The sequence below is a fragment of the Ruegeria sp. YKSD179 genome (assembly GCF_059612885.1).
This window is the reverse complement of the sequence record NZ_JBXWRL010000037.1, coordinates 1-52,661: the sequence shown is the minus strand read 5'-3', so window position 1 is coordinate 52,661 and position 52,661 is coordinate 1. Positions and strand designations below refer to the sequence as shown.

Here is a 52,661-nt window from a genome sequence, read left to right as displayed (position 1 = left end):
AAAACTTCGGTGTCGGCGGGTAGGGCCGGATTGAACAAGCGGTTGTGCGCCATAGTCGCTTGATACAGCGGATTGTGGGGCGCCAGCCGCCAAACTTTGCACGACAGATCAAACATCTGCATATACGCCTCAAAACGCAGTCGTACATTTTCTGCTTCGCGTATAGATGCCGCCCCCGGTGATCCCGGCGGAAAAGTCGCTGTCAGGATGTCAGAAAACTCCGACGCTTTTTGATAGTATGTCGCGGAAAAGAACCTAATCGCCTGATCTCGGCGCTGCGCCGGGTCATTTGTTTTTTTGGCCATATGAAGCAGTTCTGGCGTGACCGAATACCCCGGAGATTTGTTCAGCAAAGTAATTATATGCCCAAGCGGTTGATCTTGGTGCGGCAAGAACAATGCCGGTGTAATCGCATCGTCCGGGCGTCCCTGATTATCCCTCATGGCCATTTGACGCACTCGGCACTGCCATTTCAAAAATGACAATCGCAAGGGCGACGGGGAATAACTTTCTCCCAAGACAGAACCCAGTGAACTCATGCGACGTCTTTCTCTTTTGAATCCGCTAATTGATAGGGCCGATCGTGGCGCAAACTGGGTACTCTCGCCGCAGTCGCTTGGACCAGATCAAGATCCAACTGCGCGTGTATTACACCCGGTATATCACCGCCATCGGCAAGGATTTCGCCCCAGGGGTTGATGACAAGGGAATGCCCATAGCTGGCACCGCCCCCTGGTACCGGACCGACGGCGCAAGGCGATACGACGAACGCGGTATTTTCGATGGCACGTGCGCGATTGAGAACGTGCCAATGCGCCTGTCCGGTCGTTTTGGTAAAGGCCGCAGGGCAACACAGGATTTCTGCTCCAGCATGAGCAAGATCTCTGAATAACCCGGGAAACCGAAGGTCATAACAAATCGTATGACCTACTTTGCACAAGGCAGTGTCGTAGATACGGGCTCGGCTGCCTGGAGCTACAGTATCGCTTTCGCGATAAACGGCGTCTTCGGAAAGGTCGACATCAAACAAGTGGATCTTGTCGTAAGACCCTAAGATATCACCTTTTGGGTCAACCATATAACCACGGTTGATAATCTTACCGTCGGATCCGTTGATTGCGACAGACCCGATGTTCACCCATACTTGCCTCTCTGCCGCAAAGCTGCGCAATTGAGACAGAACAAGGTGCACGTGTTCCGCCTGAGATGGTGGACACAACCGGACACCGTCAGAATTTAGTCCACCGCAATACTCTGGCAGGAATAACATTTGAGCGCCCGCCAAAACTGCCGCCTCAGCCATCGGCAGGACCTCGGCCAGGGCGCTCTCCATAGTCGGCATAGGCCGGGTTTGGAGGCAGGCGATATTGAGCGGGCGCGGCATGGATTAGAACTTTTTGTATGCCTTTCTGAGCATGACCAAAGGGTGTCGGTCGGACATTTGGAACTTTAGCAGAAGCTCGCGCGCAATCATGTCACGGTCCTGTTGGTTGTCCGGCAGTTCGATGCTGTCCGGTATCCGAACCCATCCGTTAATGTTTCGGTCAAAGACGGCAGGTTTACCCTCTTCGTAGCCCATGTGAATGTCTTCGAGCCAATTCAGGTCATCCCAACCCATGAACTCCATATAGCTCTTCAGGAAAGGTGTGATCCGGCTGTAGTCCGGCACAAGATTCACGTCATATCGATAGCCAATGTGCTGACCTATTTCCTTCTCACGCTCAGATTCCAAGCCTTGTGCATCATTGATGAACTGGTCGACGTCTTTTATTTCAGACCCGCGGTACTGTGTTCCGGCCATAACTCAGGTCTCCTTACAGATGGTGGTAATCTTCAACGCCAACAGTGTGGCTTGTGCCAGCCAACGGAACTCCCGCCATTGCTGACGCTTCCATTGTCAGCGCGGCCAGATCTTCCGGCTCCAACGAATGCAGATGCGTCTTACCGCAGGCACGAGCAAACAACTGAGCCTCGATAGTCAGCGTATGGAGGAAGTTGTAGACGCGCTCTGCAGCTTCGTCGGGATCAAGACGCTGGCGCAAAATGGGGTCTTGTGTCGCCACGCCAACCGGGCAACGGCCCGTATGACAGTGGTAGCAATAGCCCGGCTCCGCCCCTATCTCTTCGGGATAGTTGGCCTCCGGGATGTCTTTGTTGCAGTTAAGCGCCATCATAGCAGAATGTCCGATGGCGATCGCGTCGGCACCAAGCGCAATTGCCTTTGCTACATCAGCGCCATTTCGAATACCACCGGCGTAAATCAATGTGATGTCGCCCCGCTTTCCTAGGTCGTCTATCGCCTTGCGTGCTTGGCGGATAGCGGCCATCCCGGGAACGCCAGTATCTTCTGTTGCAAGGTGCGGACCTGCGCCCGTGCCACCTTCCATACCGTCGATATAAATCGAGTCCGGATCACATTTCACGGCCATGCGCACATCATCGTACACTCGGGCAGCTCCGAGTTTCAGTTGGATCGGGATTTGCCAATCTGTTGCTTCTCGGATCTCCTGAATTTTCAGCGCCAAATCGTCGGGACCCAGCCAATCGGGGTGGCGAGCTGGTGACCGCTGGTCAATACCAGCTGGCAAAGAGCGCATCTCGGCAACCTGGTCGGTCACCTTCTGGCCCATTAGGTGGCCCCCAAGACCGACTTTACAGCCCTGTCCGATGAAGAACTCGCAGCCATCTGCAAGTACCAAATGATGGGGATTAAACCCGTAGCGCGACTGAATACACTGGTAGAACCATTTTGAGGAATACCGACGTTCGTCGGGAATCATACCGCCTTCGCCAGAACAGGTTGCTGTGCCCGCCATTGTGGCGCCTCGCGCCAGCGCAGTTTTCGCCTCATAGGACAACGCACCAAAGCTCATTCCTGTTATGTAGACGGGGATATCCAATTCCAGCGGCCGCTTTGCGCGTGGACCTATTACTGTTTTGGTTTCACATTTCTCCCGGTAACCTTCGATAACAAAACGCGTCAACGTCCCGGGCAGAAAAGTCAGATCATCCCAGTGAGGTATTTTTTTAAACAGCGAGAAACCCCGCATTCTATACCTGCCGAGTTCGGATTTGATGTGAATGTCATCCATGACCCGCGGCGGAAAAATAAAACTATCTCCGATACGGTTGACGTCACGGTCCAAAAGCTTCTTGGTTGGCGGGTTTCCATCTGCCATATGTTTTTCCTTTCAAAGGGTTATCGGGCATCCCTGAATCTTAGGGCCGTCCCTCAGAGGATGAGCTTTTTCTCATTCGGTTCGAGATTGTCGTAGTTCCAGAGCTGTTTGCCCGCGACCACTTTGGTGAAATGATCGACGCCGTTTTCTGGCATCAACCCGTATTGGGTCAGCTTTCTGGTCAACCACGCTTTATCCAAATCAGTCAGTTCAGCCTCAACCGCATCAACGCCCAAAGACTGAATATCTCCCCCGATATAGATCGTACCGTCGTACATCGAGTCACCAAGGTTCTTACCAGCATTACCGCAAACAACCATGCGGCCACGCTGCATCATGAAACCCGAAAGCGCACCGGTGTCGCCGCCCACGATTATCGTCCCGCCCTTCATGTCGATGCCAGTCCGTGATCCAACGGAACCGCGACAAACAAGGTCACCTCCGCGGATGGCCGCCCCGAATGTGGATCCCGCGTTTTTCTCAACGATTACTGTGCCGGACATCATGTTCTCGCCACAAGACCAACCTACACGCCCATTGATACGCACGTTCGGCCCGTCGATCAGACCAACGGCAAAGTACCCTGTTGAACCTTCAATAATCAGGTTGAGCTTGTTCAAAATGCCGACCCCAAGGCTATGCATGCCGCGGGGGTTTTTGACTACGATCGAGCCAAAGCCCTCCTCCATCAAAGAGCGAATATTCGCGTTGACCTCAGTCGCCGTCATCTCGTCGCAATCAAGTTCTGTACGCTTGTTGAAATCGACGTCCGGCGCCCAAGGATATGCGAAGCGTTCTGTCGCATCCGGATCAAATTCAATGTACATGGACCGCCCAGTAAGCTGATCCGTTGTCATGCCCAAAGCTTTGACCCGTTCTTCTTGGGTCATTCCCTTTAGGTCTGTAGCGCTTACGCTTGCCATACGCGAACCTCCTCATCATAGGGATCGGTAGTGTCTATTTCATGAGGCAGGATCGCTCGGATCGCGACCTCTTCAGAAGCCATGGCGATCAGGTCATCGCTTTCGTAAAGAACCAACGGTTTGGCCGCCATGGTATCCTTGGCCATACCTAATTGATCCTTGGTGCAAACAAGGTAGGTAAAGACTCCATCGATCTCATCAATCGAACGCCTGAGGCTTTCTTCAAGAGTGACGCCGTTTGCAAGATTGTGCGCCGTGTAGACTGCCAGCAATTCGCTGTCACAGTTCGACATGAAACGATGACCTTTCCGTTCCATCTCGCGACGCATTATCCAATAATTCGTAATTTGCCCGTTATGGACAACCGAGACGTCGTTGTATGGGAAGGCCCAATAAGGATGCGCTGATTTGATATCTACGTCAGACTCCGTAGCCATCCTCGTGTGACCGATACCGTGCGTGCCCCGAAAGTCATCCAAGCCGTAAGCCTCGGCAACCACTGACGCATCGCCCAGGTCTTTGATCAACTCCAGACCGTTTCCAAGCGAGAGTATCTCAACATCATCGATCTCCTCGATGTGCTCAGCCATCTCACCAGTATTACCATCATGCGTCAAAACATAGCGCAAGGCATAAGGACGAACTCGTTCCTTTTGCTTTACGTTCGCACCATGCTCTTCAAGGATGGCATCAACCTTGGCCAACCGTTCTTCCAGAACGTCGTGAATGCCGCGTCCACGATCCATGTCCTCGGCTTCGGCTATCTTAACCCGCATGACATAGTCTTCCGCGTTCTCCCGATAGACCGCATAACCGGTTGAGTCTGGTCCCCGATGCTTCAGGGACTGAAGCATCGCTGTCATCTCACCGCCAACATTCGACGCTCCTTTGAGATGAATTAATCCAACAATTCCGCACATTTGATCTGCGCTCCTCCTGCGAATTCTTCAATCTGGCGTAATTCGATCAAAGAGCGGCCGCGGTCAGCGATCCGCCCGTAAGCCTCCGTTTAAGGTAGGCACTCCATGTACATTTCGTTGTCCCACTCGGTTACGGTGGACATGAAGCGCGCAAACTCATCGCGTTTGTACTCTTCATAAAGGCGGTACATCTCGCCCGGCATGCCGCGCTTGACCACCTCGTTACCTGCCAGATGATCCAGAGCCTCGCCCAGAGACATCGGAAGCTTTTTGACTTCCTTGCCTTCGGCCATCGCCTCGTAAATATTGCGCTCTTCAGGCTCACCGGGATCAAGGTTGTTTTCCAGCCCATCGTCCATCGCCGCAAGCAATGTCGACCCCATAATGTATGGGTTTACCATCGAGTCGACTGACCGGTACTCAAACCGTCCGGGTGCCGAAACGCGAAGCCCAGTCGTACGGTTCTGGAAACCCCAATCCGCAAACACTGGCGCCCAAAAACCTGTATCCCACAATCGACGATAGGAATTTACCGTAGAGCATCCAATAGCCGTAAGTGCCTGCAGATGTGTGACGACACCCCCGATGGCTTTCAAACCCTCTTTGCCGGGCATCTGAGGGTCATCAGTGTCGGGCATGAATGTGTTCTCACCGCCCTTCACATACATGTAGTTTTCCTTCATTCCCGGCAAATCTTCGGGGTCATTGCCGACGGGAACAAACTCATCCTCACCGCCTCTCCATAGGCTCATGTTGTGGTGGCAGCCGCTGGCAGAAACGCCCATGAAGGGCTTTGTCATAAAACAAGCAAAGATGCCATTTTCTCGGGCCACCTGCGCGCAGATTTGGCGGTAGGTCGTCAAACGGTCAGCATTACGCAGCACGTCGTCAAACATCCAGTTTAATTCAAGCTGGCCTGGTGCATCCTCGTGATCGCCCTGGATCATATCCAGACCCATCTGGCGCGCGTAGCGGATCACCTGCATTGATACGGGCCGCAGGCTTTCAAACTGGTCGATGTGATAGCAATACGGTTTCGAAAACCCGTCGCGGGGCTTTCCATCTTCGTCGAACTTTAGCCACATCATCTCGGGCTCAGTACCAATCCGAAGCTTGGTTCCATGTTTTTTAGTGAATTCCTCGTGCAGCCGACGCAGGTTTCCCCGGCAATCGGAGGTAAGATATCCACCCGGATTTTCTTTTTCCTCCCGATTCCGGAACAAAGTGCAATAGAACCGCCCAATGGTAGGAGCCCAAGGCAATTGCATAAAAGTTTCCGGCTCGGGAATTCCTACAAGTTCTGCTGCTTCCGGGCCGTATCCAAGATAGTTACCAGCGCGATCTGTGAAGAGGTTTACGGTCGCACCGTAGACTAGCTGAAATCCTTTTTTGGCAACCGTTTCCCAATGATCGGCCGGGATGCCCTTACCCATGATTTTTCCGGTGACCGAAACGAATTGAAGGTAAAGGTATTCAATGCCCTTTGCATTGATCATTTCCCTTACTTGCTTGATTTTTTCATCGCGACCTGGCGCTTCTACAAATCTTTCAAGATCGGTGATCACTTTCTATCTCCTTGCTAGCTTGAGGCGAGCACTCTTCCGGCGCTCTTCAATGCGAACTTGGTTTTGTCGCTAACTCCACGGGTACGGGCTGTTGGATACAGGGTGCAGTTCACCTTTGGCGAAACGGTCAAAGCGGAACGGCTCGAGAAGATCTTGACGTTCTCCAAGCACTTCGTCTGCGATCAGGTGACCGACACCCAGCATCTTCCATCCGTGATTGCTGTCGGCAATCACTGTCACGTTCTCACGAAAGTGGTCAAAAACAGGGAAACTATCAGCCGTGAAACAACCGATCCCACCCGACGCTTCTTTGTGGTACTTAGGCATCATACCTTCGTAACGTGCCTGACAATGAGCCAGCGCACTGACCCACATATGCGCAAATTCGGGGCTTGAAACGAACTCAGGCGAAGATGGCCCATAAGGGTCAATCTGTACTTCGTCGACAGGTGTCTCAACTTTGTAAGGGCTTGCACCACCTTGAATTCCACCAAAATGCCAGTCAGGCTTATAGTAGATCCCCCACATCTCTTCGGTGATGATCGAACCATCGACGGTCGATTTTAGCGGAGCATCCGTATCGACATGTATCACCGGCGCGAGGCTGCCGTCATCGGCTCGCCCAATGTCCGGATCGATGTTTAACACTCCTTCTTCAAGCTGCCAGAAACGCCACATGTCAACGTCTTCGTGCACATCGCCCTGCAGGTCTTTGACCGTGATCTTGCTTGGCAAATCAAGCATCGACCAAAAGTCGCGCACCCATGGACCCGCGCCGATGATGACATGCTCGCAGGAAATTTTTCCCTTGTTTGTTTCGACAAACTGGATCGCACCAGACCCATTCATTGCTTCGAAGCCCATTACCTCGACGCCGGTGATGATCCGAACGCCTAGCGCTTCGATCTTTTCGGCCAGCGCGTACATTGTCTTGGTTTGGTTTGAGAAGCCGCCTCGTTTTTCGTGCAGTACGGATGTGATATTTTGGGCTTGCCAATCTCCGAAGTACCCACGCATGTACGACGTGCAGGCGTTTTCTCCTTCGATGAAGACGCTTTCGTATCCAATTGCCTGTTGCTGTGCGTAAATGGACCCCACATCGTCACGCATACTTTCAGAGGAAATCTGCATGTAGCCGACCGGATGATACGAAAGCCCCTTTGGGTCGCTTTCCCAAACATCCACCGAATGAGCCATAAGTTTACGCATCGCCGGTTGGAAGTAGTTGTTGCGAACTACCCCACAGGCAATTCCAGATGCTCCTGCCGCGATCCCGCTTTTGTCCAAAACGACAATACGGCCTTCAACATTCTCCCCTCGTTCTTGCAGCCTTTCCGCCAGTTTCCAGGCTGTGGAAACGCCGTGAATGCCTGCGCCGACGATCACGTAATCTGCGTGTTGAGGGAATGCCATAGGTGTCCTCGCCGTTTGGTGATGCGTAAAAGAAGAGCCACACTCCAAACCAAAATCAACAACTTTTAATCCAATATTTGCATTTTGGTCTGTTATCTGTAAATTTGGTTTACTTTTGGATTACTAAATGGATCAAAAATGGGAAGAAAAAGTTTCGCCGACGTGGCTACTGAACTGCGGCGATCGATTGACGAGGGGGAATTTCAGCGATTCGAGCGCTTACCGCCGTCGCGATTATTGGCGGAACAGCTGGGTGTCGCACGAAACACTCTGCGCGACGCGCTTTACCAACTCGAAAAAGAAGGACTTTTGGAGACGCGCGCGGGTAGTGGGACTTACGTTACTGCCGTGAAGCAGGATGTCGTTCCTTCGGCTGTTGAAGAAGCAACTCCCTTGGAATTGATTGACGCACGCTTTGCACTTGAACCACACATATGTCGCCTCAGCGTTCTTCATGCAAGACGCGAGGATTTTGAGGCCCTAGAGGCATTTTGTAAGCAAATGGAAGCTGCCCAGAACGATTCCACTCTCTTTGCCGAGGCAGACACAGCATTTCACCGCAGGTTGGCCGCATCAACGCGAAACAACCTGTTGATATGGCTGATCAGTCAGATCAACACAATACGATCATTGGATGAATGGACCCGAATGCGACACTTGACGCTCGAAGAACAGATTATCCAACAGTATAATGCCCAACATCGCGAAATCCTGAACGCTCTTCGTTCACGTGAACCTGAGAGAGCCGCAGTTAAAATGAAAGAGCACCTTGAAACTGCTCGTATGTCGCTGATGCGGGCTGCGGAGGCTTAGTGCCTACACCCAAGACATCACTTAGAGTTTCTGTCGCTGCCATCGCCGCGGCGATGCTGGCTCCTGCGAGTTCATTATTGGCCGGAGAATGTGACGTGGTGGACTTTCTTGACCAATTTACGACTTCGGGAACATTCCCCGCTGGCGCGGAATGCTCAGCTTTTACAACGTCACTAGCTACAACAGGAACATCTTGTTTCTGGAGCCACCCTTATCGGAGTACGCTGGCTCTGGACCAAGCATCAGAGCTGTGGGCCACGTTGACGAAATGCAGAGTTGGCCGACAGATGGGACAAGACGAACAGGTGAACCACCCAGACAGTTACAACCTGAAGGAATGGGTTCACGAAGAGGATGTTTATGCAGTTTCGGTCAAGGACAAAGGAGGGCAAAACCGAACACTTGTCTTCTTACGGGTTGAACCCGGCCAACAACCATCAAAAAACTGATCACTTCGCCTGCGCGGACGTTTGCATCCAATTAATGTATAACCGCTCAGCCATATCGTTGAATTTAGAAAGATTTGCCGAAACATCTGCGCCTAGACGCTCTGTCGCATTGTCGCCCATTGCCGCGTCAAGTGCCAAGCGGTACTCTTTGATATCAGCCCAGTTGGCCACCGTGTCATCTTCCACTTCAATGTGAAATTGCGCTGAGTATGCACGTGTTCCCCATTTCATTGCCTGGACAGCACAATCTGGCGAAGTGGCAAGGCAGCTTGCTCCTGAGGGCATCTGCTTAATTTCGGCAGAATGCCACTGAAGGCATGGGAAACGATCCGGCAGACCATCCAGTATCACGCCGGACGCTCCTTCTTCTGTTAACTGAACATCCAGAACACCTATCTCTGGCGTTTCAGACGGACCGACGCTTCCGCCCAAAGCTTCGGCCAACAATTGGTGCCCCAGACAAAGCCCAAGGAACGGCAGCCCCCTGACCTCCACCGCTTCGCGGATAAAGACCTTTTCGTCTTTCAGCCATGGATAGGTGTCTTCTTGCCACACGTCCATTGGGCCGCCCATGACCCATAGCCCATCATAACCGTCAAGCGATGGAAGTGATTGACCCTCGTCCAACTCAACCGTGTCGTAACTATGGCCGTCTTCCTTTAAAAATGATCGGAAAATCCCCGGATGCTCAACGCTCGCGTGTTGCAATATTAGAAGTTTCATAACCTTGCCCTTTGAATTTCCACTCGACCTTAGTGCAATCTCATACGATTTCGATAGGCAGTAACGACAAAGATCGGTCAAGTTCCTTCAAAGTCGAACCCGGCACTAGATGGTGGCTCGGCTTGCGCCGCAGTACACTTCGCACGCTTGGCTGGGTAAAATTAATGTTGCAAACCTTCGAAAATTACTAGCCAAGGAAAAGAATGTTGCGAAGATTTAGCATGAGTCGCCTCATTACTTTTCTGATTTGTACAACTTTGCTCTGTCCGCTGCCTCTGCATGCCGAAAGGTGTAGATTGGCGCTGGTCCTTGCACTTGATGTTTCCGGTTCTGTGGACGAATCCGAATACGCAATGCAGTTGAATGGGCTTTCTTACGCGCTCAACGCCGCCGAAGTTCGCGCTGCTATTCTGAGTAATCCGGACAATCCTGTGTACCTGTCTGTTTTTGAGTGGAGTTCTCAAAATCATCAGTTTTTGATCCAACCCTGGATCGCGTTAGACAGCCATGACGCGATCGACGTAGCCGTTCGTCGTATTAGTGCCTACCAAAAAAAACGGGCTGGTTTAAAGACCGCTTTGAGTACGGCGATACTATTTGCCGGAGAGCTTCTGAAGCAGAAAGAACATTGTTGGCAAAAAACAATTGATGTTTCTGGTGACGGTAAAAACAACATAGGTCCCTCTCCTAGGCAGGTTTACGAGTTGGATACGTTCAGAGACGTAACTGTTAACGCGCTGGTCGTGGGAGAGCCCGCTGCATCCGATATTGCAACAGCTGAAGAAGAATTTACGGACTTAGATCTGATGAATTATTTCGCGCGCGAAGTCATTCATGGCTCCGCCGCATTCACGTTGATTGCTTATGGATACGAGGACTACGCAAGAGCAATGCAGCAAAAACTCATGAAGGAGGTCACCTTTCCTGTCCTGGGTCTGCGCTAATCACTCGTCCGCGATCTCTAAGAAAAACTAACCCAATTTGCCGGCAAGTTAAGGAGAAATGAATGAAACCGATCCAAGCGACAGAAAGACTGGTCGCAAATATCTATGATAAAACCGCTTATATTCCTTACGATCCTGACGGGTCATCTGAAACAGGTACACACTTTATTCAGCTAAACCCGGATGCAGTCCGAGATGTGGGGTTTTACATTTACCGAATGGAGCCGGGTTCCAGCTCTACACCGCATCGACACGGCGGAGCAGAAGAGTTTCTGATCATTCAGGGTGAACTTATCGATAACGACGGCACAGTATACAAACAAGGTGACGTGGTTTGGCTTGCAAAAGGAACCGAGCACAGTTCTTACACTGAAACCGGTTGCCTGATAGCAGTTTACGCGGAATCCACCGAACATCCCCTAAGCGCGTTTGAATGATTTTTTGCGGAAAGGCCCAAGACTGACAGAGATGGATTTTTCTTTGGCATCACGCAAAGAATAAGCAGCTCTCGCGTCACTCGTGAAAACAACAAAACAACTTGTCGTGGTCCGCGGTCTACTTCGCGAAACAGTTTCAACATACGTTGTGGAAATATGGGCTGTTTTTCCGCCATGACTCAATTCAAAGGGGATCAGGAACAAGAGCAGACCCACGCATTTGCGAGCATCACGGCTCCCAGTCCAAGAGCAGCAGCGACCGACCACATAAGCGAGCCTGTTTTAATATCCGAGGCAAGAGCCAAACCCAATCTGCGACCCGAAGCCATGGATGTTCCTGCAACGGCAAGGGTCGCGGGCCCCGGACTAACCGAGGCGATAAGTGCCGCTAAGAGTATTAGTGGGAGGTTTATCTCAAGGGGTATTGATTTTCCACACTGATGTTTTGACGTAACATTCTGTAATCGCAGCCTAAAGTCAATTTGGGTTCGTCGTCTTTTTCGCTGCACTCGACGCGAACAACCGCTTTACAGGCAATCCTGCTGCTCGTTGAAACGTTTTACTTGAGGCGAAAACATATTCTCCGCGTCTATCGAAGCATCTCCAATCGCAGGTGGCATTGTACTTGCAAACCTGCAGCCGACTGGCGTGTCACTGCTCCCGATACGCAGGCCGGAATGTGGCACACACAACGCTTTGCTCGAGTTTCAGGCGACTTCGGACAAAATGTGGAAGGTATTCGTCGCAACAACCAGTTGGAAATACAACACTTCTCTGAGTTCGCTGACAAAGCAATCTGGAGCCAACATGAGAAAAAACTCCAGCTTTCTACAACGGAAATGTTTTCAGCGCGAATAGCTTCAACATGTAGTCACCTGAGAGATTTTCTGTCCCCTCGTCGTTATCCTTTCTGAACCAGAGACACCCTATTATCTTTCTAGATATCCAAAACAGAAAGTCAGTAACCTTTCCAAATAACAACAGAAACCTACAGACTTCATTTGTCCGCGCACTTGGTTGTTTTAGGGGCATTCAAAAGGTCTGGCCAATCCGATGTATGCGAGTTGAGGAAGTAAATAGGAAACGACTTTCGCGGATTCTGAAGACAATTTATCTTTTCTGAAAAAATTCACTGAACGGAGTTTAATTTATGAACGATACATACGACTGGCAACCTTCTCAACGGTATCCCGACCCATCTGTGATTTCGCTTGATCCGCGATTTGAAAAGTACAAGTTGCCTTTGGCGGGAGTTGAGAGATTGGCGGTAGGGTGTCGCTGGTGCGAGGGACCCGTGTGGTTCGGAGACGGGCGATATCTGCTGTGGAGTGACATTCCAAACAACCGGATTATGCGGTGGGATGAAGTCACAGGAAAAACATCGGCGTTTCGGCAGCCGTCAAATTTTTCCAATGGTCAAACCAGAGACCGGCAGGGCCGCCTGATCACCTGTGAACACGGCAGCCGCAGGGTGACGCGGACAGAATATGACGGCACTATTACTGTTCTGGCTGACAGTTTTGACGGAAAGCGGCTCAGCTCCCCCAACGACGTTATTGTCAAATCTGATAACAGCATTTGGTTCACCGATCCGACGTTTGGTATCTTGGGCAATTACGAAGGAAATCGCGCGGAACCAGAATTAGGCCAAAACGTTTACCGACTTGATGCCGACACTGGAGAATTGAGCGTCGTGGCCTACGACATTTTGGGACCTAACGGACTGGCCTTTAGTCCCGATGAGACTGTGCTCTATGTTGTGGAATCGCGAGGTGTACCGACACGCAAAATACTAGCTTATGACGTGAATGTTGACGGCGCCTCGATCCGAAACAAGCGCGTGCTGATAGATGCTGGCCCTGGTACACCAGACGGGTTTCGCGTGGATGCTGATGGAAATCTCTGGTGTGGTTGGGGCATGGGTGATTCAGAACTTGACGGGGTGATGATCTTTGCCCCTGATGGGACCCTGATTGGCCGCATTATTCTGCCCGAAAGATGTGCCAATCTTTGCTTTGGCGGTCGAGCAAATAGCCGTATTTTCATGGCAGCCAGCCATTCAATTTACGCGCTTTATGTCAATATTCCAGGCGTCGTGGGAGGGTAAAGAAAAATAGGTAAGTCGAAGGTCGGGACCATTTTACAAACCCCGGCCGCGTCAGTGGCTTTTGTCAACGGCGGACATTCGACAAAACCACGGCAATGACCACTTAGAGGACAAGTCAGCCAATTTTGTCGAGCCAAATATTTGCGAATGTCACGTCAGAGACGGAGCTCGTCAAAAAGAACAGGCAGACCAACCCAAGGGCAGGCTAACTGACGATTGCCAAAAAAAGTTCGCCGCTAACGGCTATCATGGCGTCAGCCTCGCTGCGTTGGCGGGTGAAGCAAGTGTGTCAAAACAGGCGTTGCTGCATTTCTTCGGTACAAAGCAATATCTTTACTCCGAAGTTCTTTCCGCTCTCGCTGATCGACAATTCGCTGAGATTGAAGCGGCAAAGCAGCCTGACCCGGTGATGCACCTTAAAGCTTATTTCAATCGGTTAAAGGGGTCCAACTTTTTGCGGCCCGAAGACGCACGCCTGACCGTTCGGGCGCTGTTGGATGTCCGCGAGAACTCAAAGGTTTGGCCCGTGCAGGCCTACTTGGACAGGTTAATAGAAATTTCCCGGGGTACACCGGTTGGTCAGCACACCAGCGAAACCGAAATGCGCTCTCAAGTCTTTCAACTGATCGGAGCGATACAGTATTTTTCCATTTCCTTGAACGCTATCTGTGGGTTGTACGGAAAGGCCAACGCCAAAGAGCTGGCCGACTGTTTTTCCAACAAATCGACGACACCGTGGACAGCCTGTTAGGTGCGGACAAGCTGGCCGAGGCTGAAACCAAGTGATCGCTCAGGGTTTGGCCTTTTGCTCAGTTGGTTGACCGCAGGTCGGGCAGCGTTCAGCATCCGACAACGTTTCGGCATGCACTCGTTCTCGGATATGGTCGGCAGAGCGGCGAGACAGCCCCAACTGCTTGCGGACGGATTCAATGTCTGCCTCATCCTTCTCGCAAATATCGCCGTCTTCCAGAGCCTTTCGAAACTCGCGCTCCAGGCTAGCACGTCGGCGGTGTAACTGATCATTTAAGCCGCTGGCGATGATACCTGCGGGCAACGCGGCCATACCAATGCCGATTACCGTTATCGCAGCACCGAAAATCTTGCCTGCAACCGTTACCGGCGTTACGTCGCCGTAGCCAACGGTCGTCAAAGTCGCCATCGCCCACCACATCGCCGCCGGGATCGAACCAAAGGCTGCGGGCTGCGCGTCGTGCTCTGCCAGCCAAGCGCCGCTGGCGGCAAAGATCAGCATCACCATAAGAATGAAGAAGCCGGCAAAGAAGGCGCCAGCCTCTTCCTCAAACACGGCAAGCAGCATGCCTAGTGCGGGTGAGTAGCGCGTGAGTTTGAGCAGCCGCAACATACGGAAAGTTCGCAAAAGACGCAGGTCGATCGGGAAGAGCAGGTAAAGCAGTGCCGGCAAAATTGCCAGTAAGTCGATGATAGCGATTGGAGAAACGGCCCAAGAAGCACGCGTTTTGTAATTTGGATTTTCTGTCGCAACCCAAAGTCTTGCCGCGTATTCGGCTATGAACACGAACAAGGAAAAGCCCTCTAACAGGTTAAGGGCGAAACCCCAACGTGCATATATAGAGTCGACGGTTTCAAGAAGGACAGCAGCTACGTTCAGTGTAATCAACACAATCAGAACTATTTCTAGCAACCAGGGGCCGATAGCGGCCCGGTCTGGGCGCTCTAGCCACCAATAGACTTTCTTTCTCAGTTCGTCCGAGTCTGTCAAAACTTCACTCATGTCGAAACTTTGACCATGCGCGCATCAATGGAAATGCGATTTGCGAAAGCAAAGCCGTGCCCCAGATCAAATTGCCAACCAACGAGGGCACATGTGGGACGATGTAGAAACAAGTAATTGCCAGTATGATCCCGAACACCCTCACATCCCAGCGTCCAAAATCCGAAGCAAGACGATGTTCAATGACGTGCTGAAGCGCCCAAAGCATCGCGATATAACCAGCAAGGCCGAAACAGCCAATGGCGGCGTATTCGGTGGGGTATGGCTCCCAAAATCCGACCTTGACCTCTGCTGCGAGGGCCACCCCAACCATGACACCGCACAACATCAACATTAGGTGCGCAAGCCACCAAATGACCAAGGTCGAAACCTTTTTATCTTTTGGTTTGGCGTTGCCCACAAAGTCAAAGTAAATCCAGCACATGACGAACATCGAAACCCCACCGATAACGAAGTTGACCAGCACATCGGGTGATACTTTGTAGATGCCTTTTTCGGACAGGGTGACGACGAGTTTGAAGAACCCTTCGCCCAATACGATAAGTGTCAGTAGGGCAAACCGTTCGGCCATATGCCCGAGGCGCGGGGTGAAGCGCTCAAAGCGCAAAACGGTAACGCCGGGGATCATATACATCGCCTGCGTCGCCACCATCGCGGCAGCAAAAAACCAGTAAGCAAGCGGTGTAGGCAAGAAGGCCGTGATCGCAAAGATAACCGCAAAAACCGAGAAGTTGCGGATTTGCGCCGCCGACATCGACTCTCCCGAGGAATTGACACGCCGGGCGCGATAGTACAGCGCTGCGATCATGGCGCGGTTTGCGGCAAAACCCAGTGCAAAGAAAACCCAGCCTTTGCCGTCGATAACCGGGATCGCTGCGGCCATGAACATCACCGTACAAATCATCACTGACATGATAAGGCGATGCCAGAAATCGGTGCTGACATAAATCGAATTGAAAATACTGAGCTCTCCCCACGCATACCACAGCGTTATGAAGACCCCGGCGAACACAAGAAACCCATTTAGATCAAGGTGATGCGATAGGTAGTTGCCGAGCAGGAAGATCGTCACGACATGGATCAGATCATAAAACAGCTCTGCCCAGTGAACATGGTCATGAGCGTGCTCAAGATCTTGATGGTGTTGCGGCTTTCGCCACATGGGATGGACATGCAATGCCATTAATTGGGAACTCTTGAAAGTTGACAGATTGTAGTGGCCGAAACGCGGCCACTTCGATTGGGTTATTTCAAAACCAAGGTTGTATCGGAGACCGACGCCATGCAACCCCTGCAATGGCAGTCGGGCGAGGGCATGCCGGGCAAACCCGGCCATTCGTTTGGTGACCGCGCCTATTTGGTCCAAGGTTTTCGGGCGTCACGCGGCCTTGTTGTCTCGCAAAAGCCGCAGAATGCAGCACTTAGTTGTACTCGCTCTGCCCACCTTTATTAAAGTAACGTCGTTCGAACTTTTTTCGGGCACACCCTGAATGCCTTGGTTGATCCGGAACTACTCTTCATAGAGAACGCTTGCACCCGTTCTCCGCTTTGCAACTCGGCAAGCGCATCGGCGCGGACTAGCATTCGCCGACGGTCTTGACTTAGCACGTAGCCACAAATCCTTTTCAAAGGACAATTTGATTCGAATTGACGACGAGTGCATTCAACGCCGTCGCCTCACTTTCGCCGCAATTTCAGAAAAATTGGAGACAAACGGCCACTCAGGAAATTACTGTCAACTGCATCAGGACAAGTATCACATTTCGCTAATTTGGGCGCCGCTTAACGGCCTAAGTTTCTGGTTACCCTAGGTCAAATGCCCAGCGAAGGACTAGTGAAATGCGAAACTTCCCAAAATTGCCTGATGTCTTCGGCGACGAAAATGACATTCTGGAAGCCCTGTTTGACGAACTTGTTGGGCGACCACTGACGCGAAGCAAACCGATAGCCGATCCCGCAGAATTTGTCGACGCAGTCAGTTATAAATTGAAGGGTATGCAGGGTTTGGACGGGACCAACGTGATCTCGTTTCCACAGGAATTGAACCCTAGTTACCAATGGGGTGTCACCGGCCTGATGACAGACGAAACGCCGCTGCCTGTCGCACTGGCTCTGGACGTGACCGAGACCGGCAGTTACGGCCAGGGCATTGACGGTCAGACTGACGATGACGGTAGGGTCGATTTCACCTTTCAAAACAACGGTACTGACCTGACGCTCAACCTTACAGCTTACGACATCGACCACGATAGGGAGATTGAATGGTTTTTGAACGGCGTCAGCCAAGGTTTCCTCTCGACCGGGATCGACAACGGTTTCTCGCAGCACAATCTTGCGCTGTCGCAGACGGACATGGTCGCAGGGACCAACACGATTACATTTGTACAGACCGGTGAGACTTTCTACCTTTGGGGCGTCAAGGACCTGCTTCTTGAAGCACCGGCCCCGGCACCCGAATTGGTCGTCGGTGTCACTGAGACCGGTAGCTATGGTCAAGGGATTGATGGTCAAACTGACGATGACGGTCGGGTCGAATTCTCCTTCCAGAACTCAGGAACCGATCTGACGCTAAACCTGACGGCCTTTGACATCGATCATGATGCGGAAATCGAATGGTTCCTTAACGGCGTCAGCCAAGGGTTCCTCTCGACCGGGATCGACAACGGTTACTCGCAGCACAATCTTGCGCTGTCCCAGACGGATATGGTCGCAGCGACGAACACGGTTACATTTGTGCAGACCGGTGAGACTTTCTACCTCTGGGGCGTCAAGGATCTTTTGCTGGAAGCCCCCGCCCCTGCTCCCGAGCTTGTTGTTGGCGATACTGAGACCGGTAGCTACGGTCAGGGCATCAACGGAGCCACAGACACGGACGGGCAGGTACATTTCACCTTCCAAGATTCAGGAACCGATCTGACACTGAGCCTTACGGCTTTTGACATCGACAGCGACACCGAGGTTGAATGGTTCTTGAACGGTGTCAGCCAGGGTTTTCTGTCGACAGGGTTCGACAACGGTTTCTCGCAGCACAATCTGTCGATTTCTTCCACAGACCTCGTGTCGGGCGCAAACACGCTGACCTTCGTTCAGACTGGACTCCCGACTCACCTATGGGGGGTCACCAACCTTCTTCTTGAAAATGTGACGCCGCCACCGGAACTGGCCATCGGGGTGACCGAGATGGGTAGCTACGGTCAAGGGATCGATGGTCAGACCGATGCGGACGGGCAAATAGATTTCACCTTCCAGGGCACCGGTGACGACCTTGTGCTCAACTTCACCGGCTATGACATCGACAGCAATACCGAGATCGAGTGGTTACTAAACGGCGTCAGCCAGGGTTTCCTGACCACAGGTATCGACAATGGGTTCTCCGACCATTCGATTAACATTCCCGGTTCAGCTACGGCAGGCGGAACGAACACCATCACCTTTGTACAGACCGGGCTGACGACCCATCTCTGGGGGGTTACAGACCTAACGCTCTATGTCGCGGGAACCGAGCCAGTACCTGCTGGCACGGTCGAACTTGTTCTCGATGTGACCGAGACCGGCAGTTACGGTCAGGGTATCGACGGCCAGACTGACGATGACGGTCGGGTCGACTTCGCCTTCCAGAACACCGGTACTGACCTAACGCTCAACCTTACAGCTTTCGACATCGACAGCGGCACCGAGGTCGAATGGTTCCTGAACGGGGCCAGCCAGGGTTTCCTAACCACCGGGGTCGACAACGGTTTCTCGCAGCACGCGTTGGCTCTTGCCCAGACCGACTTGGTCGCGGGGACGAACACGATCACTTTCGTTCAGACCGGCGAGGTTTATTATCTCTGGGGCGTGAAGGACCTGCTTCTTGAAGCGCCGGTCCCGCCACCGGAACTGGCCGTCGGGGTGACCGAGACGGGCAGCTACGGTCAAGGGATCGATGGACAGACCGACGCGGACGGGCAAATAGATTTCACCTTCCAGGGCACCGGTGACGACCTTGTGCTCAACTTCACCGGCTATGACATCGACAGCAATACCGAGATCGAGTGGTTACTGAACGGCGTCAGCCAGGGTTTCCTGACCACAGGTATCGACAATGGGTTCTCCGACCATTCGATTAACATTCCCGGTTCAGCTACGGCAGGCGGAACGAACACCATCACCTTTGTACAGACCGGGCTGACGACCCATCTCTGGGGGGTTACAGACCTAACGCTCTATGTCGCGGGAACCGAGCCAGTACCGGCTGGCACGGTCGAACTTGTTCTCGATGTGACCGAGACCGGCAGTTACGGTCAGGGCATCGATGGCCAGACTGACGATGACGGTCGGGTCGACTTCAGTTTCCGGAACACTGGTATCGACCTCGAACTTCTCCTGAATGGCTACGACATCGACAGCGGCACCGAGGTCGAATGGTTCCTGAACGGGGCCAGCCAGGGTTTCCTAACCACCGGGGTCGACAACGGTTTCTCGCAGCATGTCATCACCATCGACGCCGACGAACTTGAAGCGGGTTTCAACACGATCACATTCGTTCAGACCGGGTTGACTTCGCATCTTTGGGGAGTCACTGACCTGACCCTGCGCGAACGCCTGCCCGAGCCAGCGCCGCATCTTGAGATCGGTGTGGCTGATCCGACCAGCTATGGAAATGGCACAAACGGTCAAACTGACCATGACGGTCGGCTGGACGCGACATTCGTTTCCAACGGGAGCGACCTGTCGTTGAGCTTCTCGGCCTTCGATATCGATAATGCGCAAGAGATCGAAGTCTATTTAAATGGCACGCTGCTCGGCACACTGGAGCCGGGCGTCGACAACGGGACCAGTATCTACAAGATTCTGCTTCCGGGAGACATGCAGATTTCCGGCACCAATACGGTCAGCTTCGTGCAGACCGGGTTGACCAGCTATATCTGGGGTATATCGGGCCTGCGTCTGGACGAAGCCCTGACACGGCTGGAGCCGACGGACGACCGCTACGACGAACAGTGGTATTTGGGCCGTATAGGCGACATGGAAACGCTATGGGCTGACTACACTGGAAACGGGATCACGGTTGGGGTCTACGACGACGGGCTACAATGGTTGCATCCCGACCTCGTTGCAAATTACGATGCCTCGCGTCATATCTGGTTCGGCGGTCAGGAACTTGACCCGTCAACCGGCGGCTCCGCACACGGCACCGCCGTCGCGGGGATTATCGCAGCAGATGACAACGGGACTGGGACGGTCGGTGTCGCTTTCGATGCCACTCTGACCGGGGTTAACATGATCGACGGAGTAGCGGGGGCCGGGAATACCGATCTTTCGGGCTTCGAAGCCGCGATGATGGGTATAACGCAATTCGACATCGTCAACCATTCCTGGGGCGCGACCCCCGGTTTCGATACGTCGACAGAGGCCACGAATTTCTTTGCCACTGCTTTGCCGACTTTCGAAGATGCGATCGTGAACGGGCGCGATGGACTCGGAACGGTTTTGGTGAAGTCGGCCGGCAATGCCGCGTCGAACAGCCAGGGTGACCTACTGGATGCCTCGCGTTTTTCGATCACTGTCGGTGCAGTCACTGAGAACGGCGGGATCGCGTCTTACTCGAACCACGGGGCCAATCTACTGATAGCGGCACCGTCTAGTGGTGATCCGTTCACTGAGCTTGGCATCTTGACAACAGATCTGACCGGAGCCGAAGGTTTCGGGCCTGACGATTACACCGGCACTGATAGCCTGACTGGCTTCGGCGGCACATCTGCGGCGGCTCCGATAGTCTCTGGTGTTGCTGCCCTGATGCTTGAAGCCAATCCAGATCTAGGGTGGCGGGACATCAAGAACATCCTGGCGTATTCGGCGAAGATAACCGAGAACGAGGCTGCAAGTGTTGATCTTTCTTGGCTGACGGGCGTTTCGTCGCTAGTTGAATCTGTAGACTGGAGCTTCAACGGCGGTGACAACTGGAACGGCGGCGGGCTGCATTTCGCAGAAGACTTCGGCTATGGAATGATCGATGCCTATGCGGCGGTCCGAATGGCCGAAGCCTGGCACCTTTTCGGCACGGCCCAAACCTCAGCCAACGAGGTGTCCTACACTCTGGAAAGCGCTCAAAACGTAACTATCGGAAGCGGGACGACCTTGACATTCGATTCGGGCGTCACTTCGATGAATTTGGAAACAGTAGAAGTCACACTGTCCCTTACCAGCACCAGCCTGGATGTATGGCTTGTGTCTGGATCAGGCACGAGGGTGCAGTTGCTCGACAGCCTTGATACTGTCGACGGACCACTGACCTGGAGCTTCTCTGCAGAGGCCTTCCGAGGTGAGAACGCCGCCGACGGGATATGGTCTCTTGAGTTTAACAACCTCGATGGTGGCTCGGCGCGTCTGACCGACTATGAAATCACCTGGTTCGGGTCCGCAGCAAGCGCCGACAGCACCTATCACTACACCGACGAGATCTTTGCGGCACTTGGCACCGACGCCGTTACCGGAGCGCAAATAACGCTGGCCCAGGATGCAACCCGTCAGGTGCTCACCGATAGCGACGGTGGAACCGACTGGCTGAACTTGTCGGCAATGACCGGATACTTGGAAATTGATCTGCGCCAAGGCGCTGTCAGCTCTTCCTCGGGGGCAGAGTTCCTAACCATTGCGGCAGGTACTGTGATCGAGAACGTGGTTGCTGGTGATGGCGCCGACTACATTATCGGGAATGATGTCGCCAACGAATTGCACGGAATGCGCGGCAACGACACGCTGGATGGCGGGTTGGGCGACGACCTACTCGTCGGTGGCGCGGGCACGGATACTTTTGTTTTCGCTGAGGGCAGTGGAACGGACACCGTTCTCGACTACTGTGTCTCCGGCGGCGAACTCGACATGCTCTATTTCGTTGGATTCGACCCGGCATCCGTTAACTTCACAGATGATGGATCTGGCAATGCTGTGGCAGACCTCGGCGGCGGCGATATGCTGATCCTGAGCGATGTCGATGCTGGCTTGATAGACGATACCTACTTCTATTTCGATCTATTTGCCTGATCGTCGACAAGTTGTTTGCTTGGCAATAAGCACTGGTAATATATTTGCACCAAAGACCCGAGACGGTTTTTTGGCACGACCATATGTGGATCAGCTTGTCACGCCAAACCGCATAGCGCCCATGAGTTATCCGCGCGTTAAGCACGCCGTATGAACAGCTCCCTACTCCGCTGCATCACGGCGTCAAAGGCCTGGCGCTTAGAGAAACAATATGCCGCAAGTGCAACTAAGACACCAAAAGCGCTTGCGGAGAAGGCCCAATGCGCACCTTACAGAGAAGAACAAACACTAAATTCATCCTAGTTAAACACTGCCAAGCACGGTCCGCCTAATTTTTCTGACTGGCCAGCCGCTCAAAGGGGTCAGTCTTGAATTTCTCAGGAAGCGCTTTTGGCTCTTCGAAATCAGGAATGTACAGGCCCCTTGTCCACTTTTCCGGAAATTTATCGATGATTTTGGTGATCTTTTTGCTGGCTGCTGCAGCGCGTCGCCTGATGCGTTTTGCGCCTTCCGGATCGCGCTCATGCAATCGTCGATATCGATCATGAACCCAATCTTGCACTCGGTCGGGGCCGAACGATAAGTAAAGTACGAGACCGATAAGAACAGCAATCAGGAACAGGAATAAAACGAAGCCCGGCTGCAAGGCGAAGAGCGCTAGTAAAATCAGAACGGACAATATTCTGGTTGCGTCCGGCCGTTTAAGAAAAGAACTTACGCGCTCGAAAAGCCAGCGAACTGGTAAATTTTTTCCTACAAGCTGTAGGATCAGCTGCACTTGAACTTCAAGTTTCGCAGCCGTTTCTTCGGTTTTATTAAGCTTTGTGTGTTGCTCAATTTTCTGGGCCGCGTTTGGATCAATTGCCGACCTTATGTTGCTGAGCACAGGGTCCATGGTTTCGGGACCCGTGGAGCCATCACTTTGGAGTTCCAAAGTCGTCGCGGATTCATCTAGGTAAACCTTGCTTTGCATTCAACGTTTCCAGACAGTTAGAGCGCTCCAATACCGCGCCTCCCTCTAGCAGTCGTGAATTTACTAAAACCCAATCAAATTTTTGCGCAGCACGGATCTGTATTTTGTCCAGACTAAGACTAAACAAGGCGAAATTATGCTGCTTGTATGTCAACAGAATGGACAATTAGTCCGGGCTCGATGCAGCCGCTCGACAAGATTAGGCGAGCGACCATTCTGCGAAAATAGTGGCCACCGATTTCATTCATCTAGATTGCGCAAGATCGGCTATTGAAAAGTGGCCGTTTTTCGCATCGTTGTCGGCACCGAAGCCATTAAACTCTTTAGATGCGGCAAGTATGTAGCCACCGTTCTCGCAAAACCTGATGGCGTTCGTTTTGGGTCCACGACCAAAAGGCAGACTTCAACGGCATTGGCCGCAAGTGTCCGCTCTTAGACAATCTCCATCAGATTTGTTGAATGCCCGCGCCCTTTGAGCTCAGGTAGTATAGCTGTCCCATGGATGTGCGGTGAAGCCAAAGCTGGGGTCGGCGCGCTCCGATCTAGGGAGGTTATCCTGCATTCACCGACACCACGGTGATCGGGAAACCTGATGACGAGGAAGCTGAGTTTCCCATGGCCTTTATCGCCGTTGCATCGTGCCAAACCGTCAATATTGAACATTCCGTTTCCTCATTGGAGACTTAATAATACATTTGTAGCTTGACTTAATTGGCCAGCGCTCCATCCGTTTAGTGATGCTACGCAACATATTCCTAACTCTTGCCGCATCTGCCTCTCTCTCGGCAGAGCCTGCCATATCAAAGGTGCTGGAAGTCGATCTAGAGCTCGTTCTTCTTGTAGACGTGTCTCGGTCAATGACCGAGCGTGAACTCGAAATTCAACGACAGGGCTATGCATCAGCCCTTTTGTCGGACGATGTTTTCGCCGCCGTTCAATCGGGCCTCTTACAACGGGTAGCTTTGACTTACGTTGAGTGGGCTGGCACGCAAGAAGTGATCGTAGGTTGGAGGCTTCTGGAAACGCGTGCTGATCTTGAAGAATTCGCGAGCGTTCTTACCACGCGTTTCGACCCAGCTCTGCGCCGTACTTCGATCTCCGAAGCGCTGATCTTTGGGGCCGCGATGATAGAAAAGAACGAATTCGAAGGCCTGCGCAAAGTTATCGATGTGCCGGGCGACGGACCTAACAATCAGGGTCGCCCGGTATTGCAGGCCCGCGAAACAGTGTTGTCGAAATCAATCATCATAAACGGATTACCGCTGATGACCCGAGAAGGTTTGGGGAGCCAATGGCACCTCGACGACCTCGACGTATACTATGAGAATTGCGTGACGGGCGGGCCTGGTTCATTTGTAATTCCGGTGCTGAATTGGCAGGACTTTGCAGAGGCGGTGCGCCGAAAACTTGTGCTTGAAATCGCATCGACGCCTTTGCCCGAAAGGATCCTGTCGGCGCAATACACGTCGTCCACAGCCTATGACTGCTTAATCGGTGAGAAAATTTGGGAGCGGAACCAACAAAATTGGAGCGAGCCCTGAAGAAACACGCTACCTATTCAAATTTCTTATAATCGCATAACCCAACAGGTGAATGAACGTCTTTTTTAGGCTCGGTGCTGAAATTCGCCTAAATCGCAACGGACGTCTGTTTCACAGACCAAATTGTCATTCAATCAATTACCATGTTCCGGGAAGCCCTATTCCCGCCTCAATCCAAGTTCTTTTGGTGAGGCCATCCGCAATTCTCACAAAGACGCCAGAAACAATGCTAGATCTGGGAACGCGATCAGCAAAACAACCAGCAAAAGTGAGCAGAAAATAAACGGGAAGGCGGATGTGTAGATTTCCCGCATTGTGGTGCCCGGCGGTGCAACACCTTTCATCACAAACAGAAGCAACCCGAAAGGTGGGGTTGTGAAACTGATCTCGAGTGAGAGTAACATGATCAGGCCAAACCAGATCGGATCAAAACCAAGTGTCTGAGCCAGAGGAAAAAAGATTGGCACGGTCAGCAACATAATCGAAATTTGCTCCATGAACATACCAAGAAGCAGCAAAACTGCGAACATCACAGCAAGCATCGCCAGTGGGGTAAGTTCAAACGCGATGGCCCAGTTTACTAGCCCCCGAGACGCACCAGAAAAGGCCAATAGCTGGCTGAACGTGGCCGAACCAAAGACAATTAGATAGGCCATTAGTGTTACCTTGAGCGCGCCGGTTACCGACTTTTTGATCGCCTCCCATGTCAAACAGCGGAAAAAAGCCGCCAGGATCAGAACGCCCAGCGCTCCGAAAGCTGCGGCTTCGGATGGAGTTACAAAGCCTTGAATCATCAAGACAATAATCACCACCATGACGCCAACCATAGGCACGACCTCAGTCATGAGTAGTTTCAAGCGGTATGCCATCGACATAGGCTCTACGTCATAAGCAGGAGCCGCGTCCGGATCTATTCGAGTTTGAAGCCAGATTGTGCCAATATAAAACAAGGCTAGGATCAAACCGGGAATTACACCCGCTATCAACAACGCTGCTACGTCTATCTGTGCAAGTGTGGCCAGAAGAACCGCAAGCGCCGAAGGCGGTATGATGATAGCCAAGCCACCCGTTCCCAAAATAGGCCCAATGCTCATATACGATTTGTAACCGCGCCTGTTCATTTCGGGCACCATGAGCGATCCCAAAAGTGCTGTTGAGCCCATCGACGATCCTGATAGCGTGGAAAATGCAGTGCCTCCCAGCACTGTCACATAACTAAGACGCCCAGGAAGTCTTCCCAGCAACTTATCTATTGCACTGAACATGCGCCCGCCCAAGCCGGTGTGGAAGAATATCTCGCCCATCAGCAAGAACAGCGGGATTGGCATTAGCGCATATTTGGTCAATGCACCAAGTCCGTTATTGAGGAGTTGAGTGACGCCTCGCTCGCCCCCCATGAACACCCAAGCGCCTAAAATATTGGCTGCAAGAAAAGCCAGTGCCACAGGCATTCCGATGGCCATCAGGAAAACAATTGACCCAAGCAGCAAGGCAAGAGCTTCGTACCACTCCATCATTCGTGTATCCCTGCTTCGCCGCTGTGCATCAGTTCGGTCCCGAAAACAAAGCGCGAAAACTCAATCGCCATGAGCCCGAAAGACAGGGGAAAGGCGACGGTCAGCATCCATCGAGGAAAATAATAAGCACGGGTGTCGTAGTCTCCGCGTTCGATATTTGTCAGGACCAAATCAGCGCCTTGCCAAGCGAGTATGAGGCAAACCAGCACACACGCAGCTGCCACTGCTCGGCTGACAATTCGGCGCAAACCCACTGGTAGAGCGGCAGTGACTAGCTCGATATGGACATGGCCCTTTTCACGCACTAGCCAAGGCGCGCCCAACATGGTCATGTACAAAAGCCCGTATTCGGCAGAAGTAAATAGCCAGGCAAAGGGCTGCAGCCCTAGATTTCGCATCAGAACTGACGTGATGACAGACAGCATCAACCAAACCAGTAAAAACCCGGCGACAATAGCCATGCCAAACAGCACTGCGTCATAGAACCTTTTCATCATCGCGCCTGCTTTGCCCCGTAAATTAGACAGGCCCGGAAGACTCCCCCGGGCCTGTCTATGGACTTAGTTTGCAGCGTCGAGATCGTAGAACAGCTCGATCAAGCGATCATAGTTATCGGTGCCGCCGGGCTGTTCAGCCATCAGGCCTTTCATCCGTTCCCATGTCTTTTCGCGGGCAGCGGCAAGATAGTTTGCCTTTGCGTCCCCTTCCAGGCTGACAACTGTCATGCCCGCAGTGTCAAGGGCCGCAAAGTCCTCGTCGCGTTTACCTCGCAGGGCCTCAACGCTGTCTTTTTCGTGTTGGATCGCAACGTCTTGCAAGATAGTCCGGGCTTCTTCAGACAGAGAGTTCCATTTATCAAGATTCACAATGACGCCAAGATCCGTCGAGAAAAAACATGGCTCAATGCGGTAGTTTAGGAACTCGTTCCACTTAAGGTCAATCAGACCGATCTGGGTCCAGCCCGTCGCATCCACGACACCGCGTTGCAGGGCCGAGTATACCTCGCCCGTAGGTAAGTCGATTACCTGCGCACCAAGGTAGTTTGTGAAAAAGGCGTTGTAGACGTTGTTGCCGCGCAGCTTCAGCCCTTCAACTTCCAGATTGCCATCGGCATCAAAACTGGGTTCGTTGCGGGTCCAAAGGTTGTAGCAGACTCCACTGTCGAACCAGCCGAGGTATTTCAAGCCCATCTTTTCCTGATGGATCTGGTCGATCAACTCGGTGCCCCCGTTTTGGCGGGTCTCGATCGCGGTCAGGTTCGAGGCGACCATTGCGTCCTTTTCAGGCAGCGAACCGCCGTAAAACGAACCTGGCGTATAGACCATGTCGACGATCCCGTCGCGCACCGCATCCGGCTGTTGGAACATGCCAATGGCTTCCGGCCCGCCGCGCACGTCAATCTGAATGACCCCTTTGCCGGCCTCGTTAACTTTATCGACAAATTCCAGAAAGCTCTGTGTATAAATCAGCGTTTCAGGAAAGGCGTGAACCGCCGAGATCGTTTCTTGTGCTTTAGCCGCTCCGGCGACTATTACGGCCCCTGCCAGCAGGCCAGCCAATGAGTTCATTTTCATAAGTATTCCTCCGCTTGTTTCAGGGGTATTTTCCTCATTTCACCCCTTATTTCTGGCCTTTTGGCCTGTACTGCGCGGTCTTCGCGCGACGTGAATTAATCCGGTTTAGTCGGCCACGCCCATGGAGTGGTCTTGGTGCGTTTGTCTCTGTGAGCGCTTATTGCATGATTGTGCTGTTGGGTTAGATCGATATCGTCCCAGCCATTGATCAGCTTCAGACGCCATCCTTCGTCCAGTTCAAATGTCGCCGTTATTTCTCCAAGAGTTAGTCGGTTCTCGGTAAGATCAATCGAAAGTTCTCCCGGAACATCGCTCACCGCCTGCTGTAGCTGCGTCACCTTCTCAGCGTTAACCCGTGCTGGCAGCAGACCGTTATTAATGGCATTGGTGGCGAAGATGTCACCGAAGCTGTTCGCGATGACCGCGCGAATGCCGGCGTCAACCAGCGCGTAAACCGCCGCTTCGCGCGAAGATCCGCTGCCGAAATTATGCCCGGCGATCAGAATACTGACCCCTTCATGTCGGTTCAGCGGGAATTCTGCTGACAATTGCTCATCATCGTCCCGCCGCATGTCATGCAATAAATACCGGCCATACCCTTCGCTGCGCGGGACAGACATAAAACGCGCCGGGATCAGCTGATCCGTGTCGATATTATCTACCGCCAAAGCCAACGCGGATCCCTTATGTGTGCTCCACCCCGTCATCACGCGGCCCTGCCCTGCAAAAGCGGCCTGACATCAGTAATTTTGCCTGTTACGGCTGCTGCAGCGACCATCGCCGGGGACATCAGATGCGTTCGCGCGCCACGTCCCTGACGTCCGCGGAAATTACGGTTGGTCGAGGATGCGCAGCGCTTACCCTCAGCCACAACATCTCCGTTCATGCCAACGCACATTGAACAGCCTGAAGCGGCCCATTCCAACCCAGCATCTCGAAAGATCCTGTCCAACCCCTCTTCTTCAGCCTGCGTCTTAACCCGCGCGGACCCGGGTGCGACGAGCCCCGGCACAATCGCCCGGCGCCCTGATAACACCAAAGCCGCCTCTCTAAGGTCTTCAATGCGGCCATTTGTACAGGAGCCGATAAAGACTTGATCAACCGAGATTCCGTCCAAGGGTTGCCCTGGCGCTAAACCCATATATTCCAGCGCATCGCGGGCCGAGCTTGATTTGGCTGGGTCAGTAAGTTCTGGGCTCGGAACCTTGGCAGATATGGGCAGGGCCTGCTCTGGGCTGGTGCCCCAAGTGACGGTTGGCGCAATTTCAGCGGCGCTCAGCGTGACCTCGCGGTCGAAACCTGCGCCTTCGTCTGTCACAAGTCCTTGCCATGCACGTCGCGCACCTTCAAGGACTGCACCTGAAGGCGCGTAATCCCGACCTTCTAGATAGGCATAAGTCACCTCGTCCGGTGCCACCATGCCAAACCGCGCCCCGCCTTCGATTGAGAGGTTGCACAGTGTCATGCGCCCCTCCATCGACAAATCCCGGATAGTCTGGCCTGTGTATTCAACTGCGTGGCCCTGCGCGCCACCGGCGCCCAAACGCGCAATCCAATTCAGTGCAATGTCCTTGGCCGTAACGCCGAACCCTAAATTACCATCGACGACTATGCGCATCGCCTTGGGCTTTCGTTGCCAGACTGTTTGTGTCGCCAGCACATGAGCGACCTCCGTCGCTCCGATCCCGAATGCCAATGCGCCAAATGCACCATGTGTGGATGTGTGGCTATCCCCGCAATTGATCAGAAGTCCAGGTAAAGTCAGACCCAACTCTGGTCCGATCACATGCACAATGCCCTGTGCCGGATCATTCAGATCAAAAATCCTAAGTTTGTGACGAGACGCGTTGCTCCGCAAGGTCTCGATCATCCGGGCGATCTTTGGATCGGCGATCCGTTCTCGGTTTCTTGTTGGCGCGTAATGATCTACCACCGCAAAGGTTAGGCGCGGCTCAGCCACCGGTAAGCCGCGTTCCGATAGCTTGGCAAAAGCATGATGCGACCCTTCGTGCACAAGATGCCTATCAACCCAAAGCAGCGACACACCATCCTCGCGCCTCAAAACCTCGTGCGAAGCCCAGAGTTTGTCGAGCATGGTGCGGGGTGCGTTCATTCACCGACCTCCTCGCTGCGCCCGATAGCAGGTTCCCAATGCCGCGCTGACCCGGTTCCCACGCGCGTCAAAGGCATCTCGAGACGAAACATGTCAGAGCGATACAGACCAGAAAGATACTCGACCCCATTGCCTTCGACGTCTCGAACGATCCGTTTCAACGACAACAAGGCAGATCCAACGGCGACGCCCAATGCCTCGGCCACGTCAGGACCCGCCAACGTCGCGGAAACGGTCTGATGCGCTTCTTCAATCTGTACGCCGCCGCGTTCCAGAAGTTTAAAAAGCGGTGTAGTCGCTAAGTCGCTTTCCGAATAGTTGCGAGCAATCAAAGCCGGCACATAAGTCGTCAGATGCGAAAATGGGACATCATTAGTCAGGCGCACCCTTGTGGCAATCTGTACTTGCTGATCGCTCGGCAACCCCATCGCAAGCGCCACCACATCCGGTGCTTTGCCGTATGAAAATGACAAAAGCCGCGCGGTGGTGCTTTGCCCCATTTCAACCAGCTGCGGCATCAGCGTGTTGAAGTCCATTGCTGCTGGCGCTCCGAGGGCGGATTGACCAGAAACCCTAGTGCCGCTACCTGCCTGACGTTCGATCAAACCATTTCGTGAAAGAGTGTCGAGCGCCCGCCGAACGGTCACGCGCGAAACCCCGAACTTCTCGGCTAGCCGCTGCTCACCGGGCAGGGTTTCACCCGCTGAAAGCTGACCTTCCGTGATCTGATCGTGCAGATACAGGTAGACGCGCTGCGCCTTTGTCCCGTCGGGAAGATTGGCCCCATTGATCTTGTTCACCCTATGATTCCCCCTTTCACAGCGATTCCAATCGTAGATCCGACACTTGGAAAATCAAGCATTAGTATTATTGCAACTCCAAAAATAGTCTTACATTATTTTCCAAATCTGTATTACAAATAATACATTATACAGGAGGATCTTTTGCATGCCGATTGTCGAACTGCATGTGATCAGTGGCTATAGCACGCAAGAAAAACAACGACTTGGCGAGGCTCTGACTAATGCGGTACGATTCGTATTGCCCGCTGCACCGGAACTTGTGACTGTTCTGATCCACGACATTTCCGATCAGAACTACTATCGCGGCGGCAAGACCAGACGGCCGGCTCCAGCGAAAGAAGACCCCAAACTTATCGTACGCGAATTTCTGTCCGAAATGGGCGACCGTGCGTTTGAAAACGCACACAAAAGACTGACCCCGAATTTCGTTATGCAATTCCCCGGCGCGGCACCTATGCGAGATTTGGTCGAGCTCAAGAACTGGGCCGCGACCCGTTACCGCCGTATTGCAAAAACTTACGAAGGCTTTGATGCCATGCAAAGCAATGACGACGCAGCGATCGTTTATTGCAGGGGTACGTTATCGGGTGAATGGACGGATGGGACACCATTTGAAGGCATCCGTTTCATTGACCGGTTTGAGATTAAGAACAATCTGATCGCACGGCAGGATGTCTGGAACGACATTGCAGAAACAAGGGCGCAGTCATGAGCGAAATTGACCCGATCACTCTTTCGGTTCTGGCGGGCCGCATGGAGCAAATCGCCGACGAAATGGACGCGACTCTGTTTCGAGCAGCCTTCAACCCGATCATTGCCGAGGCCCATGACGCCAGCCACGGGCTTTATTCTGCAACAACCGGCGATACGTTGGTTCAGGGCAAATCCGGATTACCGATCTTTGTGGGTGTGATGTCTTTTGCCGTAAAAGCGGTGATCGAGAAAGCCGCATCTGACGGAGATCTGGAAGATGGCGACATCTATATCTTTAACGATGCGCATATAGGTGGCACGCATTTGTCTGACATGCGATTGGTGCGACCATATTTCCGCAACGGCAAATTGTTTTGCTTTCTCGCGTCGGTCGGGCACTGGCATGACGTTGGCGGTGCAGTTCCCGGAAATTACAACCCGGCTGCAACAGAAGTGTTTCAAGAAGCCTTTGTCCTACCGCCTGTAAAGTTGGCGCGCAAGGGCGCGGTTAATCAGGATATTATCGATATTCTGTTGCGCAACACCCGTCTGCCTCAATCAGCAATGGGCGATCTGAATGGGCAACTGGGCGCCCTGGACCTTGGGGTCCGGAGGATGGACGAGTTGTTGGACGAATACGAGGCCGAAACGGTTTCGGCCGCTCTTGAATCGCTCAGCAATCGGGCCGAGGTGCTCATGCGCTCTGAGTTGCAGGACTTACCAGATGGCCGGTGGGAAGCCGAGGATTTCCTCGACAACGACGGTATCATCGATGCTCCGCTTCGCATCAATCTGGCGCTTGAAATAAAGGGGGATAGAATGGTGCTTGATTTCACTGGCTCATCTCAGCAATGCGCTGGGCCGGTGAATATCGCCCTACCCACGACTGTGGCAACCGCCTATGTCGCAATCAAACACGTCTTTCCGTCGCTGCCAGCTAACGCAGGGGTTATGCGCCCTATCGAAGTGATCGTGCCCGAAGACAGTCTGTTGTCCGCTGATTTCCCCGCCCCAACAGGCGGATACACAGAGACTATTTTGCGGATGATCGATGTGGTGTTCTCCGCCTTTGCCAAGGCTGCACCGGATCGGGTTGTCGCCAATGCCTACGGCACGATCAATGCGCTTTCCATCGCTGGTAAACGTTCAAACGGGCAGCCATGGGTTATGTTTAGTTTTTACGGCGGGGGTCACGGCGGGTCTGTAGAAAGCGACGGCTTAAACCATGGCAACGCGCCGATTTCGACGGCGACGATCCCGCCGTTGGAAATTTTTGAAGCAGCCTATCCGGTTATGTTTCGTAAATGGGCTTTGCGTACCGACAGCGCTGGCGCCGGCGCCCACCGCGGCGGACTTGGCGCTGTCTATGAGATTGAAGTGCTCGAGGAAAACGGCGCCGAGGCATTCTTGTTTGGCGAACGTGGCAAGTTTCCTCCAAAGGGTATCGCCCAAGGTGGGAACGGGGCGATGAATGTCTTCACCTACGAACAGGACGATGGCTGGAAGGCACCGCCTCTGGTTTCGAAAATGAGGGGGATCAAATTGAAGCAGGGACAAGCCGTTCGCCTTGAAACACCCGGTGGTGGTGGATATGGCGCCGCAAACAGCCGCTCTTCAGAGGCCATCGCCAGGGACGTGGCGCGCGGACTGGTCAGCGACGAACGGGCGGATCAGGTGTATGGCACCGCGTGGCGGGAAGTGACGCCATGACCGGACGCATGATCGGTGTGGATGTCGGGGGCACGTTCACGGATGTCTTTGTTCTGAACGAAGCAGATGGCAGCGCGACCGTCGCCAAGGTTCCCACCACACGCCCAGATCAGTCGGGCGGATTCCTTGACGGGATCGGACGCGAGGTCGACGATCTGTCAGAGATCTCCGTTGTCGTACACGGCACTACAGCAGGCACCAATGCCCTGCTGGAACGCAAAGGTGCCAGAACTGGTGTGATTTGTACTGAGGGCCTGAGGGACGTGTTGGAAATGCGCCGCAGAGATCGGCCGCGAACCTGGGGCTTACGTGGTGATTTTGAACCCGTAGTGGATCGCCGCGACCGGCTAGAGGTGCCGGAACGCACGCTGGCAGACGGCAGTATTCGCACGCAGGTTGATCTGGATTCCGTACGCAGAGCCGCAAAGCAATTACTGAAGCAGGGGTGCGAAGCCGTCGCGATCCTATTTGCCAATGCCTATGCCAACCCGGAAAACGAAGTCGCCGCTGTCGCCGCGGTGCGTGAAATCTGGCCAAATCCGCATGTGTCCGCCTCTTCAGAAATTCTGCCAGAAATCCGAGAATTCGAACGGTTCTCGACCACGGCACTGAACGCCTATCTGCAGCCCGAAGTCTCAGGCTATTTGACCCGCTTGGAAAACGCCCTGCAATCCGACGGATTCGATGGCGAATTCATGATTGTCCAATCCAATGGCGGTGTCATGGGCGTCAACACTGCATCCCGCCTTCCGGTACGCACGGCGCTGTCCGGTCCGGCAGCAGGCGTCATCGCCGCCGGTTATATCGCGCAATCCGCTGGCTTCGACAATGTCATTACGGGGGATATGGGTGGTACCAGCTTTGACGTTTCGCTGATCTCCCAGGGACAGACGATGTTGTCAGCTCAGACCTCAATCGATTTTGGCATGGTTGTTCGCAACCCGATGATCGAGATAACGACCATTGGCGCGGGCGGCGGCTCGATTGCTTGGGTCGACAAGGGAGGACTGCTGAACATCGGCCCTGAAAGCGCTGGATCGAATCCCGGCCCGGTGGCTTACGGTATGGGAAACGATCGCCCGACTGTAACGGATGCAAATGTTGTGCTTGGTCGTATCGATCCGGAAAATCCCATTGGCGGCAAACTGGAACGGCTGGACGTAGAGGCCGCAGGAAATGCGATCGATGTCCATGTGGGCGAACTACTGGGCTTGTCCAGACTCGAGGCGGCCGAAGCCATCCTGCGCGTCGCCAATTCACGCATGGCCGGAGCGATCCGGCTTGTCAGCATTGAGCGTGGATTTGATCCCAAACGTTTTGTCTTCATGCCGTTCGGCGGCGGCGGCGCGTTACATGCCGGGGCAATGCTGGCCGAAGTGGGGATATCCCGCGCCATTGTTCCGCGTTTTCCCGGGGTCACCTCGGCGTTAGGCTGTGTGATCGCTGATATGCGGCAGGATTTCGTACAAACGGTCAATACCCTGGTCACACAGTTGGACGAAGCTGCTTTGGGCGCATTTATGCAAGAGCATGTGGATCAGGGCATGGCACTGCTTGGTGCATCGCGGACCAGTTTTGACCGACTTGAGATTTCATTCGAGCTCGACATGGCATATCTGGGACAAACTCATACCGTGCCGGTGCCACTAACTGTTACGCAGACAAACGGTACGGTCACTGCGCCCAGCAAGGCCGACATCGAACAGGCTTTTGATACAGCTTATCATGCTACCTATGGAAGGCTATTGAACAACGGCGTGCGACGGATACTGAACCTGCGCAGCGCAGTCACAGGCAAACGGCCGAAGTTCGATCTCACCTCCCTCGCTCCCGAAACCGAAGGCGTCGTTGCACCCTCGGCGATACGGAAGGTTCATTTTGGGCACGCCTGGTATGACACCGCCATTTATGATCGCTTGTCTTTGCCAGTTGGCACTGCAATCAAAGGTCCAGCCATCCTGACGCAACCGGACACTACAGTCCTGATCGAACCAGATTTTCAGGGTCGCGTGGACGCCTTTGGCAACACGATCATCGAACCGCAAAAGGAGGACTGAATGAGCGATCCAGGAACCTGGGACCCGCGAAAGACGGCGTTGCTGACCATCGATCTTCAGAACGACTTCATCCATCCTGAAGGTGCCTATGGCCGAGCTGGACAATCGGCCCCAGAAATTGCAGCACTTCCAGAACGCATCGCTCCTTTGGCAAGGAGGCTACAAGCGGCGGGCGGGCGCTTTTTTTCCGCACAGTTTACTCTTGTACCGGACCGCGATGGCGAACCTCTGATTGCACCGCATCTCAAGCAATTGCGCCCGTTCTTGACCAAAGGTGACTTTGCGCCGGGAGGATTTGGTCACAGCTTGGTCGATACACTGCAACCCTGTGATTTCGTCATCGAAAAGGTGGCATACTCTGCCTTCTACCAGACACGACTGGAATATCTGATGCGCGCATTGGGCATTGAAAATCTGATTGTCGGGGGCATCGTAACCAATGGCGGTGTTGCCTCGACTTTGCGGGATGCGCATCTGCGTGATGTCGAAACCGTCATGCTAACAGACGGATGCGCCGCATTTCGGCAGGAGGTACATGAGGCAACAATTCTTTCGCTTGGCACGGTCACTCACCAGCGGAGTTGCGCTCAGATGATGACGTGGATGGAGGGAGCCAAATGAACCTCAAATCCCGCCTTTCAAAGAAGGAGATTCTCGTTGCGCCGGGTGTGTATGACGGTTTGACGGCCTCTTTGGCTGAAAAAGCTGGCTTCGAGGCCCTCTATCTAAGCGGGGCAGCCGTCGCATATACTCGATTGGGCCGTCCCGATATCGGGCTTTCCACTGCGTCCGAGATGGCAGACACGATGACCCTGATCGCAGATCGGGTCTCGTTACCTGTTATCATCGACGCTGACACCGGTTTTGGTAACGCACTGAACGCTCAGCGAACCATGCGGCTATATGAACGTGCCGGTGCATCGGCACTGCAAGTTGAAGACCAAACCTATCCGAAACGCTGCGGACATTTATCAGACAAATCACTTATCCCTGCGCAGGAAATGGCTGGGAAGATCAAGGCGATGGTCGACGCGCGCGCCAGAAGTGACACTCTGATTATTGCCCGAACAGACGCAATTGCCGTTGAGGGTTTCAACGCCGCGACCGACCGGGCAGAAACATATCTGGAGGCGGGTGCTGATATCCTCTTCCTCGAAGCTCCGCAGAGCCGCGGACAACTGACGTCCATCGCGGATCAATTTGCTCCCCGTGTCCCACTTTTGGCTAACATGGTTGAAGGTGGCGCAACACCGATTCTTGGCGCCGATGATTTGGAGGCGCAGGGCTATTCCATCGTAATATTCCCTGGTGGGATCGTTCGGGCTTTGGCAAAAACTGCTCAGTCATACTATCAGAGTCTGGCTGCGAACGGCTCAAACAAGCCCTTTGCGAAGAACATGTTCGACTTCAACGGTCTGAACGAAGTCATCGGAACAGCCGAGATGCTGGATGCCGGGGCCCGCTACGATGACACCCAACGTTGAGAATGCCCCACCGGAACGGTTCGATCTCAGGACCGGCACTCTGATCATCGGCGCGGGTGCTTGCGGTTTGGTAGCCGCTTTATCGGCATCAGAGTCGGGACAGAACTTGCTGGTCATCGAAGCTGATCCTGTTCCCAGCGGGTCGACAGCCTTGTCAGCCGGGTTGATCCCGGCTGCAGGTACTAAGATCCAACAGGCCGCAGGGATCACGGATGATGCCGCGCGCTTTGCCCGTGATATCCAGACCAAAGCATATAACGAAAACGAACAAGCACTGGTCGAATTATTGACCAACAACGCCGCCGAAGTCATCGATTGGCTGTGTGAACGCCATGCCCTGCCCTTTTCGATTGTTACGGATTTTGACTATCCCGGTCACTCTCGTCGACGGATGCACGGGCTACCGTCGCGGTCGGGCGGCGAGTTGATCGACGCTCTTCGCAGCGCTTGCGAGCGTGAAGATTTGGACATTATCTGTAATCGTCGCGCGATAACGCTCTACCTAGATCAGGATCAGATTCTGGGTGTTGCAGTGGCTGGTCCGGATGCAAATGTCGAAACCATTGCCTGCGACCGCCTTATTCTTGCGTGTAACGGATTCGGTGGGAATCGCGCGTTAGTGGCCGAGCATATGCCGCAGATCGAACGTGCGCTCTGGTTCGGACACAGCGGCAACCGGGGCGAGGCAGTTCTTTGGGGAGAAGCGCTTGGTGCCGGGCTTCGAAATTTGAGTGCCTACCAGGGTCACGGCAATGTCGCACACCCACATGGCATCCTGATAACATGGGCGGTAATCACAGAAGGTGGTGTGCAGGTTAACCGTAATGGCCACCGTTTCTGGAATGAGTCGCAAGGCTATTCTGAAGCTGCCCGTGCAGTACTGGCTCAGCCCGATGGAGAGGCTTTCGCCATCTTCGACGGTCGCATTGCCACCATTGCTGGCCAATTTGAAGACTTCAGACGCGCAGAAACTTCAGGCGCTATTAAATCCTCTGAAACAATTGAAGAACTTGCGAAGGCTTTGGCCCTACCACCCGCGGCTTTGGAACAAACCATTCGGGAAATTCCTGTCAACGGCACCGATCAATTCGGTAGGTTTTTCAATAAGACGCCTCTAACGCCCCCTTACAAGGGCGTACGTGTAACTGGTGCCTTATTTCATACCCAAGGAGGTTTACGCGTCGATTCCTCTGCGCGCGTCCTCAAGGCTGACGGCACTGCTTTCACCAACCTCTACGCAGGTGGCGGGGCGGCTACAGGCGTTTCTGGCAGGGGTGACAGCGGATACCTGTCCGGAAATGGCTTATTGAGTGCCGTTGTGTTAGGTCGAATAGCAGGGCGGAATACTTGATATCAAAATAATGCATCCTGAAAACTTGAAATTGTCTAGCTGTAAGAGGTGACACAGTTTCGTCGGGTCGCAGCCCAGGAAGCAAGCCAAATACGTAACATTTAGTTACTCGGTGTATTCTGTTTAGCCGGTTATAGTTGCCATGTTTCGAACGGACCCACTCTAAGTTCTCGTAAACAGAAAGCAAAATTGGTTTGTCGATCTGGATTGCTCGGCCCTGAAGCATGGAACGGTGGATCCAAGATTGGCGTAGGAAATGTTCTGTTAAAGGCGCGGCACCATCATGGCTGAGTGCGACGCCCTCGACGGGCTCGCAGACGGCATCCTGAACGACCCGAGGGAATGCCCTTTCGATGTAACCAAGCTCGAATGCAGCGCACAGTCTTCGAACGACCGCCTGTCGCCAGAGAAAGTGGTGACGGCATAGGCCATCCACGAAACTTTGGAAATCTAAGGCAAAGCACATCACGGCACGGGCGTCGGTGCCGAGTCGTTGGGCTTCCTCTTTGGGCGAACACTTTGTACCGGTTAAAACCGGCAGGTAAACTGGATTGTTAAATCATACGAGGTGAGGAAGGTCCTGATATTGCGCTTCTGCAATCTTCAGAAGCCCGTCCGGCAAGTCCATGGCATGATCGCGCTTACGCGGGGGTGGGCGATTGAACTCGGTCAAACCGTTATCATGTTGTATTTCCAACTTTTGGGCCAGCAAATCCCAATACTGGGGCTTTTCGCAAAGGCTCTCATAGCGCACCCAAAGTGCGTCTTTCGGCGCGGTCTTCTGCAGCCACCCGTAGACGGCCAACCATTGGTCGACCCAGTAGGCGAGTGTATCAGTCGCGTACGCCGACTCGCGTCCGACCGCGAAGGCCCGATGATCGCCACCGAACTCGTGATGCACAAGCCATTTCATGTATGAATCGGTAAAAGCATCGGCCTGCTGCAAGGACTTGAAGCGGAGATGCTGTCGCAGCAGTGAAGACGCCTGATCAATGGGATTGCGATACGGGATCAGGATCGTCGCATTTGGAAAAGCTGATCTGATTGTGGATAGCCGCAGTATATTATTGTTATTCTTGCAAAGGTATCGGCTTGTATCTCCCGTACGCAGGACTGAGGCGACGAAACTGCGGTATTTATCGATCAAATCGTGATCCGGGTCGTGCGGCGAAAGGTGCGATGGAGCTATGAAACTGGCGCCAGCGAAGGTTCGCCAGAAAACTTCCTCGAAGCTTTCCGGGCTCTCACTATTAACGATGATGCCGTCTCCATGTGCGCGGGGACCTGAATGCACGACTTTAGATCGCGATTGCCGAATTGATCGCCATAGGTTGGGGGCAAGTACAAAGGGCATATCGGCATAAGTCAGTGACCGGAATTCTCCACTGTCGTGAATACGGCGCATCAGCACGGTCGTACCAGCTCGGGCAAGTCCTGCTACATATACGTGGTGTCCGGCCTCGACCGGATCTGCGCTGAAGAGCATCTGGTCGAGCGCGAAGGCAACCTCACCCACTGAAGGATGAGCGAGGCTCAGGTGATGCAGCAGACGATCAACGGTACCGTAATCAGACATGTCGTAAAATGCAGGGTGTCAAAAGATAAAACATCGTCCCGAGCGCAGTAAAAAGTAGACCCACGGGGTAGAACAGACGGCTCATGAGCTCTGGCAGTAATGGATAGAACAGAAGAATAATGCATAAGGCGGCGGCGCAGATCAGTGCGAGACATGCGAAAAGCGCGGCAATACCTTTCAGACAGCGGACTGCACAGGTCAGCAAGACTTTCTCTTTCCAATGGTCTGAAACGGAAGAGCGCAGCATGACGCGCATTCCCTTCCCGATCGCTTCATTCGTGAAAGAAAAAACCGACCAGAGGGGCATCGATCTTGCCAAGAACCCGGTTACTACCCCTATCAAGGTAAGCGCCGTGAGCTCAGATGCCAAAATTAGGGTCACCCTTGGGGTCCGGTAGCCGTAGGTTTGCGACGGCGCAGAAGCCGTTTCAAAGGATACCAGGCGAGCGCGACAATGGCCATCAGAAGGGCAGCGACAACTCCGAGAACCGCTGTCACGGCGCCAACTCCGAGACCGGGACCAACATAGGCGAATGCTGCAGAAGGGGCCACTGTGACGGTCGCGAGCGCTAGCATAAGGACCACAAACTTTTTCATTACTATGCCTCCAGTTAGCTTTGAATTCAGCTTGGTCGTTCTGAGCATTTCAATCCATAAGTACGGCAACACTGTGATCACATTACGGTTTTCTAATGCAAAAATTCGCTGAATGGCGGCCGATCAGAACCAACATTCAGTGATACCCCTAGGCACAGGACTAAGCCCTTCAGTTACATGTGGGCGGGGTATCAAAGTCAAAGTATCCGTCTGGCAAGAGGTAGGCATCTGCGACATGCAAGGTCGATTTCTTATCCGCGTCGTAGGAATTGATGAAGTCAAAGACGACCTGCCCGTTTGCATCGGCCTCGAAAATACGGCCTTGATGCGCGCTGACCGCGATCAGCCCGCCCGCTGGCAACCGCTGATGCATTCCGTTGAAAGCACTGAAAAAATTGTAGTCCTCGCCATCGAGAAGCACCTCTGTTTCATATGTGGCCGGGTCGATGGCAATTATGGTCGAGAAATCACCGACACCGCGCTCATTGTTGGAATAAACGCTGATGCGACCGTCCACGTTCCAATCTGGGTCATGCTGCCGGTCCCACGGGCCGATACGCCACCATCGAATCTTCGCACTATCAGGGTCAACGACGAACACGAGATTTGGCACACGGTAACTTATCAGCAGATCACCAGGTGAGAACATCGGGAACTTGTCGGCCAGGTTCATGGGCAACGCTTCGATATCATTGCCGTGAACGCGGTCCCAAACGTCGGGTTGGCGTTGCAGATCAAAGATATGGATATGGCGATTCTGACGCCGGACCTCGCCCATATCAACGCGCTGCAGCACTTCTCCGCTTTCACTGTCAATCCTTGTCAATATATGATCAAAATCACCCTGATTGCCTTCGAATGTCCAGAATCCACCATTATCGTCCGGGCTGACCGTATGGTGGTAGACCCCCTCAAGGGCCCATTTACGGCGTCCGCACCAGTCAACGCTGATGATGCCGCCGCCGTCTTCTTGCATTGTAAAGATGATCGAACCGTCAGGCCTGAGGTTCACCCCATACATGTTTTTACGGTTGGCCGGCACACGCGATGTCGGGAGTTCGTCCGTGCTCAACTCCCAGGTCTGGACAAGTTTTCCGTCAGGCCCGATCAGGACGGCACCCCAGAATGTTTGGTCGAAATCGAATGCTCCGAACAGAATGCGATATCCACGAGGAGCGGCATCGGAAATGTAAATCAGGGGCTGGTCCCGGCGCTTGTTTAAACCCGGAACGGCAAGTTCGCGATACGTGAATCCCGTCGCTGTGTGATCGAACTCGTGTGTCCAGCGGCTTGGCGATAAGCCGATATCATTCGCCAGTTTGTCGAAAGGCGAGGAATCTTCCCCCAGTCCACCAGTGATAAACGTCCGAATTTCCGAATAAATGGAGTAGGGAAAAATACGTAATTGGAGCATCGCCACTCCCCATGCAAAACCGACGACAAAGATCAGCCATGACACCGCAAGTCGTACAGAAATCATAGATAGCTCCTCAGATAAAAACCATTTTGCCGGATCGCTCAGGGGTTTATGCTTGGGTAATTCTGGGTGATAGACAAGCTCGGCCGATCACCGAGTATTAATCAGTTTCTTGCTGATGCGATGATGCGCCAGTTTCGCGCGCCTACCAGAGTTTTATCGGCGTGAAGTCCGCGATTTACGACAATAAACAATGAGAAAGTGTGCCTGTTTAGTTATCTGCAAAACCGCATCAGAAGTCAGGTCCTTTGGATTCCCCCTCGAATTCTGTTGATGTCCCATCAGGAAGTGTACTCGGGTCAACTTGTTACATCTTAGAGAAATCAAGCTTCTAAATTCCGATCAAAGCTTCTACATCGTGCGGAACCTGTCGCCTGTCAGGTAATTTCACGATGTCGAGGTTTTTCTGCGTACGGCCCGCTTCAATCTCTTCCTAAATTACCTTGGCTGCTCCCTTTCCAACCCCCTTACCGCTAATCTATCATCAAACATTCTCGCAAGGTAATATTCACGCTACCAAGGAGCCTGTTCGTTACTGTTTGCCTTAAGAGAAAACTGTGTGAGGCCCGCTTCTTGCTAAATGACTCTCACCTTGACTTAGCGGCAAAGGCGACAAACCTCCATCTTTGCTACAGTTCCAAAGCGTCCTCGGTCGACTGAAAAAATGTCGAAACGGGAAGTAGTATAAATCCGGAAATTAAGCCGGATTTGCCTCTTGATGACAATGGCCCCGCAGAAGCCACTTTGGGCTCACAGCAATCTTTTGTCAGAATCGGCGTGAGAGGCTGTTATGCGGACAAAGCCACCCAATGTAGATCCAGCGATTTTTTGGCTGCCCGCTTGGTCAAATTCTTATAACCGCTCGCGATGCAATCGAGCCTTTTCCTGACAACGGTCGTTTTTTGATCTGGTGTCGGATGTTTCAACTTCAACCAAAGCTGTCGAAAGAAGCAAGCGACGGTTCTTTATCCTGCACACTTAGAAAGTGCTGTTGCTGTTATCGACCTCAGAACTGTAGAAGACATCTACTGGCTATTCGAATGCCACTCGGATGTGCATGAGCACGTCAATTTGATGACCCATTCCAGACGCACGGGTAAAAAGGTGAGAAGTATGAATTCCAACTTTGCGTCCTATCCAAGCCTAAAAGGAAAAACCGTTTTTGTTACAGGCGGCGCTTCAGGTATCGGAGCAGAAATCGTTTCAGCATTCGCCGTACAGGGATGTCGCGTCGGCTTTCTCGACATGGATAAGGATTCCAGCGAAAATATCGTCAAAACAATAGCTGGAGAACTGGCGTACCAAACGTGCGATCTGCGCGATATCGATGCACTGCGCGCTGGTCTTGGCGAACTCAGATCAAGAATTGGGCCTGCCGATGTGCTTGTTAACAATGCCGCGCGGGACGATCGGCATGACTGGTCCGATGTAATACCCGATTATTGGGATGAGCGTATGAATACCAACTTGCGGCACATGTTTTTTGCAATTCAGGCGGTAGCCCCAGACATGATTTCCGCCGGGGGAGGCGCAATTATCAACATGGGATCAAACTCTTGGTGGGAAGCTGGCGGAGGGTTTCCGGCCTACGCAACAGCCAAAGCTGCCGTGCATGGGCTGACGCGGACAATGGCGCGGGACCTCGGCCCGCACCGCATCCGCGTAAACACCGTTGTGCCCGGTTGGATCATGACAGAGAGGCAAAAGGCACTCTGGGCAACACCAGAAGCTTTGGAAAAACAGCGCGAGCGACAATGCCTGCCTGACTTGATCGATCCTGTTTATGTGGCCCGTATGGTAGTTTTCCTCGCGTCAGACGATGCTGCGATGTGTTCGGCGAACAACTACATGGTGGAGGGCGGATCGATCTAAAATGACATAGCTTAGCATGGCGACGCTCGGGGAGCCGCTATGGGCAGGTTAAAATCTGGAATTGAGCACTCAGAATGGCGGTCAAAGCAGCGCAACAACCCATGGCCCCAAAAAAAACGCCCGATTTCGCCTGGATTATAGAAAGTCCTCGCAAAAGCGAGCAGGTTGGAGTCGAGGAAGGCGAAACCTTTGGTGAGTTTAATACGCGTGTACGAGAGTACGCTTTTGTTGACGACACTTTATGATTTCAGGTTAATTAAATTGTATCTCGCTGCGCATACCGGATTCGGCGTATTGAATTAGGCAAAAAAACGTTTTCTGTAAAAACGTGTGAGATGTTGAAAATCAAAAGCCAAAAACACGGTAATTTATGGCCCGTAGAAAACCAACAAAACTTTTTCAGATCAATTTTGGTGTCCGCACTTACCCGATACTTACTGCGCTGATGATATTTGTTCTAGTTGCGTCCTGCGGTCGCACACCTGACTTAATCGGTGTGGATAATCCCAAACTTCCGACCGCAACTATTGCCGACGCGAGTCGTCAGAAAATCTTCATTATGACGACCAGAGAAGCATCGGATGTTGTAGACGTTTTTTACAACGATGAACGCGCGCCAGAGGTGGGATTGGCTTCTGTAGTCGTATCTATTCCACCAATTCATGTTCCTGGGCAGTTGGAGGCACCGAAACGGCTGCCTCCCGATCCTAGAAAAGAATTCGCAGTAATCGACCCGGTTGTTTACGAAACCGATTCAGCATTTGTGAAGGATATAAATCGAGAGCTTTCGAAACGCGCACCTGTAGACAGAACAATTATGTTCTTTGTTCACGGATACAACAATACAACAAGCGAAGCGGTGCTTCGCATGGCGCAGTTTGTAGAGGACACAAATTTCAATGGTATACCTATACTTTTCACTTGGGCCTCAGGAGCTAAGCCCGCAAAGTACGTTTATGATTTGAACAGCGCTTTGGTGGCCAGAGAAAAGCTAAAGCCGACATTTGAAATCGTGGCAAGAACGAACGCTCGCACGGTTGATATATTCGCGCATTCCATGGGTTCGCTGTTGGTAATGGAAGGAATCGTTCAGGCGGACTTAAGTGGCCGGTTTAATCGCACCGGTCGTTTAGGTTCAGTAGTTTTAGCTTCGCCGGACATAGATATTGATTTATTTCGTTCGCAACTAAGGCAAATAGAAACGGACTTCTCTCGTATTTTCGTGTTGGTTGCCAAAGATGATCGAATTCTCAGAATTTCTCGTACATTGTCGGGCGGCGTAGAACGTGTTGGGTCGTCTGATTTGGCCCAATTGAAAGATTTGGGCGTTGTGGTCATCGACCTTAGCCAAGTCGATGACTCTGCGGCAGGAAGCCACACAAAATTTGCTGGATCTCCGGAATTAGTGCAGCTCATAGGCAGAGGGTTGAAGGCTCGCCAGCTCAACCCTGATGTCCCTGCAGGCAGTCTTGGCGGTATGTTGGCCGGCGTTCCAATCAGAATTATTGCGGATTGACTTCCTTACACTTCCAAATCGGCGAAAGCACGTGTGTTTATTTGCGCCTCGTCGAAAGAAGCTCTTTACCCGAAGAAGCTATGGTCTTTACCCAATTCAAGGCTTTGGCACTCCTAACCTTATGGATGTTGAATAGTTATCGCTTAACCCCTCTGCTAAGGCACGTTCCGTAATATCTCCAAGTCGGTACAAATCCTCGATAGAAAAATCGGTGTTCAGCACACCCATTTCGTAGAGGTAATTTGGGAAATAGCCGTTGACGATTATGCGAAAGTCAATTGGTAATTTTATTCCGACATGACGCGCCAGCAATACAACAGAACGAGAGCAGTTCGTAAAAACGGAGTTGAACCAGTGTGGGTTCTCTGCAACTTCATTTGCAGCTGCCACGAAGGCTTCTAGCAGACGAGTGTCACCTGGATTTCGATCAACCCTAAACAGTTGTACGCGTTCTTTCCGGATGTTTGAGCGCAGACCCACAACATCGCGTTCTTCGGCGGCGATCACAGAAATAGTATGTGCCTTAAAGAAGTCTGCGACAGGAGAAAACGTGCTGTCGATTTCACGACGAACTTCGACGGACCAAGTTAAGTAGTCCCCGTTCGCAAAGCCGAAACTCAGCATAAAATGCGCCATTTCTGGCCCAGCCCAATACGACATGAATAAATCGGTGCTTGTGATCTGAGACAGATCATATGTTCGCGTCACCCAACGTTTATCAAAATCACCTTCTGTTCGCCAATTGAAGGCCCGTACGTTTTGGAGAGTCAGGATATCACCATTGATTATTCCTGTTACTTGTCGTTCCACTTCTGGATCCCAATTTCCGTCAGACGGAGGGACAAGTGAATTCCACCAAACGTTAACTGCAATTAAAGCGGCTACAAACGCCGCAAAAAATCGCCAACGCATCGATGTGAAGAATGCAACAAGCGTGCCAATTCCAAACGCGGCGAAACTTGCGGCGAAGCCCAGGACCATAAGCTCGGACCCAGGCAGCTTGTACCACAGCGCCAGCGTGCCCCAAAGAACTGCATAGGCGAAAATAAGAAAGAGAAGTGCGAGCAGTAGAAATCGGAAAATTCGGATCATGTGAAACAATACGGATCCTCGTCTAGGTAAGTAAATTGTCTAGAACAGGCTTTTTCGGCTGTTAAACCAAAATAATCATGGAATCTTTGAAACCAATCTTGACAGCAAACCCCGAAAAGCAGCTTTTGCCGGCGGGGTGGCTTTGGGCTCGGTGCAGGTTCAATGAAGACCGTCGCACACAATGCCAGTCATCAGATGGTCCTGTCAGACGAATTCGAACTTAGCTCTGTTAGGCCAGTGACGCTGTCCTTTATGGCGCACCAAGTTCGCGCCACTCGGCAAGAACGGCGGTGCGTGTCAGTTTGAAGGTGTCTCGGCTGGTTAGCGATCTTTCCTGGTTGAAGTGGCTGTAAACGGAGGAATGGACGGATACGAATTTCTGTAAACTTAGCATACGCCTGAAACGCTGCATGGCGCGTTCTCGTCGTCGGAATGGCAGGTGCGAGTTCTCTACGCGATTGTTGAGCCACCTACCCGTCCTTTGTTTTTCGAGCGATCCCATTTCTCTAAGTGCAGCCTTGTAGGGAGCGAACCGATCTGTGACGATCTCTTCGGCGCAACCGTGCCGCTTCATCAATTTCCGGAGGAATTTCAGTGCTGCAGCCTTATTTCGGCGCTTCGTGACAACCGCTTCCAGCACTTCGCCTTCATGATCGACAGCCCGCCAAAGATAGTGCCGCTTGCCATTGACCTTCACGAAAACCTCGTCGAAGTGTCACTTGCATTTCGAGAATGCACGAAGTTGCTGGACCCGTTTGCGTCTAATCTCAGAAGCAAACATTGGGCCGAACCTGTTCCACCAGAATCGGACGGTTTCGTGGCTGACATCGATCCCGCGTTCGTGAAGTAAGTCTTCGGCATTTCGAAGCGAAAGCGGAAATCGGACATAAAGCATCACGGCCAGGCGGATGATCTCGGGACTGGTTTTGAAGTACTTGAAGGAGGCAGGTTTGGTCATTCTCCAACGCTACGCAAACCCCCTGCCCCGCTCTAGCAAAGTTCTTCTGACAAGACTCTGCCACCTGCGTCAACAGATTTTTGCAATCGGATGCAGAAATCGCGGAATGGCCGGGCCGAATCAAAAATTAAGACCCGAGACCGGACTCGACACCCTTTGTTTATTTCTGCAAGGTTTCGCGAAATAGAGGTGCACTGATGACCAAAAAGACAACCAAAGATCTGCGCTCGGCGCGGTGGTTTGCGCCGGATGACTTGCGTTCGATGGGACATCGCTCCCGTGCCCGCCAGATGGGGTTGTGCGATGAAGACTGGGAGGGCAAACCGGTTATCGCGATACTGAATACCTGGTCCGACCTATCCCCGTGTCACCACCACTTACGCGACCGGGCCGAATGGGTGAAACGCGGTGTGTTGCAGGCTGGCGGGATGCCGGTAGAGTTGCCGGTCATGGACTTTGCTGAGCAATTTTTGAAACCGACATCAATGCTTTACCGAAATCTGGGTGCGATGGAGGTGGAAGAAGCCTTAAGGTCGCATCCGGTGGATGGGGCCGTCTTGATGGGGGGCTGTGACAAATCTACACCGGCCTTGGTCATGGGGGCAGTTTCCATGGGGCTGCCTTTCATTTTCCTGCCAGCGGGCGCCATGCTGCGCGGCAATTATGCCGGGGAGAAGTTGGGGTCAGGCACCGACACTTGGAAGTATTGGGACGAACGGCGCGCAGGCAACATTTCAAAGGAAGATTGGCATGGAATAGAAAGTGGCATCGCGCGAAGTTACGGCACCTGCATGACGATGGGAACCGCCGCCACAATGATGTCAATCGCCGATGGCTGGGGACTGACATTGCCCGGCGCTTCCTCCATCCCTGCGCCTGATGCTGGCCATAAACGCATGGCCGCTGCCTGTGGTCGTCGGATCGTCGACATGGTGTGGGAGGATCTGACCCCTGACAAAATCATGACACCTGCCAGCACCCGAAACGCGGTGATGGTGGCAATGGCCACAGGGTGTTCAACCAATGCAATCATCCACCTGATCGCAATGGCGCGGCGTGCAGGCGTGCCGCTGACGTTGGAAGATTTGGACGAGGTCGGGCGTTCGACCCCGGTCATCGCCAATATCCGTCCTTCCGGGTCCGATTACTTGATGGAAGATTTCTTCTATGCGGGTGGTTTGCAGGCGTTGATGCGCGAACTGAGTGAGAAGCTGGATTTATCCGTGACAACCGTTACTGGAAAAACTCTGGGGGAAGGCATTAAAGGCGCTCGCAACTATCATCCCGATGTTATTCGCCCCCTGTCCAATCCTGTTTATCATGAGGGTTCGCTGGCAGTGCTTAAGGGAAACCTAGCCCCGGACGGCGCAGTTATTAAACCTGCCGCGATGGATCCGAAATTCATGACCCATTCCGGCCCGGCGATAGTTGCAGACAGCTATCCCGAGCTGAAGTCAATCATAGAAGACCCGAACTATCCAATGTCGCCGGATCAGGTATTGATCCTGCGCAACGCTGGACCGCAAGGTGGTCCTGGAATGCCGGAATGGGGCATGATTCCGATGCCGCAAGCCCTGCTGAATCAGGGTCATCGCGACATGGTCCGCCTATCGGACGCTCGCATGTCTGGCACATCCTTTGGAGCGTGCATCCTCCACGTAGCACCAGAAGCGTTTGTTGGCGGCCCGCTGGCGCTCGTCGAATCTGGTGACATCATAGAGTTGGATGTGCCGAACCGCTCGTTGAACCTGAAAGTTCCCGACGACGAGCTCGACCGCCGCCGCGCCGCATGGACGCCGCACGAACCTCGATATGAACGTGGATACGGCTGGTTGTTTTCGCGACACATTGAACAGGCGGACAAAGGATGTGACTTCGACTTCCTCAGGCGCAATTTCGGAGGGCCGGTGCCGGAACCGGACATATTCTAGTTCGCGCACTCTGTGGCGTCTTGGCTGGTTCGCCTCGATTTCCAACAGCATCAAAGGACGCGCAATGCGATCGGAAAGACCTTGAACTATTTTTTCTGGCTGGGACGAAACCAAAGTCACGGGGCTTCGAAAAACCAAGCGCAATGAAAAGTTTGTCCGCATAGCTGGCGTCGGGACATGACACCGAACGACCGCTTTCCGACCATCCTGTCCAATACTGCGCTTGAGACGGACGTCCCAGTTGGGCTCAGAGCTGCCGATCCCAGCAGTGTGCATGATTAGCTGGTTGGCAGACCAAACCTGTCCTTCGCAACAAAGTCGCCGCTCGCCGACAAGCGATTCAAACAGAGCTTCAAGGCCGAGATTTCGTTGAGTGTCGATGCTCCACAGAATTGATCAAGCGGGTTTAATCAATGTTCCCAGATATTCTCGAGTGTCGGCGTCCCACGAGCTGGGATCTTCTCCGTGTGCGACCACCGCGTGCAGTTCCATGAGTTTCCATACTTCGTCCTTGGTCGCTGCAACCACTTTTCCAGGGCAGGCTTCCATGCCCTCGCAATCCTTGCAGGCATATGAATAGGCAATGTCCATCGTATTCTCCTCCTATTGCGCAAGAAAGCTATTCAGAACTCAGGAAACGTCGGCAGCCCATCGTCAAGTTTTATCCATGGCTGCTGATGTGAAACAAAAATATGGGCTTTGGGTTGTGCAATCGATGGGTCATCCAACGTCACAGCAGAAAACCACGCGTCAGCGCTCCAGTCTTGGCCCTCAACTTCATTTAGGGCGGCATAGGTCAACGTCGTTCCACAGTCACGACAAAACCCGCGGCGAATACCCGGAGTTTTCTCAACGTATTGGATTTCGCCTTTGATAACTGCGAAGTCTTCGGCGGCTACCTTAGCCCAAGTTACAAAGGCGCCGCCAAGAGCCATTTGGCATGAACGGCAATGGCAATGACCCGACCACCCCGGTGGGTTTGCTATCTGGTATCGAACAGCTCCACAGTAACATCCACCTTGAAGTTTTTCCATCGTAACAAACTCTCATGACTTGCGGCTAGGTTGACATCGATAACGAAGCGTCTGCTCTCATATTTCATAATCCCAAAACAGATTTCACCGTGAATAATGTCAAGAATGCCGATATCATGCGACTCAAATAGTCTAACTAAACATTAGAAAATCTACTGTATGGATTGGTTGCACCTTCCCCCGATGAACGCTTTGCGCGCTTTCTCAGCGGTTGCGGAAGCTGGAAGTTACACCGTGGCGGCTGAACGCTTGAACGTGACCCAAGCGGCAGTCAGTCAACAGGTGAAATCGTTGGAGAAGCATTTGGGTGTAGCTCTCGTTTCCAGACGTGGGCGCAGCATTGAATTGACAGAACCAGGCATCATTCTTGCACGCGAACTGGGTATCGGCTTTGAAATTATCGGAAGGGGTGTCGAACGACTGGCGGAACATGCAGCGCACCGTCCCGTTCAAGTAACTATGTCTCCGGCGTTCGCAGTGGAGTGGCTATTGCCGAGAATGGCAGAGTTTCAACGCCAGCACCCAGAGATCACTCTAATGCTGAACCCAACCTCGGAGCTGGTACAGATACTCCCGGGTGGTATCGATGTCGCCATTCGGTATCGCGATAGACGCATGCCAAGAAAAGAGGAAGACACTGTCCTTGTCTCGGACATGGTCGTAATTGGTGCGCCTTCATTGGTGGGAGGCCAAGACCTACGTGATCCGGCCTCTCTAACGAAATTGCCCTGGTTACAGGAACTGGGCACTAACGAAGCGGCTGACTGGTTTACCTATCACGGGGTCGTTCCTGCCGAGCCATTGACCATTAACCACATGCCGGGGAACCTGATCATGACCGCAGTTCGCCGGGGTGACGGTATCACGTATTCTGCCAGAGCTTTTTTTGAAGAAGATTTGTCATCTGGTCGGATGATTGAATTGTTCTCTGAGCCACTCTTCGGCGTCTACTACATCCAGACGCAGGCAGAATTTCAGCGTCCCGAGGCTAAGGTGTTCGTCAACTGGCTTATTTCTCAGTCTCAAGTTGTATCCGCGCACAGTTCTCAAAAATTGATCTAGTCAAAGTTGCAAATCTTCGATCCAAGCTAGGCTTGATGCTGTCGTTCACCTTGTTTGTTTGAATTGGAAATCAGGTGATTGACTACGTACTCCGCGTCCTCGCCCACGCCGTAAAACAGGCCTGACCCTTGTGTATGCATCCAATGAAGTCCGCAGAAGTATAGGCCTGCTATTTCCGTAATACCTCGCTCATATTGGGGATAGCCACTCTCATCGAAGACTGGCAAGTCGATCCATCCAAAATCGCGGTGAAACCCTGTTGCGTATATGACGGTCGAGATATTCGCCGCAGCCAAGTCGAAGAATGGTGATTCAGGTTTGGGCTGCCAGTTAGTCGGGACAACAACTTCCTTAGGATCATCAAATCCATTCTCCGCAACGAACTTGTCGATGCTCTCCATCTCCGCGTTACACACATCGTCCACTGCTTTGAGTGTCTCTTCAAGCCCGCCCGCCAGAGCCAGGCACCCGCCTTGAACACCCTCAACCTTGCTGTGTAACTTGATCCCGCTCAGCGCCATCTGGCGCAGATCAATTGTACGACCACCCTCGCGTCCAGAGAGATGTGGATGGGCTTTAAACCGGATAGCAGTTCCTTTGGGATGATCTTTTACCGGCATGTTCATGTACCCGGTCGCCAAGTCCCATTCAAAAATGTCGCGACCCCTATAGCGACGTGGGATGCGGCCCGCACTGCCCACCGCAAGATGTACATCGCGACCGCATGAATGCAGGTCCTCAGCGACCTGACACCCTGATTGGCCACTGCCAATGATGAACACCGCACCGTCCGGAAGGTTCGCAGAGTTGCGATAGTCGCATGTATGTATGCCCGTAACTCCTAAAGGTAAGTCGCAGTGCCAATTTGGTATGTTCGGGAGTTGATGAGTGCCAACGGTGACTATTAAGTTCTGAGCTCTGAGTAAGCCGTCCGATGTGGTCAACTCGAACCGGCCCGGTCCCGAACTGGCTTGAATACTAGTCACCTCTACACCCGTTCGATAAGGCGGATGAAAACTTCTTGCGTAGTCTTCGATGTAGTTAACGATCTCATCGCGGAGCATGAAACCATCAGGATCATCCCCTTCGTAAGGGAAACCCGGAAGTCGGCAGAGTTTGTTAGGAGAGACAAGACAGAACGAATCCCAACGTTTACGCCATGTATCGCCAATCTGCCCGCGGTCCAAAACAACGTGATCAAGACCAGCCTGTTTTAGATGCCAGCTGACGGAAAGACCAGCTTGCCCGCCTCCTACAACTACAGTTTCAATCAGGGTGTACATAACAGCAAACCTCTCTATGAAACCCTATCGGCGACAGCTAGTTGCTTCAACGTATCAATGTCCGCTCTGGGCTCAGAGTGGTCGTTCGCTGCGCGGCGACATGAGCGACCGCTCTGCAGATGGTGTGGATGGCTCCTGCTCCATCGGCGTCGCGATGCGCCATAGTGCAGGTGATGTCATCAGCGAGAGAGGAGC

At 52.9% G+C, this 52,661-nt stretch carries 45 protein-coding genes and 1 pseudogene; 20 read left to right on the top strand and 26 right to left on the bottom strand.

Going from position 1 to position 52,661, the window contains the following annotated elements; all coding sequences use genetic code 11:
- From AC2FNE_RS16755 to AC2FNE_RS16720, 8 genes are all read right to left on the bottom strand, one after another.
- A partial coding sequence (locus AC2FNE_RS16755) for a hypothetical protein (RefSeq protein ID WP_496805836.1) occupies positions 1 to 539 on the bottom strand: 539 nt, incomplete at its 3' end.
- Positions 536 to 1,384, bottom strand: a complete 849-nt coding sequence (locus tag AC2FNE_RS16750; protein ID WP_170476526.1) for a carbon-nitrogen hydrolase family protein — start codon at positions 1,382 to 1,384, stop codon at positions 536 to 538. The genes AC2FNE_RS16750 and AC2FNE_RS16755, both read right to left, overlap by 4 nt.
- Positions 1,385 to 1,387: 3 nt before the next feature.
- Positions 1,388 to 1,801 (bottom strand): hypothetical protein, encoded by a 414-nt coding sequence (locus AC2FNE_RS16745; protein WP_170476528.1) that lies wholly within the window; start codon positions 1,799 to 1,801, stop codon positions 1,388 to 1,390.
- Positions 1,802 to 1,814: 13 nt separating this feature from the next.
- Entirely contained in the window at positions 1,815 to 3,179 is a 1,365-nt protein-coding gene (locus tag AC2FNE_RS16740) for an FMN-binding glutamate synthase family protein (RefSeq protein ID WP_170476530.1), read from the bottom strand.
- Between the two features lie 53 nt (positions 3,180 to 3,232).
- Positions 3,233 to 4,102: a GltB/FmdC/FwdC-like GXGXG domain-containing protein gene (locus tag AC2FNE_RS16735; protein ID WP_170604270.1), complete on the bottom strand. Its 870-nt coding sequence runs from the start codon at positions 4,100 to 4,102 to the stop codon at positions 3,233 to 3,235.
- Positions 4,090 to 5,022: a class II glutamine amidotransferase domain-containing protein gene (locus tag AC2FNE_RS16730; protein ID WP_170476534.1), complete on the bottom strand. Its 933-nt coding sequence runs from the start codon at positions 5,020 to 5,022 to the stop codon at positions 4,090 to 4,092. The genes AC2FNE_RS16735 and AC2FNE_RS16730 overlap by 13 nt, the downstream gene beginning before the upstream one ends.
- 89 nt (positions 5,023 to 5,111) lie before the next feature.
- Positions 5,112 to 6,587: a glutamine synthetase family protein gene (locus AC2FNE_RS16725; protein WP_496805835.1), complete on the bottom strand. Its 1,476-nt coding sequence runs from the start codon at positions 6,585 to 6,587 to the stop codon at positions 5,112 to 5,114.
- Positions 6,588 to 6,656: 69 nt separating this feature from the next.
- Complete coding sequence (locus AC2FNE_RS16720) at positions 6,657 to 8,000, bottom strand: NAD(P)/FAD-dependent oxidoreductase (RefSeq protein WP_170604274.1); 1,344 nt, start codon at positions 7,998 to 8,000, stop codon at positions 6,657 to 6,659.
- A 138-nt stretch (positions 8,001 to 8,138) separates the two neighbouring features.
- Here AC2FNE_RS16720 and AC2FNE_RS16715 point away from each other — a divergent pair, with 138 nt between their 5' ends.
- Both AC2FNE_RS16715 and AC2FNE_RS16710 read left to right on the top strand, forming a co-directional pair.
- The gene (locus AC2FNE_RS16715; protein ID WP_496805834.1) at positions 8,139 to 8,813 is read left to right on the top strand and encodes a FadR/GntR family transcriptional regulator; all 675 of its coding nucleotides are present in this window, start codon (positions 8,139 to 8,141) and stop codon (positions 8,811 to 8,813) included.
- A complete protein-coding gene (locus tag AC2FNE_RS16710; protein ID WP_170604278.1) occupies positions 8,813 to 9,262 on the top strand; it encodes a hypothetical protein in 450 nt (149 codons plus the stop codon). Before AC2FNE_RS16715 ends, AC2FNE_RS16710 begins: the two co-directional genes overlap by 1 nt.
- Here AC2FNE_RS16710 and AC2FNE_RS16705 read toward each other — a convergent pair whose 3' ends face one another.
- The gene (locus AC2FNE_RS16705; RefSeq protein ID WP_170476544.1) at positions 9,263 to 9,985 is read right to left on the bottom strand and encodes a type 1 glutamine amidotransferase; all 723 of its coding nucleotides are present in this window, start codon (positions 9,983 to 9,985) and stop codon (positions 9,263 to 9,265) included. It lies immediately after the preceding gene.
- A 221-nt stretch (positions 9,986 to 10,206) separates the two neighbouring features.
- Between AC2FNE_RS16705 and AC2FNE_RS16700 the strand changes: the two genes are divergently transcribed.
- The 4 genes from AC2FNE_RS16700 (at position 10,207) to AC2FNE_RS16685 (ending at position 14,224) form a co-directional block, all read left to right on the top strand.
- Positions 10,207 to 10,929, top strand: coding sequence for a DUF1194 domain-containing protein (locus AC2FNE_RS16700; RefSeq protein ID WP_496805833.1), 723 nt, complete (start codon positions 10,207 to 10,209; stop codon positions 10,927 to 10,929).
- Positions 10,930 to 10,991: 62 nt separating this feature from the next.
- Positions 10,992 to 11,366: a cupin domain-containing protein gene (locus AC2FNE_RS16695; protein WP_170604284.1), complete on the top strand. Its 375-nt coding sequence runs from the start codon at positions 10,992 to 10,994 to the stop codon at positions 11,364 to 11,366.
- Positions 11,367 to 12,516: 1,150 nt separating this feature from the next.
- The gene (locus AC2FNE_RS16690) at positions 12,517 to 13,473 is read left to right on the top strand and encodes an SMP-30/gluconolactonase/LRE family protein (protein ID WP_496805832.1); all 957 of its coding nucleotides are present in this window, start codon (positions 12,517 to 12,519) and stop codon (positions 13,471 to 13,473) included.
- 61 nt (positions 13,474 to 13,534) lie between these two features.
- Complete coding sequence (locus AC2FNE_RS16685; RefSeq protein ID WP_496805831.1) at positions 13,535 to 14,224, top strand: TetR/AcrR family transcriptional regulator; 690 nt, start codon at positions 13,535 to 13,537, stop codon at positions 14,222 to 14,224.
- Positions 14,225 to 14,263: 39 nt separating this feature from the next.
- Here AC2FNE_RS16685 and AC2FNE_RS16680 read toward each other — a convergent pair whose 3' ends face one another.
- Together AC2FNE_RS16680 and AC2FNE_RS16675 are read right to left on the bottom strand one after the other, a co-directional pair.
- Positions 14,264 to 15,226 (bottom strand): ion transporter, encoded by a 963-nt coding sequence (locus AC2FNE_RS16680; RefSeq protein ID WP_170604292.1) that lies wholly within the window; start codon positions 15,224 to 15,226, stop codon positions 14,264 to 14,266.
- Positions 15,219 to 16,409, bottom strand: coding sequence for a low temperature requirement protein A (locus tag AC2FNE_RS16675; RefSeq protein WP_496805830.1), 1,191 nt, complete (start codon positions 16,407 to 16,409; stop codon positions 15,219 to 15,221). The genes AC2FNE_RS16680 and AC2FNE_RS16675 overlap by 8 nt, the downstream gene beginning before the upstream one ends.
- Positions 16,410 to 16,508: 99 nt before the next feature.
- Here AC2FNE_RS16675 and AC2FNE_RS16670 point away from each other — a divergent pair, with 99 nt between their 5' ends.
- The gene (locus AC2FNE_RS16670) at positions 16,509 to 16,679 is read left to right on the top strand and encodes a hypothetical protein (protein WP_170604296.1); all 171 of its coding nucleotides are present in this window, start codon (positions 16,509 to 16,511) and stop codon (positions 16,677 to 16,679) included.
- A 386-nt stretch (positions 16,680 to 17,065) separates the two neighbouring features.
- Positions 17,066 to 22,252 (top strand): S8 family serine peptidase, encoded by a 5,187-nt coding sequence (locus AC2FNE_RS16665; RefSeq protein ID WP_496805829.1) that lies wholly within the window; start codon positions 17,066 to 17,068, stop codon positions 22,250 to 22,252.
- Positions 22,253 to 22,580: 328 nt separating this feature from the next.
- Here the strand turns inward: AC2FNE_RS16665 and AC2FNE_RS16660 are convergent, their stop codons facing one another.
- Entirely contained in the window at positions 22,581 to 23,225 is a 645-nt protein-coding gene (locus AC2FNE_RS16660) for a hypothetical protein (protein WP_496805828.1), read from the bottom strand.
- Positions 23,226 to 23,962: 737 nt separating this feature from the next.
- Between AC2FNE_RS16660 and AC2FNE_RS16655 the strand changes: the two genes are divergently transcribed.
- Entirely contained in the window at positions 23,963 to 24,766 is an 804-nt protein-coding gene (locus AC2FNE_RS16655; RefSeq protein ID WP_496805827.1) for a DUF1194 domain-containing protein, read from the top strand.
- Between the two features lie 206 nt (positions 24,767 to 24,972).
- Here AC2FNE_RS16655 and AC2FNE_RS16650 read toward each other — a convergent pair whose 3' ends face one another.
- The 6 genes from AC2FNE_RS16650 to AC2FNE_RS16625 form a co-directional block, all read right to left on the bottom strand.
- Positions 24,973 to 26,280, bottom strand: coding sequence for a TRAP transporter large permease (locus AC2FNE_RS16650; protein ID WP_170482523.1), 1,308 nt, complete (start codon positions 26,278 to 26,280; stop codon positions 24,973 to 24,975).
- Complete coding sequence (locus AC2FNE_RS16645) at positions 26,280 to 26,780, bottom strand: TRAP transporter small permease (protein ID WP_170608827.1); 501 nt, start codon at positions 26,778 to 26,780, stop codon at positions 26,280 to 26,282. Before AC2FNE_RS16645 ends, AC2FNE_RS16650 begins: the two co-directional genes overlap by 1 nt.
- Before the next feature lie 63 nt (positions 26,781 to 26,843).
- A complete protein-coding gene (gene dctP, locus AC2FNE_RS16640; protein ID WP_170482428.1) occupies positions 26,844 to 27,857 on the bottom strand; it encodes a TRAP transporter substrate-binding protein DctP in 1,014 nt (337 codons plus the stop codon).
- 95 nt (positions 27,858 to 27,952) lie between these two features.
- A complete protein-coding gene (gene leuD, locus AC2FNE_RS16635; protein ID WP_170608828.1) occupies positions 27,953 to 28,564 on the bottom strand; it encodes a 3-isopropylmalate dehydratase small subunit in 612 nt (203 codons plus the stop codon).
- A complete protein-coding gene (gene leuC / locus AC2FNE_RS16630) occupies positions 28,564 to 29,970 on the bottom strand; it encodes a 3-isopropylmalate dehydratase large subunit (protein ID WP_496805826.1) in 1,407 nt (468 codons plus the stop codon). The genes leuD and leuC overlap by 1 nt, the downstream gene beginning before the upstream one ends.
- Positions 29,967 to 30,770, bottom strand: coding sequence for a GntR family transcriptional regulator (locus AC2FNE_RS16625; protein WP_170482436.1), 804 nt, complete (start codon positions 30,768 to 30,770; stop codon positions 29,967 to 29,969). The genes leuC and AC2FNE_RS16625 overlap by 4 nt, the downstream gene beginning before the upstream one ends.
- Positions 30,771 to 30,918: 148 nt before the next feature.
- Here AC2FNE_RS16625 and AC2FNE_RS16620 point away from each other — a divergent pair, with 148 nt between their 5' ends.
- From AC2FNE_RS16620 to AC2FNE_RS16590, 7 genes are all read left to right on the top strand, one after another.
- Entirely contained in the window at positions 30,919 to 31,485 is a 567-nt protein-coding gene (locus tag AC2FNE_RS16620) for a tautomerase family protein (RefSeq protein WP_170608830.1), read from the top strand.
- Positions 31,482 to 33,176: a hydantoinase B/oxoprolinase family protein gene (locus AC2FNE_RS16615; RefSeq protein ID WP_496805825.1), complete on the top strand. Its 1,695-nt coding sequence runs from the start codon at positions 31,482 to 31,484 to the stop codon at positions 33,174 to 33,176. The genes AC2FNE_RS16620 and AC2FNE_RS16615 overlap by 4 nt, the downstream gene beginning before the upstream one ends.
- Entirely contained in the window at positions 33,173 to 35,233 is a 2,061-nt protein-coding gene (locus AC2FNE_RS16610) for a hydantoinase/oxoprolinase family protein (protein ID WP_496805824.1), read from the top strand. The genes AC2FNE_RS16615 and AC2FNE_RS16610 overlap by 4 nt, the downstream gene beginning before the upstream one ends.
- Positions 35,234 to 35,854, top strand: a complete 621-nt coding sequence (locus AC2FNE_RS16605) for a cysteine hydrolase family protein (RefSeq protein ID WP_170608833.1) — start codon at positions 35,234 to 35,236, stop codon at positions 35,852 to 35,854.
- Positions 35,851 to 36,717, top strand: a complete 867-nt coding sequence (locus AC2FNE_RS16600; RefSeq protein ID WP_170608834.1) for an isocitrate lyase/PEP mutase family protein — start codon at positions 35,851 to 35,853, stop codon at positions 36,715 to 36,717. Before AC2FNE_RS16605 ends, AC2FNE_RS16600 begins: the two co-directional genes overlap by 4 nt.
- The gene (locus tag AC2FNE_RS16595; RefSeq protein ID WP_496805823.1) at positions 36,701 to 38,068 is read left to right on the top strand and encodes an FAD-dependent oxidoreductase; all 1,368 of its coding nucleotides are present in this window, start codon (positions 36,701 to 36,703) and stop codon (positions 38,066 to 38,068) included. Before AC2FNE_RS16600 ends, AC2FNE_RS16595 begins: the two co-directional genes overlap by 17 nt.
- Before the next feature lie 283 nt (positions 38,069 to 38,351).
- Complete coding sequence (locus tag AC2FNE_RS16590) at positions 38,352 to 38,495, top strand: tannase/feruloyl esterase family alpha/beta hydrolase (protein ID WP_170482454.1); 144 nt, start codon at positions 38,352 to 38,354, stop codon at positions 38,493 to 38,495.
- 132 nt (positions 38,496 to 38,627) lie between these two features.
- Here the strand turns inward: AC2FNE_RS16590 and AC2FNE_RS16585 are convergent, their stop codons facing one another.
- The 3 genes from AC2FNE_RS16585 to AC2FNE_RS16575 all read right to left on the bottom strand — a co-directional run bounded on the left by AC2FNE_RS16585 (position 38,628) and on the right by AC2FNE_RS16575 (position 41,721).
- The gene (locus AC2FNE_RS16585) at positions 38,628 to 39,644 is read right to left on the bottom strand and encodes a sulfotransferase (protein ID WP_170608837.1); all 1,017 of its coding nucleotides are present in this window, start codon (positions 39,642 to 39,644) and stop codon (positions 38,628 to 38,630) included.
- A gap of 378 nt (positions 39,645 to 40,022) precedes the next feature.
- On the bottom strand, positions 40,023 to 40,241 hold the full coding sequence (locus AC2FNE_RS16580; protein ID WP_170482463.1) for a hypothetical protein: 219 nt from the start codon (positions 40,239 to 40,241) through the stop codon (positions 40,023 to 40,025).
- A gap of 169 nt (positions 40,242 to 40,410) precedes the next feature.
- A complete protein-coding gene (locus AC2FNE_RS16575) occupies positions 40,411 to 41,721 on the bottom strand; it encodes an arylsulfotransferase family protein (protein WP_170608839.1) in 1,311 nt (436 codons plus the stop codon).
- Positions 41,722 to 42,831: 1,110 nt separating this feature from the next.
- On the opposite strand from AC2FNE_RS16575, the gene AC2FNE_RS16570 reads away from it, so the two are divergent.
- Positions 42,832 to 43,590, top strand: coding sequence for an SDR family NAD(P)-dependent oxidoreductase (locus tag AC2FNE_RS16570; RefSeq protein WP_170482468.1), 759 nt, complete (start codon positions 42,832 to 42,834; stop codon positions 43,588 to 43,590).
- A 370-nt stretch (positions 43,591 to 43,960) separates the two neighbouring features.
- Complete coding sequence (locus tag AC2FNE_RS16565) at positions 43,961 to 45,106, top strand: alpha/beta hydrolase (protein WP_170482471.1); 1,146 nt, start codon at positions 43,961 to 43,963, stop codon at positions 45,104 to 45,106.
- A gap of 96 nt (positions 45,107 to 45,202) precedes the next feature.
- Here the strand turns inward: AC2FNE_RS16565 and AC2FNE_RS16560 are convergent, their stop codons facing one another.
- Both AC2FNE_RS16560 and AC2FNE_RS16555 read right to left on the bottom strand, forming a co-directional pair.
- A complete protein-coding gene (locus AC2FNE_RS16560; protein WP_496805822.1) occupies positions 45,203 to 46,198 on the bottom strand; it encodes a lipoprotein N-acyltransferase Lnb domain-containing protein in 996 nt (331 codons plus the stop codon).
- 250 nt (positions 46,199 to 46,448) lie between these two features.
- A pseudogene (locus AC2FNE_RS16555) lies at positions 46,449 to 47,156 on the bottom strand (IS6 family transposase).
- Between the two features lie 197 nt (positions 47,157 to 47,353).
- Between AC2FNE_RS16555 and araD the strand changes: the two are divergent.
- Positions 47,354 to 49,087, top strand: coding sequence for an L-arabinonate dehydratase (gene araD / locus AC2FNE_RS16550; protein ID WP_496805821.1), 1,734 nt, complete (start codon positions 47,354 to 47,356; stop codon positions 49,085 to 49,087).
- A gap of 396 nt (positions 49,088 to 49,483) precedes the next feature.
- On the opposite strand, the gene AC2FNE_RS16545 is transcribed toward araD, so the two are convergent.
- Together AC2FNE_RS16545 and AC2FNE_RS16540 are read right to left on the bottom strand one after the other, a co-directional pair.
- Entirely contained in the window at positions 49,484 to 49,678 is a 195-nt protein-coding gene (locus tag AC2FNE_RS16545; RefSeq protein ID WP_170482033.1) for a DUF1059 domain-containing protein, read from the bottom strand.
- Positions 49,679 to 49,710: 32 nt separating this feature from the next.
- Positions 49,711 to 50,121 carry a GFA family protein gene (locus AC2FNE_RS16540; protein ID WP_496805820.1) on the bottom strand — a complete coding sequence of 137 codons (411 nt, stop codon included), beginning with the start codon at positions 50,119 to 50,121 and terminating at the stop codon, positions 49,711 to 49,713.
- A gap of 159 nt (positions 50,122 to 50,280) precedes the next feature.
- Here AC2FNE_RS16540 and AC2FNE_RS16535 point away from each other — a divergent pair, with 159 nt between their 5' ends.
- On the top strand, positions 50,281 to 51,183 hold the full coding sequence (locus tag AC2FNE_RS16535) for a LysR family transcriptional regulator (RefSeq protein ID WP_170608954.1): 903 nt from the start codon (positions 50,281 to 50,283) through the stop codon (positions 51,181 to 51,183).
- A 26-nt stretch (positions 51,184 to 51,209) separates the two neighbouring features.
- On the opposite strand, the gene AC2FNE_RS16530 is transcribed toward AC2FNE_RS16535, so the two are convergent.
- Positions 51,210 to 52,466 carry a flavin-containing monooxygenase gene (locus AC2FNE_RS16530; protein WP_496805819.1) on the bottom strand — a complete coding sequence of 419 codons (1,257 nt, stop codon included), beginning with the start codon at positions 52,464 to 52,466 and terminating at the stop codon, positions 51,210 to 51,212.
- Positions 52,467 to 52,661 lie beyond the last annotated feature (195 nt).

What these genes read in the sequence shown, in the direction of transcription:
- AC2FNE_RS16750 (WP_170476526.1), bottom strand. Translation starts at nt 1,384, where the DNA reads ATGCCGCGCCCGCTCAATATCGCCTGCCTCCAAACCCGGCCTATGCCG.
- AC2FNE_RS16745 (WP_170476528.1), bottom strand. Translation starts at nt 1,801, where the DNA reads ATGGCCGGAACACAGTACCGCGGGTCTGAAATAAAAGACGTCGACCAG.
- AC2FNE_RS16740 (WP_170476530.1), bottom strand. Translation starts at nt 3,179, where the DNA reads ATGGCAGATGGAAACCCGCCAACCAAGAAGCTTTTGGACCGTGACGTC.
- AC2FNE_RS16735 (WP_170604270.1), bottom strand. Translation starts at nt 4,102, where the DNA reads ATGGCAAGCGTAAGCGCTACAGACCTAAAGGGAATGACCCAAGAAGAA.
- AC2FNE_RS16730 (WP_170476534.1), bottom strand. Translation starts at nt 5,022, where the DNA reads ATGTGCGGAATTGTTGGATTAATTCATCTCAAAGGAGCGTCGAATGTT.
- AC2FNE_RS16720 (WP_170604274.1), bottom strand. Translation starts at nt 8,000, where the DNA reads ATGGCATTCCCTCAACACGCAGATTACGTGATCGTCGGCGCAGGCATT.
- AC2FNE_RS16715 (WP_496805834.1), top strand. Translation starts at nt 8,139, where the DNA reads ATGGGAAGAAAAAGTTTCGCCGACGTGGCTACTGAACTGCGGCGATCG.
- AC2FNE_RS16705 (WP_170476544.1), bottom strand. Translation starts at nt 9,985, where the DNA reads ATGAAACTTCTAATATTGCAACACGCGAGCGTTGAGCATCCGGGGATT.
- AC2FNE_RS16700 (WP_496805833.1), top strand. Translation starts at nt 10,207, where the DNA reads ATGAGTCGCCTCATTACTTTTCTGATTTGTACAACTTTGCTCTGTCCG.
- AC2FNE_RS16695 (WP_170604284.1), top strand. Translation starts at nt 10,992, where the DNA reads ATGAAACCGATCCAAGCGACAGAAAGACTGGTCGCAAATATCTATGAT.
- AC2FNE_RS16690 (WP_496805832.1), top strand. Translation starts at nt 12,517, where the DNA reads ATGAACGATACATACGACTGGCAACCTTCTCAACGGTATCCCGACCCA.
- AC2FNE_RS16680 (WP_170604292.1), bottom strand. Translation starts at nt 15,226, where the DNA reads ATGAGTGAAGTTTTGACAGACTCGGACGAACTGAGAAAGAAAGTCTAT.
- AC2FNE_RS16675 (WP_496805830.1), bottom strand. Translation starts at nt 16,409, where the DNA reads ATGGCATTGCATGTCCATCCCATGTGGCGAAAGCCGCAACACCATCAA.
- AC2FNE_RS16670 (WP_170604296.1), top strand. Translation starts at nt 16,509, where the DNA reads ATGCAACCCCTGCAATGGCAGTCGGGCGAGGGCATGCCGGGCAAACCC.
- AC2FNE_RS16665 (WP_496805829.1), top strand. Translation starts at nt 17,066, where the DNA reads ATGCGAAACTTCCCAAAATTGCCTGATGTCTTCGGCGACGAAAATGAC.
- AC2FNE_RS16660 (WP_496805828.1), bottom strand. Translation starts at nt 23,225, where the DNA reads ATGCAAAGCAAGGTTTACCTAGATGAATCCGCGACGACTTTGGAACTC.
- AC2FNE_RS16655 (WP_496805827.1), top strand. Translation starts at nt 23,963, where the DNA reads ATGCTACGCAACATATTCCTAACTCTTGCCGCATCTGCCTCTCTCTCG.
- AC2FNE_RS16650 (WP_170482523.1), bottom strand. Translation starts at nt 26,280, where the DNA reads ATGGAGTGGTACGAAGCTCTTGCCTTGCTGCTTGGGTCAATTGTTTTC.
- AC2FNE_RS16645 (WP_170608827.1), bottom strand. Translation starts at nt 26,780, where the DNA reads ATGATGAAAAGGTTCTATGACGCAGTGCTGTTTGGCATGGCTATTGTC.
- dctP (WP_170482428.1), bottom strand. Translation starts at nt 27,857, where the DNA reads ATGAAAATGAACTCATTGGCTGGCCTGCTGGCAGGGGCCGTAATAGTC.
- leuD (WP_170608828.1), bottom strand. Translation starts at nt 28,564, where the DNA reads ATGACGGGGTGGAGCACACATAAGGGATCCGCGTTGGCTTTGGCGGTA.
- leuC (WP_496805826.1), bottom strand. Translation starts at nt 29,970, where the DNA reads ATGAACGCACCCCGCACCATGCTCGACAAACTCTGGGCTTCGCACGAG.
- AC2FNE_RS16620 (WP_170608830.1), top strand. Translation starts at nt 30,919, where the DNA reads ATGCCGATTGTCGAACTGCATGTGATCAGTGGCTATAGCACGCAAGAA.
- AC2FNE_RS16615 (WP_496805825.1), top strand. Translation starts at nt 31,482, where the DNA reads ATGAGCGAAATTGACCCGATCACTCTTTCGGTTCTGGCGGGCCGCATG.
- AC2FNE_RS16610 (WP_496805824.1), top strand. Translation starts at nt 33,173, where the DNA reads ATGACCGGACGCATGATCGGTGTGGATGTCGGGGGCACGTTCACGGAT.
- AC2FNE_RS16605 (WP_170608833.1), top strand. Translation starts at nt 35,234, where the DNA reads ATGAGCGATCCAGGAACCTGGGACCCGCGAAAGACGGCGTTGCTGACC.
- AC2FNE_RS16600 (WP_170608834.1), top strand. Translation starts at nt 35,851, where the DNA reads ATGAACCTCAAATCCCGCCTTTCAAAGAAGGAGATTCTCGTTGCGCCG.
- AC2FNE_RS16595 (WP_496805823.1), top strand. Translation starts at nt 36,701, where the DNA reads ATGACACCCAACGTTGAGAATGCCCCACCGGAACGGTTCGATCTCAGG.
- AC2FNE_RS16590 (WP_170482454.1), top strand. Translation starts at nt 38,352, where the DNA reads ATGGCTGAGTGCGACGCCCTCGACGGGCTCGCAGACGGCATCCTGAAC.
- AC2FNE_RS16585 (WP_170608837.1), bottom strand. Translation starts at nt 39,644, where the DNA reads ATGTCTGATTACGGTACCGTTGATCGTCTGCTGCATCACCTGAGCCTC.
- AC2FNE_RS16580 (WP_170482463.1), bottom strand. Translation starts at nt 40,241, where the DNA reads ATGAAAAAGTTTGTGGTCCTTATGCTAGCGCTCGCGACCGTCACAGTG.
- AC2FNE_RS16575 (WP_170608839.1), bottom strand. Translation starts at nt 41,721, where the DNA reads ATGATTTCTGTACGACTTGCGGTGTCATGGCTGATCTTTGTCGTCGGT.
- AC2FNE_RS16570 (WP_170482468.1), top strand. Translation starts at nt 42,832, where the DNA reads ATGAATTCCAACTTTGCGTCCTATCCAAGCCTAAAAGGAAAAACCGTT.
- AC2FNE_RS16565 (WP_170482471.1), top strand. Translation starts at nt 43,961, where the DNA reads ATGGCCCGTAGAAAACCAACAAAACTTTTTCAGATCAATTTTGGTGTC.
- AC2FNE_RS16560 (WP_496805822.1), bottom strand. Translation starts at nt 46,198, where the DNA reads ATGATCCGAATTTTCCGATTTCTACTGCTCGCACTTCTCTTTCTTATT.
- araD (WP_496805821.1), top strand. Translation starts at nt 47,354, where the DNA reads ATGACCAAAAAGACAACCAAAGATCTGCGCTCGGCGCGGTGGTTTGCG.
- AC2FNE_RS16545 (WP_170482033.1), bottom strand. Translation starts at nt 49,678, where the DNA reads ATGGACATTGCCTATTCATATGCCTGCAAGGATTGCGAGGGCATGGAA.
- AC2FNE_RS16540 (WP_496805820.1), bottom strand. Translation starts at nt 50,121, where the DNA reads ATGGAAAAACTTCAAGGTGGATGTTACTGTGGAGCTGTTCGATACCAG.
- AC2FNE_RS16535 (WP_170608954.1), top strand. Translation starts at nt 50,281, where the DNA reads ATGGATTGGTTGCACCTTCCCCCGATGAACGCTTTGCGCGCTTTCTCA.
- AC2FNE_RS16530 (WP_496805819.1), bottom strand. Translation starts at nt 52,466, where the DNA reads ATGTACACCCTGATTGAAACTGTAGTTGTAGGAGGCGGGCAAGCTGGT.